47 protein-coding genes are annotated in these 40502 nt (G+C 37.2%); 12 read left to right on the top strand and 35 right to left on the bottom strand.

Features of this window, described 5'->3' with window-relative positions; all coding sequences use genetic code 11:
• The first annotated feature begins 196 nt into the window (after nucleotides 1-196).
• Nucleotides 197-754, top strand: coding sequence for a CDP-alcohol phosphatidyltransferase family protein (locus M0Q20_RS05930; protein WP_295059267.1), 558 nt, complete (start codon nucleotides 197-199; stop codon nucleotides 752-754).
• 15 nt (nucleotides 755-769) lie between these two features.
• Here the strand turns inward: M0Q20_RS05930 and M0Q20_RS05925 are convergent, their stop codons facing one another.
• Both M0Q20_RS05925 and M0Q20_RS05920 read right to left on the bottom strand, forming a co-directional pair.
• Nucleotides 770-1153: a DoxX family protein gene (locus M0Q20_RS05925; RefSeq protein WP_295059265.1), complete on the bottom strand. Its 384-nt coding sequence runs from the start codon at nucleotides 1151-1153 to the stop codon at nucleotides 770-772.
• Nucleotides 1150-1350, bottom strand: coding sequence for a hypothetical protein (locus M0Q20_RS05920; RefSeq protein ID WP_295059263.1), 201 nt, complete (start codon nucleotides 1348-1350; stop codon nucleotides 1150-1152). Before M0Q20_RS05920 ends, M0Q20_RS05925 begins: the two co-directional genes overlap by 4 nt.
• 218 nt (nucleotides 1351-1568) lie before the next feature.
• Between M0Q20_RS05920 and M0Q20_RS05915 the strand changes: the two genes are divergently transcribed.
• The gene (locus M0Q20_RS05915) at nucleotides 1569-3116 is read left to right on the top strand and encodes a DEAD/DEAH box helicase (protein ID WP_295059261.1); all 1548 of its coding nucleotides are present in this window, start codon (nucleotides 1569-1571) and stop codon (nucleotides 3114-3116) included.
• Between the two features lie 33 nt (nucleotides 3117-3149).
• Here the strand turns inward: M0Q20_RS05915 and M0Q20_RS05910 are convergent, their stop codons facing one another.
• Complete coding sequence (locus M0Q20_RS05910; RefSeq protein ID WP_295059259.1) at nucleotides 3150-3449, bottom strand: monooxygenase; 300 nt, start codon at nucleotides 3447-3449, stop codon at nucleotides 3150-3152.
• A gap of 95 nt (nucleotides 3450-3544) precedes the next feature.
• Here M0Q20_RS05910 and M0Q20_RS05905 point away from each other — a divergent pair, with 95 nt between their 5' ends.
• Nucleotides 3545-3913: an HIT family protein gene (locus M0Q20_RS05905; protein ID WP_295059258.1), complete on the top strand. Its 369-nt coding sequence runs from the start codon at nucleotides 3545-3547 to the stop codon at nucleotides 3911-3913.
• A gap of 151 nt (nucleotides 3914-4064) precedes the next feature.
• On the opposite strand, the gene M0Q20_RS05900 is transcribed toward M0Q20_RS05905, so the two are convergent.
• The 7 genes from M0Q20_RS05900 to metK all read right to left on the bottom strand — a co-directional run bounded on the left by M0Q20_RS05900 (nucleotide 4065) and on the right by metK (nucleotide 8919).
• Nucleotides 4065-5063, bottom strand: a complete 999-nt coding sequence (locus M0Q20_RS05900; RefSeq protein WP_295059256.1) for a beta-ketoacyl-ACP synthase III — start codon at nucleotides 5061-5063, stop codon at nucleotides 4065-4067.
• Nucleotides 5063-6061, bottom strand: coding sequence for a phosphate acyltransferase PlsX (plsX, locus tag M0Q20_RS05895; protein ID WP_295059254.1), 999 nt, complete (start codon nucleotides 6059-6061; stop codon nucleotides 5063-5065). Before plsX ends, M0Q20_RS05900 begins: the two co-directional genes overlap by 1 nt.
• 3 nt (nucleotides 6062-6064) lie before the next feature.
• Complete coding sequence (gene rpmF, locus M0Q20_RS05890; protein ID WP_008335740.1) at nucleotides 6065-6214, bottom strand: 50S ribosomal protein L32; 150 nt, start codon at nucleotides 6212-6214, stop codon at nucleotides 6065-6067.
• 140 nt (nucleotides 6215-6354) lie between these two features.
• Nucleotides 6355-6705 (bottom strand): hypothetical protein, encoded by a 351-nt coding sequence (locus M0Q20_RS05885; protein WP_295059252.1) that lies wholly within the window; start codon nucleotides 6703-6705, stop codon nucleotides 6355-6357.
• Nucleotides 6706-6746: 41 nt separating this feature from the next.
• Complete coding sequence (gene ndk / locus M0Q20_RS05880) at nucleotides 6747-7160, bottom strand: nucleoside-diphosphate kinase (RefSeq protein WP_295059249.1); 414 nt, start codon at nucleotides 7158-7160, stop codon at nucleotides 6747-6749.
• Nucleotides 7161-7307: 147 nt separating this feature from the next.
• The gene (locus M0Q20_RS05875; RefSeq protein WP_295059247.1) at nucleotides 7308-7592 is read right to left on the bottom strand and encodes a 4Fe-4S dicluster domain-containing protein; all 285 of its coding nucleotides are present in this window, start codon (nucleotides 7590-7592) and stop codon (nucleotides 7308-7310) included.
• Between the two features lie 151 nt (nucleotides 7593-7743).
• Nucleotides 7744-8919 (bottom strand): methionine adenosyltransferase, encoded by a 1176-nt coding sequence (gene metK, locus M0Q20_RS05870; RefSeq protein WP_295059245.1) that lies wholly within the window; start codon nucleotides 8917-8919, stop codon nucleotides 7744-7746.
• A gap of 140 nt (nucleotides 8920-9059) precedes the next feature.
• On the opposite strand from metK, the gene M0Q20_RS05865 reads away from it, so the two are divergent.
• Together M0Q20_RS05865 and M0Q20_RS05860 are read left to right on the top strand one after the other, a co-directional pair.
• Entirely contained in the window at nucleotides 9060-9656 is a 597-nt protein-coding gene (locus tag M0Q20_RS05865) for a peroxiredoxin (protein ID WP_295059243.1), read from the top strand.
• A 165-nt stretch (nucleotides 9657-9821) separates the two neighbouring features.
• Nucleotides 9822-10124, top strand: coding sequence for a nitrous oxide reductase accessory protein NosL (locus M0Q20_RS05860; protein WP_295059242.1), 303 nt, complete (start codon nucleotides 9822-9824; stop codon nucleotides 10122-10124).
• A gap of 4 nt (nucleotides 10125-10128) precedes the next feature.
• Here M0Q20_RS05860 and M0Q20_RS05855 read toward each other — a convergent pair whose 3' ends face one another.
• Complete coding sequence (locus tag M0Q20_RS05855; RefSeq protein WP_295059241.1) at nucleotides 10129-11391, bottom strand: AAA family ATPase; 1263 nt, start codon at nucleotides 11389-11391, stop codon at nucleotides 10129-10131.
• A 47-nt stretch (nucleotides 11392-11438) separates the two neighbouring features.
• Here M0Q20_RS05855 and M0Q20_RS05850 point away from each other — a divergent pair, with 47 nt between their 5' ends.
• Nucleotides 11439-12683 (top strand): diguanylate cyclase, encoded by a 1245-nt coding sequence (locus M0Q20_RS05850; protein ID WP_295059240.1) that lies wholly within the window; start codon nucleotides 11439-11441, stop codon nucleotides 12681-12683.
• Here the strand turns inward: M0Q20_RS05850 and M0Q20_RS05845 are convergent.
• From M0Q20_RS05845 to M0Q20_RS05825, 5 genes are all read right to left on the bottom strand, one after another.
• Entirely contained in the window at nucleotides 12680-13795 is a 1116-nt protein-coding gene (locus M0Q20_RS05845; RefSeq protein WP_295059238.1) for a VWA-like domain-containing protein, read from the bottom strand. The genes M0Q20_RS05850 and M0Q20_RS05845 overlap by 4 nt on opposite strands.
• Before the next feature lie 8 nt (nucleotides 13796-13803).
• A complete protein-coding gene (ung, locus tag M0Q20_RS05840) occupies nucleotides 13804-14478 on the bottom strand; it encodes a uracil-DNA glycosylase (protein WP_295059236.1) in 675 nt (224 codons plus the stop codon).
• 5 nt (nucleotides 14479-14483) lie between these two features.
• On the bottom strand, nucleotides 14484-14999 hold the full coding sequence (locus M0Q20_RS05835) for a ferritin-like domain-containing protein (RefSeq protein WP_295059235.1): 516 nt from the start codon (nucleotides 14997-14999) through the stop codon (nucleotides 14484-14486).
• Between the two features lie 70 nt (nucleotides 15000-15069).
• A complete protein-coding gene (locus M0Q20_RS05830) occupies nucleotides 15070-16065 on the bottom strand; it encodes a MoxR family ATPase (RefSeq protein ID WP_295059234.1) in 996 nt (331 codons plus the stop codon).
• Complete coding sequence (locus M0Q20_RS05825) at nucleotides 16062-17237, bottom strand: hypothetical protein (protein WP_295059233.1); 1176 nt, start codon at nucleotides 17235-17237, stop codon at nucleotides 16062-16064. Before M0Q20_RS05825 ends, M0Q20_RS05830 begins: the two co-directional genes overlap by 4 nt.
• A 64-nt stretch (nucleotides 17238-17301) precedes the next feature.
• Between M0Q20_RS05825 and nhaA the strand changes: the two genes are divergently transcribed.
• Both nhaA and M0Q20_RS05815 read left to right on the top strand, forming a co-directional pair.
• Nucleotides 17302-18645: a Na+/H+ antiporter NhaA gene (gene nhaA / locus M0Q20_RS05820; RefSeq protein WP_295059232.1), complete on the top strand. Its 1344-nt coding sequence runs from the start codon at nucleotides 17302-17304 to the stop codon at nucleotides 18643-18645.
• Nucleotides 18646-18667: 22 nt separating this feature from the next.
• A complete protein-coding gene (locus M0Q20_RS05815; protein WP_295059231.1) occupies nucleotides 18668-19777 on the top strand; it encodes a multiheme c-type cytochrome in 1110 nt (369 codons plus the stop codon).
• Between the two features lie 138 nt (nucleotides 19778-19915).
• Here M0Q20_RS05815 and M0Q20_RS05810 read toward each other — a convergent pair whose 3' ends face one another.
• The 3 genes from M0Q20_RS05810 to M0Q20_RS05800 are packed head-to-tail and all read right to left on the bottom strand — an operon-like array spanning nucleotide 19916 to nucleotide 22729.
• The gene (locus M0Q20_RS05810) at nucleotides 19916-20944 is read right to left on the bottom strand and encodes a dipeptide epimerase (protein ID WP_295059230.1); all 1029 of its coding nucleotides are present in this window, start codon (nucleotides 20942-20944) and stop codon (nucleotides 19916-19918) included.
• Nucleotides 20941-22074, bottom strand: a complete 1134-nt coding sequence (locus M0Q20_RS05805) for a DUF819 family protein (protein WP_295059229.1) — start codon at nucleotides 22072-22074, stop codon at nucleotides 20941-20943. The genes M0Q20_RS05810 and M0Q20_RS05805 overlap by 4 nt, the downstream gene beginning before the upstream one ends.
• Nucleotides 22067-22729, bottom strand: coding sequence for a peptidoglycan recognition family protein (locus M0Q20_RS05800; protein WP_295059228.1), 663 nt, complete (start codon nucleotides 22727-22729; stop codon nucleotides 22067-22069). The genes M0Q20_RS05805 and M0Q20_RS05800 overlap by 8 nt, the downstream gene beginning before the upstream one ends.
• A 77-nt stretch (nucleotides 22730-22806) precedes the next feature.
• Here M0Q20_RS05800 and M0Q20_RS05795 point away from each other — a divergent pair, with 77 nt between their 5' ends.
• Nucleotides 22807-23184, top strand: coding sequence for a hypothetical protein (locus M0Q20_RS05795; RefSeq protein WP_295059227.1), 378 nt, complete (start codon nucleotides 22807-22809; stop codon nucleotides 23182-23184).
• A gap of 48 nt (nucleotides 23185-23232) precedes the next feature.
• On the top strand, nucleotides 23233-23976 hold the full coding sequence (locus tag M0Q20_RS05790; RefSeq protein WP_295059226.1) for an exonuclease domain-containing protein: 744 nt from the start codon (nucleotides 23233-23235) through the stop codon (nucleotides 23974-23976).
• Here M0Q20_RS05790 and M0Q20_RS05785 read toward each other — a convergent pair.
• Both M0Q20_RS05785 and M0Q20_RS05780 read right to left on the bottom strand, forming a co-directional pair.
• Nucleotides 23965-25266 (bottom strand): Na+/H+ antiporter NhaC family protein, encoded by a 1302-nt coding sequence (locus tag M0Q20_RS05785; protein WP_295059225.1) that lies wholly within the window; start codon nucleotides 25264-25266, stop codon nucleotides 23965-23967. The genes M0Q20_RS05790 and M0Q20_RS05785 overlap by 12 nt on opposite strands.
• An 82-nt stretch (nucleotides 25267-25348) precedes the next feature.
• Nucleotides 25349-25972: an acyl-CoA acyltransferase gene (locus M0Q20_RS05780; protein WP_295059224.1), complete on the bottom strand. Its 624-nt coding sequence runs from the start codon at nucleotides 25970-25972 to the stop codon at nucleotides 25349-25351.
• A 62-nt stretch (nucleotides 25973-26034) separates the two neighbouring features.
• On the opposite strand from M0Q20_RS05780, the gene M0Q20_RS05775 reads away from it, so the two are divergent.
• Nucleotides 26035-26715: a L,D-transpeptidase family protein gene (locus M0Q20_RS05775; protein ID WP_295059223.1), complete on the top strand. Its 681-nt coding sequence runs from the start codon at nucleotides 26035-26037 to the stop codon at nucleotides 26713-26715.
• On the opposite strand, the gene argS is transcribed toward M0Q20_RS05775, so the two are convergent.
• From argS to rpsB, 9 genes are all read right to left on the bottom strand, one after another.
• Nucleotides 26712-28307, bottom strand: coding sequence for an arginine--tRNA ligase (gene argS / locus M0Q20_RS05770; RefSeq protein ID WP_295059222.1), 1596 nt, complete (start codon nucleotides 28305-28307; stop codon nucleotides 26712-26714). The genes M0Q20_RS05775 and argS overlap by 4 nt on opposite strands.
• A 3-nt stretch (nucleotides 28308-28310) precedes the next feature.
• The gene (locus tag M0Q20_RS05765) at nucleotides 28311-28550 is read right to left on the bottom strand and encodes a twin-arginine translocase TatA/TatE family subunit (protein WP_295059221.1); all 240 of its coding nucleotides are present in this window, start codon (nucleotides 28548-28550) and stop codon (nucleotides 28311-28313) included.
• Nucleotides 28551-28635: 85 nt separating this feature from the next.
• Complete coding sequence (gene gmk / locus M0Q20_RS05760; protein ID WP_295059220.1) at nucleotides 28636-29256, bottom strand: guanylate kinase; 621 nt, start codon at nucleotides 29254-29256, stop codon at nucleotides 28636-28638.
• A complete protein-coding gene (locus M0Q20_RS05755) occupies nucleotides 29256-30737 on the bottom strand; it encodes a hypothetical protein (protein ID WP_295059219.1) in 1482 nt (493 codons plus the stop codon). Before M0Q20_RS05755 ends, gmk begins: the two co-directional genes overlap by 1 nt.
• 48 nt (nucleotides 30738-30785) lie before the next feature.
• Nucleotides 30786-31550: a flagellar biosynthetic protein FliR gene (fliR, locus tag M0Q20_RS05750; RefSeq protein ID WP_295059218.1), complete on the bottom strand. Its 765-nt coding sequence runs from the start codon at nucleotides 31548-31550 to the stop codon at nucleotides 30786-30788.
• A 20-nt stretch (nucleotides 31551-31570) separates the two neighbouring features.
• A complete protein-coding gene (locus tag M0Q20_RS05745) occupies nucleotides 31571-32215 on the bottom strand; it encodes an ABC transporter ATP-binding protein (protein ID WP_295059217.1) in 645 nt (214 codons plus the stop codon).
• Nucleotides 32216-32233: 18 nt separating this feature from the next.
• On the bottom strand, nucleotides 32234-33430 hold the full coding sequence (locus M0Q20_RS05740; RefSeq protein WP_295059216.1) for an FAD-dependent oxidoreductase: 1197 nt from the start codon (nucleotides 33428-33430) through the stop codon (nucleotides 32234-32236).
• Between the two features lie 109 nt (nucleotides 33431-33539).
• Entirely contained in the window at nucleotides 33540-34592 is a 1053-nt protein-coding gene (gene tsf, locus M0Q20_RS05735) for a translation elongation factor Ts (protein WP_295059215.1), read from the bottom strand.
• Nucleotides 34593-34594: 2 nt separating this feature from the next.
• Nucleotides 34595-35380: a 30S ribosomal protein S2 gene (gene rpsB, locus M0Q20_RS05730; RefSeq protein WP_295059214.1), complete on the bottom strand. Its 786-nt coding sequence runs from the start codon at nucleotides 35378-35380 to the stop codon at nucleotides 34595-34597.
• Between the two features lie 345 nt (nucleotides 35381-35725).
• Here rpsB and M0Q20_RS05725 point away from each other — a divergent pair, with 345 nt between their 5' ends.
• Entirely contained in the window at nucleotides 35726-37303 is a 1578-nt protein-coding gene (locus M0Q20_RS05725; RefSeq protein ID WP_295059213.1) for a DUF3373 family protein, read from the top strand.
• 13 nt (nucleotides 37304-37316) lie between these two features.
• On the opposite strand, the gene M0Q20_RS05720 is transcribed toward M0Q20_RS05725, so the two are convergent.
• Genes M0Q20_RS05720 through murG form a run of 5 tightly spaced genes read right to left on the bottom strand, consistent with a single transcriptional unit; the run spans nucleotide 37317 to nucleotide 40484 of the window.
• On the bottom strand, nucleotides 37317-37787 hold the full coding sequence (locus tag M0Q20_RS05720; RefSeq protein ID WP_295059212.1) for a peroxiredoxin: 471 nt from the start codon (nucleotides 37785-37787) through the stop codon (nucleotides 37317-37319).
• A complete protein-coding gene (locus M0Q20_RS05715; protein ID WP_295059211.1) occupies nucleotides 37774-38385 on the bottom strand; it encodes a cytochrome b/b6 domain-containing protein in 612 nt (203 codons plus the stop codon). The genes M0Q20_RS05720 and M0Q20_RS05715 overlap by 14 nt, the downstream gene beginning before the upstream one ends.
• A gap of 10 nt (nucleotides 38386-38395) precedes the next feature.
• Nucleotides 38396-38863: a DUF420 domain-containing protein gene (locus M0Q20_RS05710; protein ID WP_295059210.1), complete on the bottom strand. Its 468-nt coding sequence runs from the start codon at nucleotides 38861-38863 to the stop codon at nucleotides 38396-38398.
• Entirely contained in the window at nucleotides 38864-39469 is a 606-nt protein-coding gene (locus M0Q20_RS05705) for a DedA family protein (protein ID WP_295059209.1), read from the bottom strand.
• Nucleotides 39462-40484: an undecaprenyldiphospho-muramoylpentapeptide beta-N-acetylglucosaminyltransferase gene (gene murG / locus M0Q20_RS05700; protein ID WP_295059208.1), complete on the bottom strand. Its 1023-nt coding sequence runs from the start codon at nucleotides 40482-40484 to the stop codon at nucleotides 39462-39464. The genes M0Q20_RS05705 and murG overlap by 8 nt, the downstream gene beginning before the upstream one ends.
• Nucleotides 40485-40502: the final 18 nt, after the last annotated feature.

Genomic DNA, 40502 nt, shown 5'->3' with positions numbered 1-40502 from the left:
AGTTTAAATACCAACCTACTGCCGTAGAGTAATTATCATTTTGAGCTGTTCTTTTTAGATTATTACCCGCTATGTATTTTTAAAAGACAATCTATGCTTTGTGTATAATAGTCCTTTTAAAATTAACATTTTCTTAAGAAACACTTTTTAAATACTTTATTAGCTATAATTCCTCTCTATACTATCAGGAAATCAGATGAAATTTTTATTTACAAACACATCACACTTTAATCTTGCTAATATGTTTACATTTGTAAATATTACTGCCGGACTCTTAGCGACTTACTTTATAACTCAAAATGGTTTTTTTATAGCTATCATCCTTGCTTGGATTGGCGGCGCTTTTGATATTTTTGATGGTAAAATTGCCAGAAAATATCATCTCTCAAATGAGTTTGGAGTTCAACTTGATAGTTTTGCGGATTTTTTGAGTTTTGTTCTTGTACCGGTTTTTTTAATATTTCAAGCGGTTTATGCCCAAACTCTCTCTGGGGTTGAGTTCTTAGCTGCAGCAGTTATAAGCATCTACTACGTGATTTCAGGACTTAGAAGGCTTATAGAGTTTAATATTAACGCTGATGCAGGGGAGGTTTCAAAGTTTTTTACGGGTGTTCCTACTCCTCTTGGAGCAATTTTACTCTGGCTTGTTTATCTAGGGTCTGCATATGGGTTTATAAACGCTTTTGTAGTTATGTCTCTTATGGTACTTATAGGATGGAGTCTTAATTCCAAACTTAAAGTACCACATCCATAGTAAAGATAGTGCTCTTTACTTACTATTTAGCGCGTACTTCCCACTTCCTAGCATAAAAATCAGAATTGACATCATGAGGTATAAAAACGGAAGCTCAAAAAGAGGTGCTCCATGTTTTCCAAGAGCAAAGAGTGAGTTTCCATACGCTAAAAATATTGCAAAAAGCATATTAAACGCCAAAACTAAAGATGCAGCCCTAGCGTAAGCGCCAATTAAAATCAAAATAGGAACTACGATTTCTCCTACATATACGCCATAAGCTAAAAACTCCGGAAGTCCTGCACTTGTTGTTAAATGTTTTACTCCGCCTATACCATTTATTATCTTATCAAGCCCGTGAAAGAGCATCATTATCCCAACGGTTAATCTTAAGATGAGTTTTGCTACATCATTTGTCATCTCTTCTCCTTGTCTGCTTTTTTAAATCTACAATTTCCGACTAAAATAACCTTACCCGTTTTTATAGCTTCTTTTATATATGCCAACGTGCCTTTTGGATCAGCATCTCCGACCTCCTCCTCTATTATCTTAAGAAGGTCCTCCTCTTTTGTTATTCTCCATGTTTTCTCGTAACTATATTGTGTCTCTATTTTCATACATAGTATAATATCTAAAATTTATGATTTATTTATTTATTGCCACATGCAAACCTATTTAACTTTATCTTTTTACACAATATAAACTTAACTAATTAGTAATATAATTATTTAAATAAAAAACAGAATATATTTAGGTATAATTCGCCAAACAGTTTAGGGGAAGGTGCCTTGTCATTTGTGGCATGCTTGTATCATCTCCTATTTAAAGGAAAATGATGCAAGAAAATGCACAAACAGAAGAAAAAATGATCACATTTGATGATTTAGGACTAAAAAAAGAGATACTTCAAAGTGTCAAAGATGCCGGATTTACAATCCCAAGCCCAATTCAGTCAGCGGCAATACCGTTTATACTAGCAGGTCGCGATATAGTCGGTCAAGCTCATACAGGTACAGGTAAAACTGCTGCATTTGGTCTTCCCGCTCTTAACAACATAAACCCAAAAGATGGTGTCGGTATTTTAGTTATCACTCCGACTCGTGAACTAGCTACTCAAGTAAGCGATGAACTTTTTAAGTATGGAAGAAACATAGGTGCAAGAACCGTTACGGTTTACGGCGGCAGCTCTTACAATAGACAAATTGACCTTATTCAAAGAGGTGCAAGTGTTGTTGTTGCAACTCCGGGAAGACTTCTAGACATTCTTAAAAAGAATCTCTTAAAAGATTTTGCTCCTAGTATTGTTGTTCTCGATGAAGCCGATGAGATGCTTGACATGGGCTTTTTAGATGATATTAATGAAATTTTCTCATACCTTCCGTCAAACCGCCAAACACTTCTCTTCTCGGCTACTATGCCAAAACCTATAAAGCTTCTTGCTGAGAGAATTTTGGACAATCCTGAATTTATAAGCATCACACAAGGGGAGACAACAAATACGGATATTAACCAAGAGTATTACGTAATCGAGGAGTCTGAGAGGGATGATGCAATTATTCGCCTTATGGATTCGGAAGATTGTAAAAAAGCCGTGGTATTTTGTAGAACCAAGAGCGAAGTGGACAGACTCTCAAATGTTCTCTCGAATGCCGGATATTTAGCAAACGGTCTTCATGGTGACATGGAGCAGCGTCAACGTGAAACAGTAATTAAAGGCTTTAAAAACAATAATGTAAATGTTTTAGTTGCAACTGATGTTGCGGCTCGTGGAATACATGTAAATAATATCTCTCATGTTTTTAACTACCATATCCCTTTTGATCCTGAATCTTATGTTCATAGAATTGGGCGAACAGGGCGTGCGGGAACTAAAGGTAAAGCGATAACACTTTTAACTCCTCTAGAGTTTAAAGAGCTTCAGCGCATAAAAGCAAAAGTTGGAACTACAATGACTCATGCGTTTGTTCCAAGTAAAAATGATTTACGCGCGACAAATCTAAAATCTATTGCTGCAAATATAGTAGATCAAAAAATATATGATGAAGCTCATCAGGTTCTTGATATGCTTAAGCAAGATATTGATGAAGAGACGATTATGTTTAAATTAGTATCAATGATATTAGACAAGCAGACAATTGCCGGTCCAAACAGTATCGGTATTCCTGCCGATAAACTTGCTGCAATATTGGAAAGAGCAGCCAACAGAAGAGGTTCAAAGAGTGGACGCGGAGGTTTCCGCGGAAACAGAAGTCGTTCAGGTAGCAGCAGGGATAGAAATCGCTCAGGAAGTAGTGATAGAAGTCGTTCGGAGCGTTCAAGCGGCGGTTATCGAGGTAATAGCTCTAGCAGCGGGGATAGAAACCGCAATAGAGCTAGAGACTAAAGCTACTAAGTAATTAAAATATTTTAACTACCTCTACAGCGGCGCTTTCGTAATAGCTGAAAGCGTCTCGTTAATATCAAAAATTTTAGATCTTATTCCCGTGACTCCAGAACTCTCAAGCCTTTTTGTATGCATCTGTAAGTATGCCTCCAGTGATTTTAAATCTTCAAAAACATAAATTCCACCTGCCTCTTGTGTCTGAGGGTTCTCTGTCCAAATTTTAAAAACAAGACCTTTTTCTTTGCTGATAGATTTTGCCAACTCATCAAACGCTTCTGCCATCTCTCTACCCATTACTCCATTGTAAGGAAAATCTATTTGTAAAAGTTTCACTCTTTATCCTTTTTTTATGTAAGGATAGCGAATCTATTTAAAAAACTCTTCTAAATCAGTTAATCTGATATAATTTACATAAAAAAAGAGAAAATATGACTATTTTTGAAGATAATGAACTATATATAGAAAAAGAGCCAAGTCAAATCCCATGGCTGAAAATATTTACAAAAGAGCCGTACAAAGAGTTGGGAGATGTACCCAAGGAGCTTCGCATGAGACTATGGGAAGTTTTTGATGTCGTAGAAGATGAGATGAAAAAATACTATAACCCTAAAAAGATAAATATGGCATCATTTGCAAATATGCTGCCGCGTGTTCACATACATGTCATGGCAAGATTTGAAGAGGACAGCTATTTTCCAAACCCAATGTGGGGTGAAAAATTAAGAGAAAGCAACCTAAATCTTCCAGATGAGAAAGAGTTTCATAAAAGAGTTAAAAAAGCTTTAGAAAGCTTGTAAAAAATTATAAATACAATAAAAGTACTTATTTTAGATTGTTAAAATTCTCCATTTTGTCATAGTTCGAGGCGAAGTTTGGTTTTGTTGAGGAGCATACTAAAGTATGTGACGAAAGAAAACCAAATTTCAACGAAGAAATCTGGCAAAAGAGTTATTTTAACGGGCTAAAAGGGACAAGGGCTGAACCCCATGTCAATCCCCCGCCAAAAGCATCAAGTAGCATAAGCTCACCGGCTTGAAGTTTGCCGCTCTCATATATATCATTAATCGCCATCGGTATAGATGCACCTGACGTGTTTCCATACTTTGCAACCGTTAATACAACCTGCTCATCTTTTAGCTTAAGTGCATCGCCAACCGCTTTTATAATTCTCAGATTTGCCTGATGGGGTACAAAATGTTTAATATCAGCGCTTTGTATATTATTTTCTCTAAGTATATCTATAACATCTTTTGTCAAAGTCTTTACTGCTACTTTGAATGTCTCATTCCCCTTCATCTGCATAAAGCAGCTTGAAGCTTCTTGTTCGAGCGTATCGTGTGCACTTCCGCTTCCACCGTCTGGAGTCATAAGAAGGTCTGCAAATTTGCCATCTGCTCCGGTATGAATATCTATAATAGCCTCTTCTTTATTCTCTGTTGCACTAATTACGGCAGCTCCGGCACCGTCACCAAAAAGAATACATGTACCTCTGTCGCTATAGTCTGTTATCGCGGAGAGTTTTTCTGCACCTATTATAAGAACATTCTTTTTCATACCTGCTTCTATAAAAGCCTTTGCTATTGAGAGAACATAAACAAAACCGGTACATGCAGCAGAGATATCAAATGCCGTTACATTGCCAAGACCAAGTTTAGTACTTATAATAGTTGCAGTTGAAGGCATGCAGAAGTAGTCAGGTGAAATAGTAGCGCAAACTACCATATCGATTTCACTCTTGTCTAAGCCGCTTCTCTCTATTGCAAGCGTAGCAGCTTTAGCGCCCATATCACTTGTAAATTCATCACTTGCAGCGATATGTCTCTCTTTTATGCCTGTTCTTTTAGTTATCCATTCATCTGACGTATCTACCATTTTTGAGAGGTCTTCGTTTGAAAGAATCTTACTAGGAACATAAGCACCTATAGAGCGAAATGCTGCATATGCCATTAAATTTCCTTATTTTGTATTGCTTCAAGCCTTTGGACTATATGCCCGTTTACACCGGTATCTACATAGTTTATTGCTTGAAAAATTGCATTTTTAATTGCTTTTGGAGTACTTTTGCCGTGACTTACAATAGCACACCCTTGAATTCCGATAAGAGGAGCTCCGCCTATCTCTTCATAATTCATCTGTTTTTTCAAAAGTTTAAACACTTTTCTCATAAGAAGAGCTCCCGTAATTGCTACAGGGGATTTTCTTATATAATCTTTTATCAATCCACTAATTGTAGAAGCTACGCCCTCAGATGCCTTAAGCACTAGGTTACCGACAAATCCATCGCACACTATAACATCACAGCTTGCATTGAAGATATCACTCCCCTCAACATTACCTTTAAACCCTTTGTATCCCTCAAGTAGTTTAAATGCTGCTTTTGTTACTTCGTTGCCCTTGCTTTTCTCTTCCCCGTTTGCTAAAAGACCTATTGATGGGGTTGCTACTTTAAACATATCTTCTGCATAGCATCCGCCCATTACAGCAAACTGTAATAGATGTTCAGCTTTAGAGTCAACATTTGCCCCTACGTCAAGTATAACAGATTTTTTACTACTCTTCGTAGGCATCAAAGCAACAAGTGCAGGTCTTAAAACACCTTTTAATCGCCCCAATCTAAGAGTTGCCAATGTCATAGTTGCTCCACTGTGCCCAGCCGAGACTACTCCATGAGCTTCGCCGTTTTTTACTAACTCGATAGCTTTGTAAATAGAACTCTCTTTTCTCTTGACTGCATCGGTTGCAGCATCATCCATGGAGATTACATCATCTGCTTCAACTATAGAAATCTTATCTCTATAACGCTTTGGTAACAAAGGTAAAATTTCAGACTCTTTACCTACAAGAATAGGAATAAAGAGTTTATGTTTAAGGGCCTGAATACAGCCCTCAACAATTGGCTTAGGACCGAAGTCCCCTCCCATTGCATCAATAGCAATCTTTACCATTAACTATTTATACTCACCGGTTGTTGGGTTAATATGGTGTGGAAGTTTGTATGTTCCGTCTTTATCTTTAACCGGTTTTGCTAAAGTTATTTTGTAGTGAGTTCTTCTTTTCGCTGAACGTGAATGCGAGACTCTTCTCTTAGGTACTGCCATAATTTTTTCCTTTGTTTAATTTTATTTCTCCGCAAAAGGGACAAATCCCTTTTTTCGCTTTTAACCGCTATGGTCGCAAGACCTTTGGTTTTTTAATAAAGCTAGCCTCTTTTAGAGGCAGAGTAGTTGCAGGCTACTCTTTATTTACAATTTTTACAGTTGTGATAATCACTCTTTATAAGCTCTATCTCAGACCTTAGAATCTCATTTAAATCTACTGTAGAGTTTAGCGACTCCACGACATCTAAAAGGGTCTCTTCATGCTTTTCATAAAGACCGTCTGAGATAAAAAATTCTAACTCTTCATCAATATCAAGCTTAAACTCATCAGCGCAAATATCACAATTTACGTCAATTTCTCCACTTAATTCTGCCTTTAGCAAAATTAATTTGTCGGTATCATACTGTAAATAACCTTTAAAAGTCATTTCATTAGATGTAACTTCAAATTCTAAAGGCGTAGAGCTTACTTTTCGTAATACTACTTTCATAAAGGAGTTTCGACTCTCTTTATTAATAGTTGCTTCATAGATTAAGAGATTTCTCTCTCAGAGAAAAAGAACGCTATCTCTACAGCTGCATTCTCAACAGAATCACTTCCATGAACTGCATTAGCATCTATATTTTCAGCAAAGTCTGCACGAATTGTGCCGGCTTCTGCTTCTTTAGGGTTAGTAGCACCCATTAGATCGCGGTTCTTTTGCATTGCATTTTCACCCTCTAAAACAGAAACAACTACCGGACCGCTAATCATAAAATCAACTAAATCACCAAAGAAAGGTCTCTCAGAGTGAACTGCATAAAAAGCTTCTGCATCTGCGCGGGAGAGTTGTATCTTTCTTGTTGCTGCTATTTTTAAACCATTGCTCTCAAAACGATCTAAAATTTTACCTACAACGCCCTTAGCTACGGCATCTGGTTTTATTATTGATAGTGTGCGTTCCATCAAATCTCCTGTTTAATATATAAAATTAGAGTGGAATTGTACCTAAAAAGAGTCTGATTTAAGCTAAAATAGAAAAATTTTTGAAAGATGTTTTAAAAAAGATATAAATCATAGGGGTAAAACCCTATGATTTTAGTTAAGAAAAGATTACTCTACTACAGCTTTGCCTATACCGCGCATATCATCTGTAATATCTTCACGGTGTGCAGGACTTTCGCCTACAACATCCCATGTAATACATCCCTCTGTAGGACAAGCGGTAGCACAAGCAGGTTCGTCATGATAACCAACACACTCTACACATTTATCTGCATATACATAATAAATTTCTTCACCTGTTGGATTATCATCCTCATCTACAATTGCCTCTACTGGGCACTCATCTATACAAGCACCACAGTTAATACAAGTATCTCCAATAATTACTGCCATTAGGATTCTCCTAGTTTTTATTTTCTCGGTAAGTTTAGCCAAAGATTTTTAAATAAAGCTAAAAAATCTTCCTTAAAAGAGTAACAAAGATAATTTGTTACTCTTTTAATGTTAAAACTCCCTCACATGGGAGTTTTGATAATGATTATTATTAAATATTCAAATACTCTTTAATATCATCAACTCTATCTGTTTTCTCCCATGTAAATCCATCTTCTTCTCGTCCAAAGTGCCCATAAGCTGCTGTTTTTCTATAAATAGGGCGAAGCAAATCTAAAGAGTTTATAATCCCTTTAGGGGAGAGGTCAAAAAGCTCTTTTACGCAAGCTTCAATTTTTGCTTCATCCACTATGCCTGTTTTATGCGTATCTACCATGATGGAGATAGGTTCAACAACGCCGATTGCATAAGAGACCTGCAGAGTTACTCTGTCACATGCTCCGGCAGCTACTAGATTTTTTGCTATATGTCTACATGCATAAGCAGCGCTTCTATCAACCTTTGTAGGGTCTTTTCCACTAAATGCACCACCGCCATGAGGACAACTGCCACCATATGTATCTACTATGATTTTTCGCCCGGTAAGTCCTGCGTCACCTTGTGGACCGCCTATAACAAATTTTCCCGTCGGGTTAATATGAAAGATAGTTTTATCATGCATAAGCTCGGCAGGAATAACAGCTCTTATAACCTCTTTTATCACATCTTCATGAATCTTTTCTTGAGAAATTTCTGGAGCATGCTGCGTCGATACAACAACAGTCTCAACTGAGACAGGCTTATCTCCTATATACTTGATACTTATCTGAGCTTTGCCGTCTGGGCGAAGATAAGGGATAATCCCCTCCTTACGAACCTCTGCTAATCTTTGCGCTAAGCGGTGAGCCAAATATATAGGAAGAGGCATAAGAACATCAGTTTCACGACAAGCGTACCCAAACATCAACCCTTGATCGCCTGCACCAATCTCTCCGCCGGCTTGATCTACTCCTTGACTAATATCAGGAGATTGCTCTCCAATAGTGTTTAAAACTGCAGCAGAGCGGTAATCAAAACCATAAGTTGCATCTGTGTATCCAATCTCTTGGACAACTTTTCGTACAATCTCTTGCATTGGAGCATAAGCCGTTGTTTTCATTTCGCCTGCAATTACACAAAAACCATTTGATACCATTGTCTCACACGCAACGCGTGCATTTGGATCATGTTCAATAATATAATCCAAAATTGCATCACTGATTTGATCTGCCATCTTATCAGGATGCCCTTCTGTTACAGACTCTGAAGTAAAGATATACTCTTTTGGAGCATTTGCTTCTTTTGTCATCGATTTTCCTTATTGAGATATAGGGTCTAGCCCCATAAATCAACGAAAGTATATCAAAAAAGAGAATAACTTTGGTTGCTTAGATTTTCATTAATATACTTTTGTTAGAATTTTGCAAACAAACTAAAAGGATATATATTATGTTAGTAACAAACCCAGCCCCAGATTTTACAGCTACAACAGTTTTAGCAGACGGCTCAATCGTAGATGACTTTAAATTATCAGAAAACTTTGGTGAAAAAGGTACAGTTTTATTCTTTTACCCGCTTGACTTTACTTTTGTATGTCCTTCTGAAATTATCGCTTTTTCTCACAGGATTGAAGAGTTTAAAGAGCGCGGCGTAAATGTTATAGGTGTTTCGGTTGATAGTCAGTTTTCACACTTTGCATGGAGAGAGACTCCTGTAGAAAAGGGCGGTATCGGAAGAATTAAGTATCCGCTTGTAGCAGACTTGACTAAACAAATCTCTAAAGACTATGACGTGCTTTTTGACGAATCAGTTGCACTTCGCGGTTCATTCCTAATAGATGCAAAAGGTATCGTTCGTCATGCAGTAATCAACGATCTTCCACTAGGTAGAAATATTGATGAGATGATAAGAATGGTAGATACTATGCAGTTTACAGATGAGCATGGCGAAGTTTGTCCTGCCGGATGGCAAAAAGGTGATGAGGGAATGAAGGCCTCAACTGAAGGTGTTGCAGAGTACCTTGCTAAAAACAGCGAAAAATTATAACATTTTTTAGCATGTGAACTCTCACATGCTATATTATTCTCTTCTCCTCTTTGCCTCTATGATTACGATATATTAAAAAAATTTATAAACTTATCTCTTTAAGCATTGCCTTGTTGTGATTAAATTGGTATCATTTACTATAAAAATTCACAGTAACGGATTAGCATGAAAACGATTTTATTTATGTGTTTAGTAGCGGTATCTATTATTGCTTCAGAGGTACAAGGGGATGTGCAAGACAAAAGTCTGCAAGAGGAAGTGAAGTATATAATTGACGCGAAGAACTACGGTTTAGTTGCTGCAAAAGATGCCTATTATGTTATAGATAGTCATAAATATGGGACTATGCAGGAGTATTTCGCATTTGCAAAACAAGAAGACGCAAAAGATCATGTAGAGAAGTATGGCGGAAGCGTGGTAGATTATGAAACCTACACAAAAATGAAGAGTGAGGGTTTAATAAAATAACCGCTTAAATCTCTTTTTTTACAAATTTAAGCGCTCTCTGGTTTACAAAAACTATATCTCGCCACTGTTTTTTCGGTGCAATCAAGTTCAGACGTTTAGGGTTTGAGCTTCTAGATATTGCTACATAAAACTGAGAGGGTGCGAAAATCTCATTTGTCTGGATTATTAAATCCTCTATACTCATACCTTGTGATTTATGTATGGTTATAGCGTAAGCTAGTTTTATGGGATATTGATAGACACTAAAGAGAGTCTCCTGAACTACCTCTTTTTTCCCATCTATGCTCTTCTCTCTCCAGACATCTTTGCTTTGGGGTAGCGTCTCAAGTTTTACAACAACGCCGTCTCTTTTTTGTACATAAACAAAAGTGTTATCTATATTTACAACCTCCCCGCGTTCACCGTTGAAATAGTTCCATGAGTTTCTCGTAAAGAGAACCGGCGCACCTATCTTTAACTCCAGCTCTTTTTCTATCCTTGCATCATCTATAAAACGCTCTATCTCAACATCTTTTGCGCTTTTTGTATGTTTTACTATTTCGGCTTCTTTTACATACAACTCACTCTCTACAAACTCAAGCTGATTTCTGTTATGTTGTGATGCTGAGATATTTTTTCCAAATAAAAATGTAAATTCACTTAACTCTTGAGGTAGAGGCTTTATAAACTCGTTTAGGGTGTTATGCACATTTTCATCTACATATCCGTCTCTAATACTAGAGAGAAGCTCTATAAATCTACTATCATCTGTTCTATAAATATGCGTTAACTCAATATGCTCAAAATCAAACTTTTTCCATGAGGGGGATTCAAACGCAAATCTGACTTCAGCGTAGCCTCGCACGACAGGAGGAAGCTGTAAGAAATCACCTACTGCCAAAAGCGAACCCCTAAAACCACTCTGCCCTAATCTAAGATATACCATATCTAAAAGTGCATCACTGACCATAGATATCTCATCTATAACAACCAAGTCCATTGATGAGATAAGCTTTTTAATTTTTTTAGAAGCCTCTAGTTTGCCGTTAAACTCAAGCTCTTTTATACTTACTGCAATTCCCAGATCAAAAAAACTATGCAGAGTCTGCCCACCGATAAGTGTAGCTGCCATTCCGGTAGAGGCGAGTTTGGCAACTTTTTTTGCTTCATCCTCGTAATATTTTATAATATTTCTTGTAGTTGTTGTCTTTCCGACACCAGCGCCGCCTGTTAAAAACACATTTCTCTTAGCTCTTAATTTTTCAATAGCCGTATTCAAATAATCCATAAAAAATTATACTATAATATAAAAAAATTATTGGGGATTTCTATAGTATGAGTGAAAGAGTATTAATAGTAGAGGACAACAAAACTTTAGCAAAACTAATTGCTAAAAAAATAGCTCTTGAGCTTGGTTTTGAGGTTGATATGGCGTATAGTCTTAAAGAGGCGAAGCTATTTTTAAAAAGATATAAATATTTTTTAACTCTTCTAGATATCAATCTTCCAGATGCGCCAAACGGCGAGATAGTTGACTATGCGATAGAGAGAAAAAATCATGTAATTGTTCTAAGCGGAAACATTGACAAAGAGTTTAGAGCAAATATGCTGAAAAAAAATATTATAGATTATGTAACAAAAGGCGGCATAAACGATATAAACTATATATTACAAACGATAAAAAGAGTCCAAAAAAATAGAAATCACAAAATTTTAATAGCTGAGGACTCTCTTGTTTTTAGAAAACAAGTACAAAGTTTGCTTGAAAATATGTTTTTTAAAGTAATTACGGTGGCTCATGGGGAAGAGGCACTTGGAATTTTAAATACGACCGCCGACATAAGCCTAGTACTTACCGACTTTCATATGCCCGTTATAAACGGTCTTGAACTCACTCAAGAGATTAGAAAAACATATACAAAAAATGATTTGGCAATAGTAGTCATGTCAGAGGATAGTAATGATGAGACAACCGCACTTTTTCTAAAAAGCGGCGCAAACGACTTTATAAAAAAGCCGTTCTCCAAAGAAGAGTTCACATGCCGTATAAATAACACTATTGAGGCGATTGAGAATATACATGAGATAACAAATAATGCACAGCGCGACTTTTTAACAGGTCTATACAACAGAAGATACTTCTTTAAAAATGCCTCCATCTACTTTGAAAATGCTAAAGAGAACTCAGATAGTTTTGCAATTGCCATGATTGATATAGATGATTTTAAAAAGATAAACGATACATTCGGTCATGATATAGGGGACTTAGTTATTATAAATCTAGCCGACATGTTACGCTCTAACCTTTTGAGTGATAATCTCGTCGCTAGTTTTGGCGGCGGTGAATTTTGTATATTACTTAAAAGCATCTCGGCCCAAGAAGCTGTTGAGACTATTGAGAGTATTAGACAAAAGATACATGAGAACAGATTTTCAAGCAACAATAAAGAGATAAGCTACACTATATCCATCGGGCTTGTAACGACTGCTGAAGAGAACTTGGACTCAACCGTCAATGAGGCGGATATGCTGCTATATAACGCGAAACAAAACGGAAAAAATCAGATTGTTCACAACTAATCTTCTAAGATTATGACTTCTCCAAATGGGATATCTGACTCCTTTGGGGTAATCCATTTAGTTACATAGTTTGGTTCATTCTCTGGAAAAATTCCCTCTAAGTCAGTAAAATACAGAAGTAGTTTTGTATCTTCAAGCTCACTATCTATAAACTCAAAAACAGCCCTAAAATCAGTAGCTCCTCCGCCTTTTACATCTGCTTCTAAAGTATCGCCGGCGTAAAAAGTTTTATGTGAGCGGATTTTATCATCGCAAATCAGCAGATCAATCTGATAGTTTCCTATCGTATTCATCAGAAAATTGAGCTCGCTTAAAAACTCTCCCAAAAGCTTTTCATCAACAGAACCAGAACTATCTACCGCAACAACTAGCTTAAATCTCTGAGTTGTTGATGAGGGCAGATATATACCAAGATGCAAAAACTTCTTGTTTGGCGGCAACATAACATAATCATCTCTGTAAAATCTATCTAGTGCTGCCCTTAACTCATTTCGCCAATCAATCTTACCTTTACATGTAAGATCAAAAAATCTCTCCATGGAGCTTGGAACTTCACCGCTATCTAACTCCTCATCAATCTTTGCTTTTGCAAACTCTTCAAAGAGTTGCTCCTCTTGACTTATTTGCTTATTTTGAGACTTCTCTTGCTCTTTGTTATCATTTTGAACATCATCCACCTCATCAGCTTCATACTCAAGCTCATCACGTAAAATATCCTCTTTTAATTCAGCATAAATCTCTTCGGCGTACATACCGCAAAATCTTTTAGAGTAGTGTGCTTCATCGGGACGCTCTAAGCCATTTTCCACCAACATGTCATTTATGGCATAGTCAGTTGCCAACTGCCAGAGCCATCCGCTTCTGCCGCTTTTTCTAGCTTCATGAGAGAGTGAAGCATGCATAGCGGCATTTGCAAAAACAAACTCCATCTCTTTAGGCGCTAAAGAGTCTAAAAAATCTCTGTTGTACTCAAGTTTTATGCCGTTGCTTTTAAAACTCTGTATATCATCATTTTTAACTAACTCTACTTTTGAGGCTATCATTCCAAAAAGTGGATAATTGACAAGAAGTTTTGCTTTTGCTTGTGAGATTTTTTGATTTAACGTTCTCATAGATAAAATTACTCTATGCACCAATCAATAGGTTTTAATCCGTGAGCACTCAGATACTCATTCGTCTTTGAAAACGGCTTTGAGCCGAAAAATCCTCTGTATGAAGAGAGAGGAGAAGGGTGTGGAGCTTTTAGTATAAGATGTCTTTTGTCATCTATTAAAGAGGCTTTTGCGGCTGCCGGAGCTCCCCAGAGTATAAAAACCAAGTTCTCTTTTTGCTCATTAAGCACTCTTATTAGTGCATCAGTAAATATTTCCCAACCCATATTTTTATGGGAGTTTGCTTCATTTGCACGAACACTCAGTACGGTATTTAGCAAAAAAACACCCTCTTTTGCCCACTTAGTTAAATTTCCGCTTTGAGGTACATGGCATTCAATATCCTCATGTAGCTCTTTGAATATATTTTTAAGTGAGGGCGGATGAAGTATGCCCTCATTTACTGAAAAAGCAAGTCCATGCGCTTGATTTACACCATGGTAAGGATCTTGACCCAAGATAACAACCTTTACATTTTCAAACGGTGTATTATTAAAGGCTGCAAAAATCTCTTCTGCTTTTGGATATATCGTATGATTTTGCCCCTCTTGTGTCAAAAACTTTTTTAGTGACACAAAGTAAGGTTTTTCAAACTCATCAAAAAGTACCCTCTTCCAACTCTGCTCAATCTTTAAGTCTATCATCTATACTATTTTAGTTTCTTCTTCAAATCACTTACAAACTCTGTTATATCATCATGAAGTGCTTGTAAATCCTCTTCATGCTCAACCTCATCGGCTAATATCTGCGAAGCAATATCATAAGTCACTATATCTTTGTCTCTTGTCAAATCAACTATGCTTGAGTAGACTTGAATGGCGCATTGCTCGCCTTTTATAGCATCTTGCAAAATTGAGACAACATCAAAATCTTCCGGTTCTTCATATCCGCAATTTGTCTTTTTCATCCACTCATTTGGACTTAACAGAGGCGTTCCACCAAGCTGAAGGATTCTATCAGCTACCATGTTTGCATGTCTTAGCTCATCTGCTGCATGCTGATCGAGTTCGGCAATAGCAGCATCTTTCATGATGCCCTTTACCACTTTACTCTCTATGAAGTATTGATAATATGCCAACCACTCATCCGCATAAGCCCTGTTTAGCAGTTTAATAACCTCAGAGACCTCTATACCTTTTATAATCGAATTACCCACTCTAGCCATAATAAACTCCTTGAAAAAATTTTAGTACACTTCTATAGTACAATAAATTTATTAACTTCAAAAAAAACTTTTAACTAAGCAGGTAAGCAAACTTTCTAACCCACTCCTTAAACATGTCCGAGTGCTCCATAGTTATGCCGTTTCTCTGCAGATCTTGAACTACTATCACTGCAAACTCGCTTTTTAGTTCAAGCGTATATCTAAGCAAATTCTCCAACTTCTCATCACTCTTATCTTTGAGGTACGCACTTACAAGTCCTGTTGAGAGCGCATAAAGAACATCAACCTTATCGCTGTACTCGCCGCTTCCCGTCTCTAAGATGCTCTTGATATCAGGTAATTTGTTCATAACTTTACAAAATGCCAAAAAGGAGGTTGCAGCATCTCTGCCGACTGCCCCGCTTATAATATCCAGAAGTAAATCATCCGAGACACTGCTTCTAAGCACGCTGTTGACATACTCCCAGCTTCTTGGCGTTGCAAAACTTTTAACATCACTTTTTGGATCAAAAGTAAAAAGGTGTTCATTTTTATATGAGATATAGGAGATTACTCTCTCATCAACACCACTTCCATAAGCCCAAAGCCTCCAATCCTCAACATTTACATCCATCTCAAAATGGACAAACCTGTTTGCCAAAGGGCTTGGCATACGGTATGTGACACCTCTATCGCCTTCACGGTTTCCGGCAGCTACTATCGCCCACCCATCAGGAAGTTCATACTCGCCGACTCTTCTATCTAGTATGAGCTGATACGCTGATGCCTGAACAGTTGGAGCCGCAGAGTTTAACTCATCTAAAAAGAGTATGCCCTCTTTATCTTTTGGCAAAAAAGCAGGAGGTGCCCAGAGTGCGCTATGCAAATCTTTGTCATAAAAAGGAATCCCCTTTAAATCAGTCGGGTCCATAAGTGCTAATCTTAAATCTATAAACCCTATCTCTTTGCTTTTTGCTATCTGCTTTACTATTGAAGATTTTCCAATCCCCGGTGCACCCCATAAAAATGTAGGCACTCTCTGCTCTACTAAAGAGTCTATTGCACTTATCAAATCCGTTGCTCTCACACTTCCCATCCTATATTAACTTGTTGTATATGTCTGCCAAATTCGGCATTAGTTTTTACGAATCTCTCATATCTACTATCTAGCTGTAGCTGATATAAAATCTCTATGGGCGTACTCTCATTTTTTGCCAACTCTTCATAATATTTACCCTTTTTATAAGCATCTTCAAGTACCTCCGGCGGTGTTGCTTTGTTTGCATATATAGAGGATAAGATGTTTTTGTCTCTGCTTTGTAAGAGTGAGTTTAAAATCTTTTTATCAAGATTATCATTTAAAGACAATGCATAACAAACCTCATCATCTCCAAGTTCTAGCAGTTCTTCCTGCATCTTTGGAGTGAGAGTTTCATTAAGTGCTAATGCTACCTTTTGCTCTTTACAAAGCTCAAAAAGCTCATCTGAAAGCTTTATGCTTTTTGCTACATTTTTTCCCAACTCCTCATCTTTTAAAAACTCTACTGCAAGTGCTGTTTTTAGATTTTTATTCAATGAGAGCGCCTCAGATATTGCAGGGTTTTTTGCATTTTTAAGAAGATGCTCTTGCATCTTATCATCACAATATAGACTCATAGCAATTGCAGACTCTATTTTTGGATGAAATTTTATGGGCTCAAGCAGTGAGAGAACTTTTAAAAGTTCTCTGCTTTTAGTCTGCCCGACAAGATGCAAAATACCAGTAGTTGCATACTGAACATTATGATTTCTCTCTATATTCTCATAAAAGCGCAAAATTAGAGCAGCGCTTACATCACGGTTATCATCATTCTCAAAAAAGTCCTCGCCGCCCCATGAGTACATCTTTAATAGTTTAAAAAAAAGCTCATCGTCTATCATGCCATTTTGTATAAAACTCTTTAGTCTCTCTTTATTACGGCTTAACTTTAGGCTCATTAGAAGAGTGTTTGCGTCTATATACTTTGCAAGCTCCCTCTCTAGTACGTCAATAGTAGCAAACTCAACACGGTTTGAGTGCTGTTGATAAAGCTCTTCACTTCTGTTTTGCTCATAGGGGGTCATCATTTTGCCATCAACAACTAAAGCGACCTCATCACTAAATTCTTCTGCTATTTTGACTTTATGAAAAAGAAGCTGAGAGCTTAACTCATCCATACTAAAAGCACGGCTCTTTCCAAAAAGCAATATTTTTCTATCTTTTAATTCTTTTAAATTCATAAACAGATTATAGCATCCGTTACACTCAGTTTGTTATAATATCCAAACAAAGAAAAGGAGTTTTATGAAAATATGCGCACCTTGGGAGAAAGCATTTAATAGAGTTGCTACCCCGTTTGAAGAGTTTATCCGCGCCCAAACGACAACCGGTTTAGTTTTGATGTTTATGACGGTAGTTGCTTTAATTTTAGCAAATTCTCCATTTGCAGAGACATATCTGGATCTTTTTCATACAAAAATATCTATTTTTGTAGGCGAATTTGGTATATCCAAGACAATTCACCACTGGATAAATGACGGGTTGATGGCTATCTTTTTCTTTATTATAGGATTGGAGATAAAAAGAGAGATTACTGTAGGGGAACTCTCAAACATAAAAGCTGCCACTCTGCCTATACTTGCTGCTCTTGGCGGGATGGTTATGCCGGCACTCGTATATCTGGGAATCAACTCCGGTACCGAGGGAGCAAACGGCTGGGGAATTCCAATGGCGACAGATATTGCTTTTGCAATTAGTGCTTTAGTGCTTCTTGGTAACAGAGTCTCTAACTCGCTTATTACTTTTTTGGTAGCTCTTGCAATTGTCGATGACTTGGGTGCTGTTGTGGTAATAGCACTCTTTTATACAGAGCAAATCAGTGTTTTTCCTCTAGCTTGGGCTTTTATATCACTCTTAGTCATGATATTATTTAACCGTTTTGGGATACATGCTGTTTTGCCGTACTTTATCGTCGGATTTATTATGTGGCTTTTTATGCTTGAATCTGGGGTACATGCTACAATTGCCGGAGTTATCGCCGCTATGGCAATTCCTTCAAAACCAAAATATGAGCCCCTAGATTTTATAGACTACACAAAAGAAAAACTTGACGAATATAACAAATATACAGTAGCTACCAATAATAAGTTGCATGAGAAGCAAAAAGCAATACTTCAAAATGTAAAAGATAAGATTGACGCGCTTAGTTCCCCTTCTGCAAAACTTGAACATTCGCTTCATCTATCTGTGAGTTTAGTGGTAATACCGCTGTTTGCTCTTGCAAATGCCGGCATCTCTATTGATTTCTCATCTGCCATGGATACTGTTGTACAGCCGGTATCACTCGGTATTATTGCCGGACTTACCATTGGAAAAGTACTTGGAGTTGCCGGAGTCTCTTGGCTTGCTATTAAAATGGGAATCGCTAAGCTTCCGCAAAACAGCAGCATGAGTCAAATTTTCGGTGTTGCGTTTCTTGGCGGAATCGGCTTTACTATGTCAATATTTATTGCCGATTTGGCATTCGTCGGTAATGATGCTCTTATTTTTCAAGCTAAAGTAGGCATCTTGGTTGCTTCCTTGTTTGCAGGTTTATTTGGATTTATGTGGCTTAGATTTATTGCTAAATCCCCAAATAAACAGATATAATTTTAATTTAAAGGATTTACTTATGAAAAAGATATCTCTTATTTTATCTATAGCTATAGCTGTTTTTGCAAATAATGCCGTACATGAATTTGCACCTAGCAAAGATTGTCAAAAATGTCATGCTCAAATATATGATGAGTTTTATGGATCTATGCACGCAAATGCAACGCCTAGCAAAGATGTAATTCACAAAGCTGTTTGGGACAAACAAGTAGCCATGACAAAAAGTGAGCAGTACAGCTGCGGGAAGTGTCATACTCCGGCTGCAGACAACTTAGACAAAATGACAACACCGGGTCAAAAAGCTATATTTGATGAGAACAATCCAACGCACCAAGAGGCTATTAGCTGCGCATACTGCCACCGCATAGAGAAAATTGAGGAGCATACACAGAGCAACACAAATATAATAAGCCAAACAAAGCAAAGCTACTACGGCTCAAACAGAAGCTCTCTTGATTCGCCGTACCATAAAATCATTACCGATGAGAATGAAAACTTCAAAAACGGCAACGTATGCATCGGTTGTCACTCTCACAATGTAAATAAATTCGGTCTAAATTTATGTTCAAATAATGTAAACAGCCAAATGAGTGATGCCAACTGTGTAAGCTGCCATATGCCAAAGATTGATGGCAGCGTCTCATCTGTTATTGAGACAAAAGAGCACTCTTTTCATGGATTTGCAGGAGCGCATTTTCACTCTGAGATGTTGAGCAAGTATGTAGATATCTCCCTGCTTAGAAATATAGACCATTTCATAGTAAATGTTGACAACAGAAGCTCACATGCATTTTTGCTTCACCCTGCCCGCATGGCTGTTTTAAAGATAAGCGTACTTAGAGATGGCAAAAATATAGAGCTTGAAAAAGAGGTTTTTTTAAGAGTTCTAGGAAAAGAGGGCAAACCTGCAATGCCGTGGATGGCTGACTCTATAATAAAAGATACGATGATCGGCGCAAATGAAAAAAGAGCCGTAAAAAGAGAGTTTAAGCTCGAAAATGGCGATAGAGTGGATGTCGTTCTGGGCTGGTTTTTAGTAAATCCAAAAGCCCTTGAAGCTCTCGGATTGCAAAATGAGAAGGTTGCAACAGAGTTTAAAGTGTTTAAGAAGCAGAGCTTTAACTTCTAGTTAATGTTACGCACTAAAACGAACTCGTCCGTTTTAGTGGCAGGGACATCTTGTCCCTTGCAACCCCCTAAAGCTACGAAAAACAAATTTTTCGAGATTTATAGGGATTTTGCAATTTTTTACAAAAAGTGCAAAATATCAATTTTTAAATAAAATCTCACACCCGCTAAAGATAAAATCCAGCTCACTTGATGGCTCTTTGTAAAGCAAAGGGCTATCTAAATCCACATGCTTTACAACATCTCTATAAGCAAAGGCAAGATAGAGAGCTATATTTATAGAGTAGGGACCCTCAAGCATTGAGCCTAACATACATATAATCCTGTTTTGTCTTGCATACTCCAAAATCTCTATGGCTTTTGTTACTCCGCCACACTTCATAAGCTTGATATTTATCATATTTGCACTCTGTGACTCCATGACTTCTTTAGCGTCTTTTAGGCTAAAAACTGCTTCATCTGCGAGTATTGGAATGCTTGAGAAGTGTGTAATCTTCTTTAGGGCATCTAAATCCGTTGCAATCACGGGCTGTTCAATCAGCTCAATCTTTACGTCAAGCATATTTTTTATAAACAGAAGCGTGCCCTCAAAATCCCAAGCCTGATTTGCATCTACTAAAATCTCACATGAGGGCAGCTCTTTTGCTATGCGCCTCACAATATCTACAGCATGCAAAACATCGCTGCCGACTTTTACTTTGAGTATATATCTGCCCTCTTTATACGCTTTTTTGGCATCTTGTAGCATCATATCTGCAGAGTTTAGGCTTATAGTAACATCTGTTTTTATGGGGGTTAGATTTTTTATGCCAAAATAGCTAGATAGAGTTTGATTTGTCTCTTTTACATGCAGAGATATAAACGCCATGTCAAGTGCGGCTTTTGCACTTAGGCCTATCTTACACGAAGAGTGCAAAAATTCTAAAGCTTCTTTACATGCAAGGTTTATAAACTGCTCTTTTACACTCTTGATTGACTCGAGGATAATCTCTATATCCTCCCCCGTTACTGCCTTTGTAGCCGGCGCTTCACCGATGCCCACGTATCCGTTTTCATCTTCAACATGAACTCGTACAAACTCCACATGCGAACTCTCTCGAAGAGCTGTTCTAAAAGGAGTCTTAAGAGGTATATGTTTTACTTCTGTTATAATTTTTCTTATTTTCATTTTGCCATCCAAACTAAAATATTTCCAATTGCCAAACCGCCGAAAGTTCCTACTATATAGCCCATTATCGCCATTAATACACCGACACCTACAAGAGCTTTGTTATATGTTGCCGCGAGTATTGATGCCGAAGCCACGCCGCCTATGTTTGAGAGTGAGGCTATTGCAATGCTAAAGAGATCAAGCTTAAATATCTTAGCTCCTATTACCATTATAAGCGCATGAATAACCAATATACAAAACCCTGCAAAAACATACAAACCTACTCCGCTAAAGTTCTCAAACAACGCGTTTGAGCCGATTAACGCTATTAGCATGTAAAGCATTGTAGTGGATACTTCGCTTGAACCGTTTATACTCTTTAGTCTTGTAAATGAGCCTAAAATTCCAAGCACAGTTGCTAAAATAACTGTTGTCGTCGTATAGTTTAAAAGTACAAATCCGCTTGAAGCTATAAGATTAACTCCAAATGCGACAACAATTGCCAAAAGAATTAAAAACCAATATCTCTTTGCTCCTATGGTGCATGCACAACCGATTAAGCCGAGTTTTGCCATCTGCTCATGTGAGGAGGTAAAGTTGTTGAACTTATGAGCAAACGGAGTTAAAAAAAGCAAAAACATTATCCACACGGTGTAGTTTGCGCTATCAACTATTAGTGCGTATCCAAATGCCTCTTGTGAGACATTCAGAGCTGAGCCGACCGCTACCATATTTGCCACTCCGCCCATCCAGCTCCCGCTTAGTGCTCCAAAAGCAGACGCCATCTCTTTGTTAAAGTCAAAAATTAAAGATATAGCTATAAAGGCAAAAGCAAAAGAGAAGAGCGCCAATGCATACGCAATAAGAAGAGATTTCCCTAGTTTGAAAAAATCCCTGATATCAACCTGCAGAAGCATCAAAAAAAGCATGGCGGGAAGCAGGTTCTGTTTTGTGTTTTTGTATATGGCATCAATTGCTTCATTTTGCTCAAAAACACCCATTGAAGCCAAAAACATACTAACTATATATATAAATACAAAAGAGGGAACATACTTAAAAAGCTTTAGCCTGCTTTTTTGCTCAAAAAGAGCGATAACAGCAGCCAAGAGTGCTAAAGTAAAGAGATAAAAAAGGGGTGAGCTAATCATCTATCTTCTTACAAGGTACAGTTTTTAAATCTTCTACGGAGTCTCTAAGTTCTCTCATAAATCTAGTTGAGGGGTCATCCTTTTTTGTTCTATACCCATCATCAACCTCAAGCCACAAAGAGCTACCTTCAAAACATCTGTACTCATAATGCCCTATCATATACTCTATGGAGGGAAATTTCTTTTTTAGGTAGTTCACAAGCTCTATATTAGCCTTTAGCTGCTCTTTTGTTAAGTTGTCTTTAGAGTTTTGCCCGCCGACATTCTCTATGCCTATGGAGTTGTAGTTTAGCCCTATGACATGTCGTGCCATAAACTCTAGCGGCATTAGCTGGTGAATGGTCCCATCACGCTCAACCATAAAGTGTGCAGAGACATTTAGAACCCCGCCGCTTTTTATATCCGGTCTATCGGTTGGCAGAGTTTGTGCTATAAAACGAGAGAGTGAATCATCAAAATCATCTATCGCAGTATGGTGGATAACTATGATTTTAGGAACTATATTTATATCTTTTACCTCTAAATTATAGTGCTCTTTTATATACTCTTTTGTGAGTTCTACCCTTTTGTCAAAAAACTCTATCGGCGTCTGCTTTATCTCTACTGCCCAAAGAGACAAAGATGCAGACAAGGTAAGTAAAAACAATTTATACATTATAATAAGCCTCAAAAAATTTAACTCTATTATAGCTTTTATATGCTTTTAATGCTTATAGATATAATATAGTAGCTATGAATAAAAAAGAGATTGTAAAACAGACTCTATTAGCAGAACCTATGAGCAAAAATGCTCTAACCTTGGCTCGCGGTATATACAATACTTATACTGCAATGGGCGAGGAGCTCTTCTTAGAGATTAAAATTCAAAATATTTTTAAACTACTAAACTTGCATCCGTGCAAAGACTCTATAAAAGATATTCAAAATCTCTTAGAGGAGTTAAATGAGCCTCTAGCTATTAGAAATTTTGAGTATAACGGCGATATGATTCAGCTTAAATTTGTCCAATTTTGCAGTTACAAAATTGGGGAACATACAATAAAAATAGAGCTTAGTCCCGAGTATCTTCATGCTCAAAGCGAATATATGTTAGACTCATTTCTTTTTTAAAACTTGGACACAAGCCTTTTTTTAGGCATAAAACTAAAAGGTGAAAATTTGGCAAAAAAATATGTTATTTTAGATACGGAAACAACCGGAACGGGTGAGCTAGACAGAGTTATCCAGTTGGGTTTTATTGTTTTAGGCGGCAAAGATATAGAAGTTCAAAATGAGTTTTTTAGCTCAAGCGTACCTATAAGCTTCGGGGCAATGGAGGTTCATGGAATCACTCCAGCTATGATAAAAGATAAGCCTGCACTCATTGAGAGCACATCATATAAAAGACTCCAAGAGCTAAACACAGATGAGAACTATCTTATAATCCATAACGCTCCTTTTGATATAGGTATGCTTGAAAAAGAGGGTTTTAAAACCCAGATGAGGGTCATAGACACACTAAGAGTAGCCAAGCATATGTTCCCTGACGAAGAGGCACACAGACTTCAATACTTTCGCTACAAAATGGGTCTATACATGCTAGAGCAAAAAGAGGCTGATGAATTAGGCGTAACTATAAAAGCTCATGATGCAATCGGAGATGTATTAGTTTTAAAACTATTTTTAAGCAAGCTAAAAGAGGCTGTTATATCACACTTTCCAGATGATAATCCGGTTGATAAGATGGTTGACTTAACTCTAACTCCAATACTTATTAAATCATTTAGTTTTGGAAAGTACAAAGGCAAAACTCTTGCCGAAGTAGCCCATAGTGACGCAGCATATCTTAGGTGGATGCTAAGCGGTATGGAAAATCTTGATGATGATATGCGTTACTCTATTAATACGGCTTTAGGAAATTAACCCAAAAAAAACAAACAGCACAAATGCTACTCCCCAACCTATAAGCGCATACGGGAGTTGCGTATTTGTGTGCTCTACCAGATCACAATCAGTTGCCATTGCAGATATAATTGTAGTGTCTGATATAGGTGAGCAGTGATCTCCAAAGACACCTCCAGAGATTGCCGCGCCTATGCAAAGAGCGATATTTGCATCCATGGAGAGTGCCATTGGTATGGCGATGGGAATCATGATGCTAAACGTCCCCCAGCTTGTTCCAGTTGATAAAGAGATAAGCGAAGCTATTATAAAAATCACAGCCGCTAAAAAAGAGAGGCTTAAATTTTCACTTACTAGTGAAGCTAAAAAGTGCCCTGTTTTAAGCTCTGTAGTAATCTCTCCAATACCAAAAGCAAAAAGCAGTATTAATGCTATTGGCAGAAGTTTTAATGCCCCTTTATAGGCAGTTTTACTCCACACAGATAGAGTCATATTTTTTGTACCGACAAAGTAAAAAAGTGTAAAAACAAGTGTAAAGAGCATCGTGTAAAAAATAGAACTAGATCCGCTTCCTCTTAAAATATCTCCATCTCCGGTTATATATAAAAACATAAAAACAGATAAGACCATTAAAATAATCGGCAAAAGCATATAAAACATAGTTGTACTCTCACTACTAAGTACCTCTTCATTTTTAGGCTTATGCTTTGCCCTTTTCATGGCACCTATGTCGATATTAAACCATATAGCCACAAAAGTTACCACAAGAGCCGCCATTGCATAAAAATTATATAAAATACTCTCCAAAAGAAGATCTAGTGCATCAAGGTTTAAGACACCCAATGATATTTGTGTAGTAATTAGCCCTAAAAGAAGTGCACCCCATCCATTTATAATAATAAGTGAGCTAACGGGAGCTGCGGTTGAATCGCAGACAAAGGCTAGCTTTGCACTTGGAACTCTGTATTTATAACAAAAAGGCTTTCCGACTGCACCGGCGATTAGGGAGGTAATAGTTGATTCTATAAAGATAAAAATCCCTATAATGTAGCTTAATATCAAAGCGGAGCGTCCTGATTTTACCAACCCTGTTTTATGCTGCATAAAATCTACAAACCCCTCTATTCCGCCTGATTTTTCAATTAATGCCATTATGCTTCCAACTAAAATTGCAAAAGCCAATGTTTTTAGTATCCAAGCTTCAGAGAGTAAAGAGACAAAGAGAGAAAATATATTTTCAAGTGATGAAAGAAGTGAAAAATCATTTAGTATAAATGAGCCAAGCACTATTCCGCCAAAAAGCGACAACATCACATTTCTTGTGTATAAAGCTAACGCTATTGCAAGCAGAGATGGAAGAGTGGAGAGGGCGGAGAGTTCTATGTTATGCCAATCAAAACTCTATTGAGAGGAGTACCAAACCGGGTCTGCCAAAAATCTCTTTATATGGCTCGCACTCTTTTTGTTTAACCTCTTTAAATCCAAGTTTTTTATAGTATAAAAGAGTCTCAAGAGAACCTATTTCAACTATTGTCTGAGCTATACGATAGCCCTTCAGCCTTGCGGTAAGAAGACTTTTGTGCATAAGTGCTTTTAAGATACCGACATCCATAAAGCCCTCTAGCTCCTCCATATAGTCAAAAATCAATGTTCTAGTATTTAAAGGAAATCCGCAAATATCCATAAGACCGAGATACTCACTCTCTTCGGCGTCAATACCAATCTCGCTAAGAGCCTCCAAAAAAACCTCTCTTGTAGCTATCCTTGGCTCGTAACTACAAAGAGAACCTACACTTTTGCCGTCTATCTCCGCGATTAAAAAGTTACTATAGTGAGAATTTGATTTTGCTTTTGTATTTATTAATTTTTCTAAATAACCTAAAACCTCGCTTGTCTTGCTTGTTTTAAATATCAAATCATAAATTCCGATTTTTTTGTCTGCCCTAGTGCTTTGTAGAATCATCTGCGCTAAGAACGGCGCATCATCACTTGTGGCTTTTCTTATATTTATACCCATAAAAATTTTTCCATTTCTAAATAATTAACCTGCTTCATATTTTAGTAATAGTAACATACTTTATGGTAAAAAGTTTCTTAATTATTATAATTTCTCAAATGTTTGTATTTGCGGGCGAACAAATAATTATCGTCATTGCAGATGACTATAATTCTACTAAAGCAAAGCTCTATAGTTTTGAAGATGGAGCAGAGGTTTTTGACCCGTTTTTGGTTAATGTAGGCAGAGGAGGTCTTGGGTTTGGAGTTGGAGAAGTTGAGCTTTTTCATACCGATAAAGAACCCTTAAAACATGAAGGTGATAAAAGAGCGCCTATTGGTATATTTAATCTAAGTGCAGTATTTGGCTATGAAAAAGATTTAAAAATTAAAATGCCTTACATACACGCTACAAAAGAGCTTATCTGCGTTGATGACTCAGATTCTAAATTCTATAACCAAATCATTAAAAAACCAAAAAATCTGCCAAAAAGTTTTGAAGAGATGAGAAGAGAAGATTCTCAATATAAACTAGGAGTAGTAGTAGAACATAATAAGGAGCAGCTTAAACAGAGAGGCTCTTGCATATTTATACATGTAGAAAAATCTCAAAATGAGCCTACAGCCGGATGTACTTCTATGAAAATAGAAGATTTAAAGAAGATAATAGAGTGGCTAGAGAAAGCTAAAAATCCTATTTTAATACAAACAACAAAAAAAGAACTAGAGCAGGTTTTAAAGTTATACCCTGCTCTTAAACTCTAATCATCCTCTTTTGTCATGTAATCTTTTGCTTCTATGCCCATCAAAGAGAGTCCTGTCTTTAAAGACAATCCGACTATCATTAAAAGTTTTAAGAGTTTCGCCTCATTCTCTGTCCCGATAATTCTACAATCGTAATAGAACTTATGAAGTGATGAAGCAAGTGACTTTAGATACTCGGGGAGCTTTTGAACCTGTCTTGAACTAAACGCATCTTCGATTATTTCAGGCAGAAGCAGTGCATCAAAAAGAAGGTTGTCTGCATTTTCACCTAAATTTTTAAGGGTTGCTGCCATAATATCATCTTCGCTTAAATCACTCTTTGAGATAATTGTTTTTATTCTTGCATGTGCGTATTGAATATAAAAAATAGGGTTTGAGCTATCCTGCTTTTTAAACTCTGAGAGATCAAACTCTAAAGCGGTATCGCTTTTCTTTGAAGCAAAGATAAACCTAAGAGCATCTGAGCCTATCTCCTTGACTATATCACTCATAAGTATTACATTTCCGGCACGCTTACTCATTTTGTAAGGCTCCCCATCTTTTAAAAGACTTACCATTTGAGAGAGGAGTATCTCAAGTTTAGAGCTCTCATAGCCTAAAAATTCGACCGCAGCTTTTACTCTTGCGATATATCCATGATGATCTGCTCCCCAGATATTTATATAGTTTTCATATCCGCGTTCAAACTTTTGATTATGGTAGACTATGTCGCCGGCGAGGTATGTTGGACGACCATCTTCACGAACAACAACCCTGTCTGAATCATCACCTTTTTGACTTGATGCTATAAAGACCTTATCCTCTTTTTTATAGATACCGTCGCCCATCTTTGCCATAACTCTATCCCAATCTTCATAAAGAGAGGACTCGTAAACAAAAGTATCAAAGAAGATATTCGTATCTGCTAAATCTTTTTTGATAATCTCCATGACACCATCTTTTGCCCAGAGTGCTAGCTCTTTTTGACGAGACTCATCACTTAATATCTCTTTGCCAAATTTATCTACAGCATCCTGTGCCAACGGTGCTAAATAATCACCTCTATAGTAACTTTGGGGGTACTCGACACTCTCTTTGAGTATATTCTCACGCCCATAGAGCTGAATAGATAATCCTAGCAAATCTATCTGATTGCCTGCATCATTGACATAGTACTCAGCAGTTATGTCATACCCTAAATGCTTTGCCAATCTATAGAGAGTATCTCCATAAACTGCACCTCTTGCATGACCGATATGAAGCGGTCCTGTTGGATTCGCACTTACAAACTCCAAAAGAATTTTCTCATTTTTTTCTTGTTTGGCAAATTGATCTGGATTTTCTAGTGCCCATGCCCCATATTCGCTTAAGAAGTTCTCACTAAGACGAAAATTGAGATACCCTTTTACGGAGTCAACACTACTAAAAAAATCAGATTCACTAAAGGAGGAGGCCAGCTCCTCGGCTATTTTCATAGGAGACTCTCTAAGCTCCTTTGCCATTGAGAAAGCAATAGGTGTAGCAAAATGACCAAAAGAGCGGTCACGAGGCTTCTCTAAAACAACTTCACGACCAAACTTTTCGCGCAAAAGCGCCGATACTCGTTGTTTCAAGAGTTACGCTTGCTCTGTAGTTTTTGGTGTCTCTTTTTCAGTACTCTCTTTTTCAGATTCTACTTTTTTAGGAGCCTCTGTTGATGCAGTTTTTATCTCTTCATCATCATTTTTCATCTCAGCTTTAAAGTTCTTGATTCCTTTACCAAGTCCTTTTGCTAATTCAGGTATCTTCTTTGCACCAAAAAGTAAAACTACAATTGCTAAAATTATTAACAGTTCTTGTCCGCCAGGCATTCCCATTTTTATTCCTTATATAATTTAAGTCCGAAATTATAACTAAATTTGCTGTAACTTCTCTTATCATAACTATATTATGAGCTTATTTTTATATATCTTCCCATTTTCTAGCAAAATCATTTATCTCGTTTGCCGGAATTTTAACTCTTGCCGCATTTGCTATTATTTTTAAGACTTCTGCTGCTTCAGCGAAGTTGTCATTTACAACAAGAAAATCATACTCGCTAATTCTTTGTATCTCTCTTTTTGCCATATCTATACGACGCTCAATAACCTCTTTAGAGTCTGTAGAACGTGTTTGAAGCCGCTTTTTTAACTCTGAAAGTGTCGGAGGGGATATAAAAACAGAAGTTGTGATATCCCCAAGTCTATTTATAATGGTAGTGTTTCCCTGAACATCTATATCAAATATAACTAGCTTACCTTTTTTTAAAGCCTCTTTTACAGGTTTTATAGATGTTCCGTAGTAGTTGCCGTGAACAATTGCATACTCTAAGAATAACTCGTCTTCTATATCTTTTTTAAACTCTGCCTCATCTACAAAGTGGTAGTGTACTCCATCTATTTCACCTTCTCTAGGAGGGCGCGTTGTAGTTGAGATTGAGAAATAACACTCCCCGATATCCCCTATTATCTCGTTTAGCAAAGAGCTCTTTCCGGCTCCACTTGGACCTGAGAGGACTAAGATTGCACCTGATCTATGATTCACTATTTATCACCTAAAGTTATGTTTATGCTTATTTTCATCCCTTTGAGTGAAGCTGCTACATCCTCATTTGAAAGTGCCTTTAAGAGCTTCTTGAGAGCTTCGACTCCATCATTTGTACTATCTTCTTCTTTAGTTGATAACTCCTCTACTTCCGGCTCTTTTAAAATATCTTCATCAACTTCTTCACCGATAGCAAGTTTTAACTCCTTGCTACTTATGGAATCGATACCGGAGAGTAAATCATCATCTATTTCACTCTCTAAATCTTCATTGCTTAACTCTTGGACAGCTTCATGTATTTGTGACTCTAACTTACTCTGATCAAACTCTTCATCTTCAAAATCTTCAGAGTCTAGCTCATCATCTTCTTCAGGCTCTAGCTCTTCATCTTCAAGCTCTTTGGACTCTGTCTCCTGCGTCTCATCTGCTATCTCTTCGAGTTCTAGCTCTTCATCTTCAAAATCTTCAGATTCTAAATCCTCCAATTCATCTTCTTTAGACTCTATCTCCTGCATCTCATCTGCTATCTCTTCGAGTTCTAGCTCTTCATCTTCAAGCTCTTGAGACTCTGTCTCTTCAAGATCAAGACTCTCCTCTTTAGGCTCTAGCTCCTTTATCTCCTCAGCAATCTCTTCGAGTTCAAGCTCCTCATCCTCTAAATCTTGGGATTCTAACTCCTCTAGTTTATCTTCGTCAAACTCTAAATCCTCATCATCAAACTCAACCTCATCATCCTGTGACTCTGTCTCCTCTAAAAGATTCTGTACCTCTTGAAGCTCCTCTTTATCCAAAACACCCTCTTGCGTCTCATCTTCTAGCTCTAAAGCCTCTAGCTCACTACTTTCTTGCTCTTTTTCATCTAAATTGAAATCTTCTAGTTCCTCAAAACCTTCAATCTCATCTTCTGACTCATCATCATTTAACTCCTCTATGAGTTCCATATCTTCACTCTCTTGAAGCTCTTCTGTATTTTGCGCTACTTCCTCCAAATCCTCTATCTCTTCTATCTCTCCAAGGTCTTCCAAGCTCTCTAACTCTTCAGTCTCCCCAAAATCTTCCAAGCTCTCTATCCCTTCAAGCTCATCTAAATCCTCGATTTCATCAATTTCAAAATCCTCTTCAACCTCTTGGTTCTCTTGTGGTTTCTCATCAGGAGTAACATCCATCTCTTTTGTCAGGGAGATAAGTTTATCAACTAAGTCAGTTGGTAAAAAAGGTTTCTGCATAGTCTCACTAAAGCCGTCTACGGCCTTTGCATCTTTCGCACAAATATATAGCGATTTATCAAATTTTATTTTAGCCTTTATCTCTTCTAACATGCTATCACTATAGACTCCATCATCAACAATTAAAAGGTCATAAGAAGTAGATGTTATCTCTTGGGGATTTTCTGCTTTATCTAGCTCATCTGAAGTTTTTTGTACGCTTAAGGTTACTAGTTTATCAACAACTGGATTATTATTTAAAAGTAAAATTCTCATTACAGGTTCCCTTTGGAGGCTCTTTTTACATTATTGTATCAAAAAAAACTAAAAAAACGTCCCTAAAAAGTTAAAAGCCTCTAGCATTTCTCTCTTTAAAATCAACATGCTTGCCCCTAGTGTTGCTATCAAAACAACGAAAGAAACCATTATTTTTATTGGAAAACCTATAACTAAAAGATTAAACTGCGGCATTGTCTTCATGAGCATCCCAAAGATAACATCAGCCAACCATGCAAGGGCAATAATAGGAAATGCAATCATAAATCCGACCATAAACATATTTGATGTTGCCGTAATTATATAGTTAAAAAGATTCTCGCTCATCAAAAAACCGCCAAGAGGGATACGCCCAAGAGAGCTGTCAATAAAAAGTAGCATCCAGTGGTGCATATCTATGGCAAAAAGCACCATCAGTGCAATAAGAGACAAAAACTGCGAGATGATCGGCATTGAAACACCAGTTTGCGGATCGATCGCACTTGCCATTGAGAAACCCATCATAAACGATATTTGACCCCCTGCAAATGTTATGACATTAAATGATATCTGAAGAACCAGTCCAATTGCTAAGCCAAAAAAAAGCTCACTTAAAATAGCCAATGTAATGCTTGATACTGTTATCGGTATCTCAAGCGGCGGCATAGAGGAGTAAAAAACGATTGTAAAGAAAAATGCCAGCGTAGCTTTTATACTCATTGGAATACTGTTGTGAGAGAAAATCGGCACAGCCATAAAAAGTGCACCAAATCTAAAAAAGAGAAGTATAAAGCCGACTATATAGGCATCTGTAAAGATTTCAGGCCAACTCATTGTTAATTCCCCTATGAATATTAGTTAACTTTTACAAGCTCTTTATCTATTAACTTATAAACCTTGCTGCATTTATAGGCAAGCTCTTCATCATGTGTTACTAAAACCATACCGGCTCTATGCTCTTTTATATACTCAAAAAATATCTCCATCACTTCATTTGCGGTAAGTTTATCTAAATTGCCTGTAGGTTCATCAACAAATAGTATCTTAGGTTTTTTTGTCAATACTCTAGCAATTGAGACTCTCTGCTGCTGTCCGCCTGAGAGCTCTGTTACCTTCTGATTTATAACCTGATCGATTTTTAATCTTTTTAAAAGATCTTTATCAATGTTTTGCTTAGAGAGAATTGCTGCAATCTCAAGGTTCTCTAAAGAGCTAAAACCCTTGAAGAGATAGTGTGATTGAAATACAAGCCCAAGTTTATCCCTTTTTATTTGCGACAACTTTTTTTTGCTCATGCGCGACACATCTTCGCCAAAGATGGAGACTTCTCCACTTTGTGGCTTTAGAAGTGTTGATAAAATATGTAAAAGTGTTGATTTTCCGCTACCGCTAATGCCGATTATTGCAATCGACTCTCTCTCCTCTAACTCTATAGATATATCAGAGAATAACTCATAATCAAAACTGTGTGATAATTTTTTTGCAGATAGTAAATTCATAAGAGGATTATAGCAAATTTAATCGCAAAATATCTTTTTGCACCCTTTGTGAGAGCGATTATCCAATCTTTTGGCGTAAACTCTCTCAACCAATTTTTTCATACCGTATGCCAAATAACCGCTAAAACGAATTCCAAAAATCTTAGATGCGGCGTAACCGCTTCCCAGCGCTATTAATATACCTCTTGATTTTATTTTATGCGCTACTAGCGGTTTTGAGTTTATCAGATTGTTTATATTTTTAACACACACCTCTGCCATCTGTTCTGCAGTATCAGCTGTTGGTGCAACAATCTCATTGTTGTTATAAATAGTGGTGCAGTCACCTATTGCAAAAACATTATAATATTTTTCTGTTTGAAGATAGTTATTTGTAACAATATAGCCTTTTTCGTTTTTATCAAGCAAGAGATTATAAACTAGGGCATTCGGTTCAATTCCACCGGCGAATATCATAAAATCCATAGGCATCGTCTCACCGCAATCCAGCTTTACGCTCTCTTTTGTTACTTCAACTACCTTGCTGTTGTTTTTAATAACTATCTCAAGCTCTTTTAATCTTTTATCCGTCTTCTCAACCAATACTTTATCAATACCTCTTAAGACATGCTCAGAGGCATTTACAAGTACAATATTTAGCTTTCTGCATATGAAATTATTTTTACGATAAAACTCTTTGGAAAACGACGCCATCTGGGCAGCTATCTCAACACCGCTCAGTCCACCGCCTGCAACAACAATGTTTATCGGGCTACAGCTTGTTCCACTCTCTTGAACTCTATTAAAGAGTGACATCTCAAATTTTTGTTTAAAGTACATAGCACGATGTAGAGCTTTTACACCATAAGCATACTCACGTAGTCCGATAATATTAGGCATATATCTCGTACGAGAGCCTACTGCAATAACAAGATAGTCATAGCTATACCTATTTATTTGCGTTATTACTTTTTTATTTACAAAATCAATGTTATTAACCTCTTGTTTTAGAAAAGTTACGTTATTGTCAAAACCACTACAAAAGGTAAAAAGATCTACTGTGACTTGTGCAAAATCTTCTTCATTTGCTATTAAGTCATAAACATCTGTTTGCATAAAGTGGTATGGATTTTTATCAAAAAGTATTATCTCATTTTGAGTATTTTTTGCTAGTTTCTCAACCGTCCGAAGTCCACCATAGCCTCCGCCAATAACAATAATTTTATTTTTATTCAAAATGTACCCTTAATGGTTATTTGAAAAAATTATATCATTTTTGATTTGTATAGTTGATTATATTGAGGTTTTGATTACTGTTTATACTGGGGGAGCTAAGGAGATATCCTTAACTCATTTGAGCAGCGACTTCTGAAGCAAAGTCATCTACTTTTTTCTCAATACCTTCGCCAACTTCAAAACGAACGAAGTCTACGATTTCAGCACTGCCGCCAAGTTTTTTAGCTTCTGCTTCAACAGCCTGAGCAACTGTCATTTTGTCATCTAGAACATAAGTTTGATCTAGTAGTGCAAGCTCTTTATCTAGAGTAGTATTATCCTCTATAAAACGAGCAAGTGAACCGGGAATAATTTTATCCCAAATCTTCTCAGGCTTGCCTTGAGCTTTTAGAGTTTCTTTGATATCAGCCTCAGCTTGTGCTAAAACAGCATCTGTTAATTGACACATTGAGATATATTGAGGTATATTTTTAAGAGGTTTTTTAAGACGAGTAAGTTCCTCGTTTTCCTTTTTGATACTCTCAATTCTACCGATTGTCTCAGCCTCTACAAAATCAGCGTCAAAATCTTTATACGATAGCGTAGTCGGTTTCATAGCAGATGCATGCATAGCGACATTTTTAAGTACAGGTATCATACCTTGTGCTGTTTTTTTGCTATCACACTTTGCTAAAACAATTACCGCAATACGGTTGTTTGAGTGGATATAACCATTTAAGGCTACAGTCTCATCATCAGCTTTTAAAGTTGCAAAACGGCGAATATCTATCTTCTCACCGATTTTTGCAACCGTCTCTGAGAAGTATGAACCAAAAGATGTCGCTTTTAAGCTCTCTACATCAGCAGGAGAAGTGGTATAAACCTCTTCTGTAGTTTTAAGAACTAGATTTTGAAAGCCCTCATTTTGAGCAACAAAATCCGTCTCAGAGTTAATTTCAACTATTGTAGCTTGAGAGAAGTCATTAGCAAGCTTGAAGCCGACAAGACCTTCAGCTGCAACTCTATCAGCCTTTTTAGCTGATTGAGCTATACCTCTCTCTTTTAGCCACTCAGTTGCTTTTTGCATATCTGCATCACACTCAACTAAAGCTTTTTTACAATCCATCATAGGTGCATCAGTTGCTTGACGCAACTCCTTTACCATTGCTGCTGTAACTGACATAATTACGCTTCCTCTTTTTCTAAATCTTTTGCCTCAGGTGCTTTGCTCTCTTCAGCTGCAACAGACTCCTCTGCTGCAAGCTCTTCTTCAACTTCAACTTTTCCACCATCTCTTAGAGCTTTACCCTCGTTAATAGCTTCTGTCATTTCACGACAAAATAGTTGAATAGAACGGATAGCATCATCATTACCCGGAATTGGATAAGTGATAAGATCAGGATCGCAGTTTGTATCAAGTGGAGCAACAATAGGAATACCTAAACATCTAGCTTCTAAAACAGCAATATGCTCTTTAACAGCATCTACGATAAAAAGCATATCTGGAAGTTTTTTCATATCACGAATACCGCCAAAATATGATTCAAGCTTCTCTTTTTGGCGAGTAAGCATAAGTGCCTCTTTTTTCGTTAAAAGGTCAATTTGACCATTCTCTTGCATCTCTGTAATAACATCAAGTTTACGAATACTTTTTTGAATAGTAGGGAAGTTAGTAAGCATACCGCCTAACCATCTATTGTCAACATATGGCATTCCACAAGCAATAGCTGCATCTCTTACTGATTGGCGAGCCTGTTTTTTCGTTCCGACAAAAAGAACAGTTTGCCCCTCTGCTGCAGCATCAACAACAATTTGATAAGTGTTGCGGAAGTAACGAAGGGTTTTTTGTAAATCTATAATATAGATATTTTTACGAACACCGAAGATATATTTTTTCATTTTCGGGTTCCAACGACGTGTTTGGTGTCCAAAGTGTACACCACACTCTAGTAGGTCTTTCATAGTTACCATTATAAGGTCCTTTAAAGGCTTTTTTCAGCCAGAATTTTATCAGTTAGCTTTGGCAATGTCGAACAATTATTCCCTAAAAAAGGAGTTGCACTGATTTTTGACACATACCTGTTAATATTTTCATGAGCACAATAGCAAAAGAAAAATCCGCGAATTATACTAAAAAAATGTTTAATGTAAGCTTTTTAAACATTTATCTTATTTACTTAGTAACACTCTTAATAGATATTAGATTTTTTTATATAAAATTATCACAATTTAAAATTTTTTTTATCTATTCTCGCTATAGTACTAGTGATAAAATAATAACAAAAGCATTATTTTTGCTTTAAATAAGGGATAAGAATGAACAAGCCACTACTACTATCTTTAGCTACTGCCGTGCTACTTGGAACAAATCTGAGTGCAGAGACTATGTATGAGCGCTTTGAAGCTATGGAGCGAGAGATGAATAAGCTCAAGCAAGAGATTGCCGAGTTAAAATCTGCAAAAAAAGCTACTGACGATGAAGAGGTAGAGGGAGTTGCTTCTCCTGAGGAAGATGAAGAGAGTTCAGAAGCAGTTGCTACTGCCGATGAAGCAGAAGATGAGAGTTATGAAGATGGTGAGTATATACCTTCTACTGAGGATAGACTCTTTGATATTGAAGAGAGCATTGCTGAGTTAAACAGAAACACATCAGGTTCACATCTAAAGTTTCAAGTTGATTATAGATTCGCAATAGAGAACATGAGTTATGAGATGGCCGATGGAAGTAGAGTAGAGAATGACGCTTTTATGACAAACAGACTCTGGATAGATATGGGTTATAAAGCTACAAACAATCTTAGTTTTATGGGTCAACTTGCATACAATAAAGCTTTTGGAGAGCGTTCATCAGATTCTACAAACACATCTCTTGAGGCGTTTGACTGGATTGCAAATGAAAACGCTTATGATGATACGATAAGAGTACGTAGTGCATACTTTTTATGGCAAGACCAAGAGTTTTTCGGTCTTGATATTCCATGGACGTTTAGTATAGGTCGCCGCCCATCAACTAACGGTGCACTAGTAAATCTAAGAGATGATGATATAGCTTCTTCACCTATAGGACACGGTATAAATGTAGAGTTTGACGGGCTTAGTTCTCAATTTACGCTAAATAAAGAGTATGGAACTTCTGTAAAATTATGTGTCGGTAGAGGCATGAGTGAGGCAGAGCCTAAGTTTGCAAATGCTCCATATGCCGACGTAGATGGAGCAAACTCTGATATAGATCTTGTTGGATTTATTTTTACACCTTATGATGATAGACAGTATAAGATTTCTAGTATGTACTACTATGCAAGCAACTTAATAGACACTAAAGATCCTAGTGATTATACGAAAGGCTTTGATACCGTAGGCGGCATGCATAGTGGAGTTATTTATGCATCTGCCGAGGGAGTTGGCGATGGATGGAGTGAATTTTTAGACTACACTACAATATTTGCAAGTTTTGCAGTATCAAAGACTGACCCAAGAGCTGATCAGGGAATGTTAGGTTCAAATGATGGAGAGAGCAAGACAGGTACATCTTTTTGGATTGGAACACAATTTCCTTCACTAATCTCCGAGTATGGAAAGTGGGGTGTAGAGTATAACCATGGAAGCAAATATTGGAGAAGTATGACTTATGGAGAAGATACAAACATAGGCTCTAAAGTTGCAACTCGCGGTGACGCTTATGAGGTCTACTTTACTGAGTATTTAGTTGATGATATCTTATCTATGCAGCTTCGTTATACATACATAGACTATAAATATAGCGGAAGCAACGGCTTCTTTGGAAATACTTCAGGAACACCTATGACTATGAGCGAAGCAATCGCTGCAGGTCAAGGAGCAAGTGTTGTAGACAAAGCACAAGACATCCGTCTCTATATTCGCTACAGATATTAATCTAACTTCAAGGCTACTCGCCTTGAAGCTCTTGTAACTTCTCTTTTACTCCTTGTACATGACCTTTTACTCTTACATTTTTCCATAATGCTTTTATAGTGCCCTCAGGATTTATAATAAGAGTTGAGCGGACAATTCCCATATACTCCTTACCGTAGTTTTTCTTTAGGCTCCAAACTCCATACTCTTCAAGCATACCTTTGCTCTCATCACTAAGCAGTGTAATAGTTAAATCTTTTTTCTCTATAAAATTACGGTGTTTTGCTGTAGAGTCTGCACTAACACCAAGTATCACGGCATTTAGAGTGCTAAAATCTGGTGCAGCTTCACTAAAGTCGCACGCCTCCGTCGTACACCCTGGAGTGTTATCTTTTGGATAGAAATATAGAACTATCCATTTGCCCTTTAAATCTCTTAGACATATCTCCACATCATCCTGATTTGGCAGACAAAAATCCGGTGCTTTTTCATCAATCTTTATCATTTACTATATTTTCCTCTACTTTATAAATTATTTTTTTTCCATGTATCATGGTTGATACAAGACCTTTTTCATCTGTTGCATCTGCAACAAATGTACCTACAATATGCAGAGGAACAAAAACTGCAACCACATAAGCAACATTTTCATGTATATCTTTAATAGTTCCTGCAAAATCTTTACTCATGCCTAATTCTTGGTGAAAGTGTATTGTTAAACCACTAACGGTCATAAACAGCAGTACCGCATATATAAAATAATAAGATATTTTAACTGCTTTATGGTGCATATCTAAAGAACTAAAATCTACTTTTTCACTTGTATCTGTAAAAAATAGATAAATTCTATAAAGCATTAAAAACGCAAGCGCATACCCTAATATGATATGCCACTCCCACATGCCTGCACGAACAGCCTTTGCAAGCATTTCTGCCTGTTTGGACGTTATTTCTATATCAATTTCTGAGAGCTTAGTCATTAAAATCTCAGAGTTTGTCCTCCAAGAGAGAAATGTTTTTCGCAAAAAGAAAGTTCCTAGTAAACCTAAAACAACTATGGCATTTAGCCAGTGCCAAATTCTTAAACCAACTGTGCATTTCATCTTTAGCTCCTTAATATACAAACATTAAAAAGTAGACCCATATTCCCGTTACCGATGTTAAAACAACACCCGCAAATGTCGCCAAACCCACCTTTCTATGTAAACCTAATTGTAGCAGTTTTTTGGCTCTAAAGATTGCAGTTACCCATAAAATTATAGTTATAACTGAGATAATTATATGAGCGACAAGCACTCCAAGAGCATAATCATAAGAGACTCCGCTCTCCTTCATAAATCCTGCAAAACCACCACCGACTCTTACTCCATACTCAAAATATGAGAGAATTATAACGGAGAAAGCAAATATAATAATCTGCACATATGAGTGTAGAGTGTAGTGCTTATTTCTAGCAAAAGTGATTGCAACTGCTACTAAAAATGGCAAAAGCGAGACGATGAGTGTCACAATATCCATAAAGATAGGGGCACGTGTTCCGAAAAAACCAGCTTCAAACATATATCCTAAATTACTCTCCATTTAGCTAACCCTCTTTGTTTTCTGATAGTAAATATACCACGAAGCCAATAAAATTAAGACAACTAAAACAGTTATAGTTATCTGCTTTAAGTAACTCTCAATTAGCTCTTGATTTTCGCCTATAAAATAGCCTAGCATTACAAGTATAAATGCCCATATACCGGCTCCAAGTGCAGTATATAGAGAAAAAATTCCAAGGTTCATGTGAGACAATCCGGCAGGAATTGAGATGAGTTGACGAATTCCCGGTACCAATCTTCCTATAAAAGTAGATATATGTCCATGTTTTTCAAAGTAGCTATCCATCTTATAAAGGGCATCCTCTTTTATAAAAAAATATTTCCCATATCTGCTAAGAATTTTTCTACCCAGAAGAAGAGCAAGATAGTAGTTAATGTAAGCCCCACTCATTGAGCCGCCAAGTGCGCTTATCATTATCATTGTGATGCTCATCTCCCCTTTTGATGCCAAATAGCCTGCCGGAATAAGAATAATCTCACTCGGAAACGGTACAAAAGAGCTCTCTATAGTCATTAGTAAAAATATCCCTAAATATCCCCACTCAAAAATAAGTTCGACTAAATCTCCTGCTAGCTCCTTAATCATTTACTGCCTTATATGCGTCTAAAATCATCATCTTTGCAACATCCTTGCTTGAGTGCTCTTGAAGAGCTCTGCTTTTGTCTTGTAGGTTTTCATCTAAAAGCAAAAGCAGCTTAGCTTTTAAATCTTTGCTCTCCCTCTCACACCAGCCCATCTCATTATCTACTATAAACTTAGCATTATGGTATTGATGATCAGATGCGGCATGCGGAAACGGTATAAAAAATGCAGGCAAGGCGTTTGCACACAACTCCCAAAGCGTACTAGCCCCCGAACGACTAACCGCTAAATCTGCTTTTTTCATCAAAGAGGGCATCTCTTTTGTAAATGCGTACACCTCAGCATCTACTCCTAGCTCCTCATACTCTTTTTTAACTCGCTCATAATCTCTCTCGCCTGCTTGGTGAATAATTTTTATATCTCGGGCTTTAAGCTCTTTTGCCACGCTAAGAGCTAGGTCGTTTATTGCTTTTGCCCCTTGTGAGCCACCTAGAAAAATAATCGTCTTAATATTTTCTCTTACTCTAGCACTCTTAAAAAATTCCTCTTTTACGGGATAGCTGCCGATTGGAGAGTTTGCATCATAAGCGGATATAAATCTTTTTGATAGCGGTTTTAGTAGTGAGTTTAATCTCCCCGCAACCGCATTTTGTTCATGTATAAAAAGGGGGATAAAACGGCTTATTGCAGCAAATGATGCAGGAGCTGCCGAAAAACCGCCTACACTATAAACTGCTTGTATTCTATGCTGTTTTAAAATTTTTCTTGATTGGAAGAAGGCTTGTAGAATTAGCCAAAGTGCCCTTAGCTTCTTTAGCCCCTTTTGATTTACTACGCCCATTGTGTTTAGGAAATAGACATGGCTAAAGGTGCTGTGACTCTCAAAATATTTTCTATCTTGTCCACTAGTTGAGCCTATAAATATCGCTTCGTGCCCCTCCTGCACCGCTGCTTCTACCAGAGCTTCTGCAATCATCAAGTGCCCGCCTGTTCCTCCTCCGGTTATGCAAAATTTCATCTCTTATCCAATCCTTGC

It is taken from the genome of Sulfurimonas sp. (assembly GCF_023229025.1).
Classification (GTDB): Bacteria; Campylobacterota; Campylobacteria; order Campylobacterales; family Sulfurimonadaceae; genus Sulfurimonas.
Note: the sequence above shows the minus strand (reverse complement) of the source record. Positions and strands in the feature narration are given on the sequence as shown.

What these genes read in the sequence shown, in the direction of transcription:
- M0Q20_RS05930 (WP_295059267.1), top strand. Translation starts at nt 197, where the DNA reads ATGAAATTTTTATTTACAAACACATCACACTTTAATCTTGCTAATATG.
- M0Q20_RS05925 (WP_295059265.1), bottom strand. Translation starts at nt 1,153, where the DNA reads ATGACAAATGATGTAGCAAAACTCATCTTAAGATTAACCGTTGGGATA.
- M0Q20_RS05920 (WP_295059263.1), bottom strand. Translation starts at nt 1,350, where the DNA reads ATGAAAATAGAGACACAATATAGTTACGAGAAAACATGGAGAATAACA.
- M0Q20_RS05915 (WP_295059261.1), top strand. Translation starts at nt 1,569, where the DNA reads ATGCAAGAAAATGCACAAACAGAAGAAAAAATGATCACATTTGATGAT.
- M0Q20_RS05905 (WP_295059258.1), top strand. Translation starts at nt 3,545, where the DNA reads ATGACTATTTTTGAAGATAATGAACTATATATAGAAAAAGAGCCAAGT.
- M0Q20_RS05900 (WP_295059256.1), bottom strand. Translation starts at nt 5,063, where the DNA reads ATGGCATATGCAGCATTTCGCTCTATAGGTGCTTATGTTCCTAGTAAG.
- plsX (WP_295059254.1), bottom strand. Translation starts at nt 6,061, where the DNA reads ATGGTAAAGATTGCTATTGATGCAATGGGAGGGGACTTCGGTCCTAAG.
- rpmF (WP_008335740.1), bottom strand. Translation starts at nt 6,214, where the DNA reads ATGGCAGTACCTAAGAGAAGAGTCTCGCATTCACGTTCAGCGAAAAGA.
- M0Q20_RS05885 (WP_295059252.1), bottom strand. Translation starts at nt 6,705, where the DNA reads ATGAAAGTAGTATTACGAAAAGTAAGCTCTACGCCTTTAGAATTTGAA.
- ndk (WP_295059249.1), bottom strand. Translation starts at nt 7,160, where the DNA reads ATGGAACGCACACTATCAATAATAAAACCAGATGCCGTAGCTAAGGGC.
- M0Q20_RS05875 (WP_295059247.1), bottom strand. Translation starts at nt 7,592, where the DNA reads ATGGCAGTAATTATTGGAGATACTTGTATTAACTGTGGTGCTTGTATA.
- metK (WP_295059245.1), bottom strand. Translation starts at nt 8,919, where the DNA reads ATGACAAAAGAAGCAAATGCTCCAAAAGAGTATATCTTTACTTCAGAG.
- M0Q20_RS05865 (WP_295059243.1), top strand. Translation starts at nt 9,060, where the DNA reads ATGTTAGTAACAAACCCAGCCCCAGATTTTACAGCTACAACAGTTTTA.
- M0Q20_RS05860 (WP_295059242.1), top strand. Translation starts at nt 9,822, where the DNA reads ATGAAAACGATTTTATTTATGTGTTTAGTAGCGGTATCTATTATTGCT.
- M0Q20_RS05855 (WP_295059241.1), bottom strand. Translation starts at nt 11,391, where the DNA reads ATGGATTATTTGAATACGGCTATTGAAAAATTAAGAGCTAAGAGAAAT.
- M0Q20_RS05850 (WP_295059240.1), top strand. Translation starts at nt 11,439, where the DNA reads ATGAGTGAAAGAGTATTAATAGTAGAGGACAACAAAACTTTAGCAAAA.
- M0Q20_RS05845 (WP_295059238.1), bottom strand. Translation starts at nt 13,795, where the DNA reads ATGAGAACGTTAAATCAAAAAATCTCACAAGCAAAAGCAAAACTTCTT.
- ung (WP_295059236.1), bottom strand. Translation starts at nt 14,478, where the DNA reads ATGATAGACTTAAAGATTGAGCAGAGTTGGAAGAGGGTACTTTTTGAT.
- M0Q20_RS05835 (WP_295059235.1), bottom strand. Translation starts at nt 14,999, where the DNA reads ATGGCTAGAGTGGGTAATTCGATTATAAAAGGTATAGAGGTCTCTGAG.
- M0Q20_RS05825 (WP_295059233.1), bottom strand. Translation starts at nt 17,237, where the DNA reads ATGAATTTAAAAGAATTAAAAGATAGAAAAATATTGCTTTTTGGAAAG.
- nhaA (WP_295059232.1), top strand. Translation starts at nt 17,302, where the DNA reads ATGAAAATATGCGCACCTTGGGAGAAAGCATTTAATAGAGTTGCTACC.
- M0Q20_RS05815 (WP_295059231.1), top strand. Translation starts at nt 18,668, where the DNA reads ATGAAAAAGATATCTCTTATTTTATCTATAGCTATAGCTGTTTTTGCA.
- M0Q20_RS05810 (WP_295059230.1), bottom strand. Translation starts at nt 20,944, where the DNA reads ATGAAAATAAGAAAAATTATAACAGAAGTAAAACATATACCTCTTAAG.
- M0Q20_RS05805 (WP_295059229.1), bottom strand. Translation starts at nt 22,074, where the DNA reads ATGATTAGCTCACCCCTTTTTTATCTCTTTACTTTAGCACTCTTGGCT.
- M0Q20_RS05800 (WP_295059228.1), bottom strand. Translation starts at nt 22,729, where the DNA reads ATGTATAAATTGTTTTTACTTACCTTGTCTGCATCTTTGTCTCTTTGG.
- M0Q20_RS05795 (WP_295059227.1), top strand. Translation starts at nt 22,807, where the DNA reads ATGAATAAAAAAGAGATTGTAAAACAGACTCTATTAGCAGAACCTATG.
- M0Q20_RS05785 (WP_295059225.1), bottom strand. Translation starts at nt 25,266, where the DNA reads ATGTTGTCGCTTTTTGGCGGAATAGTGCTTGGCTCATTTATACTAAAT.
- M0Q20_RS05780 (WP_295059224.1), bottom strand. Translation starts at nt 25,972, where the DNA reads ATGGGTATAAATATAAGAAAAGCCACAAGTGATGATGCGCCGTTCTTA.
- M0Q20_RS05775 (WP_295059223.1), top strand. Translation starts at nt 26,035, where the DNA reads ATGGTAAAAAGTTTCTTAATTATTATAATTTCTCAAATGTTTGTATTT.
- M0Q20_RS05765 (WP_295059221.1), bottom strand. Translation starts at nt 28,550, where the DNA reads ATGGGAATGCCTGGCGGACAAGAACTGTTAATAATTTTAGCAATTGTA.
- M0Q20_RS05755 (WP_295059219.1), bottom strand. Translation starts at nt 30,737, where the DNA reads ATGAGAATTTTACTTTTAAATAATAATCCAGTTGTTGATAAACTAGTA.
- fliR (WP_295059218.1), bottom strand. Translation starts at nt 31,550, where the DNA reads ATGAGTTGGCCTGAAATCTTTACAGATGCCTATATAGTCGGCTTTATA.
- M0Q20_RS05745 (WP_295059217.1), bottom strand. Translation starts at nt 32,215, where the DNA reads ATGAATTTACTATCTGCAAAAAAATTATCACACAGTTTTGATTATGAG.
- tsf (WP_295059215.1), bottom strand. Translation starts at nt 34,592, where the DNA reads ATGTCAGTTACAGCAGCAATGGTAAAGGAGTTGCGTCAAGCAACTGAT.
- rpsB (WP_295059214.1), bottom strand. Translation starts at nt 35,380, where the DNA reads ATGGTAACTATGAAAGACCTACTAGAGTGTGGTGTACACTTTGGACAC.
- M0Q20_RS05725 (WP_295059213.1), top strand. Translation starts at nt 35,726, where the DNA reads ATGAACAAGCCACTACTACTATCTTTAGCTACTGCCGTGCTACTTGGA.
- M0Q20_RS05720 (WP_295059212.1), bottom strand. Translation starts at nt 37,787, where the DNA reads ATGATAAAGATTGATGAAAAAGCACCGGATTTTTGTCTGCCAAATCAG.
- M0Q20_RS05715 (WP_295059211.1), bottom strand. Translation starts at nt 38,385, where the DNA reads ATGAAATGCACAGTTGGTTTAAGAATTTGGCACTGGCTAAATGCCATA.
- M0Q20_RS05710 (WP_295059210.1), bottom strand. Translation starts at nt 38,863, where the DNA reads ATGGAGAGTAATTTAGGATATATGTTTGAAGCTGGTTTTTTCGGAACA.
- M0Q20_RS05705 (WP_295059209.1), bottom strand. Translation starts at nt 39,469, where the DNA reads ATGATTAAGGAGCTAGCAGGAGATTTAGTCGAACTTATTTTTGAGTGG.
- murG (WP_295059208.1), bottom strand. Translation starts at nt 40,484, where the DNA reads ATGAAATTTTGCATAACCGGAGGAGGAACAGGCGGGCACTTGATGATT.